The following is a 57671-nucleotide window of genomic DNA, read 5'->3' on the forward strand; positions in this document are numbered from 1 at the left end:
ACTCGCTTTGTTGCAGCATACACAGAAGGTGAAGATGGTGATGGTAATCCTTTGAACAGTGTAAACCCATGGAATGCCGTGGCTGCTGTAAATTACGATTCACCAAATGCACTTTGGGGGACAAGCCTAAAAGTAAACTACACGGCTAAGAAATCGAACAGTGATATCAACTCTGATGGTGATAAAGGCGGAATCAAAGACCAAGTTGCTTTGCCGTCTGCGACAGTCGTTGACTTAACGGCGTACTACAAACCAATGAAAGATATAACCATTCGTGCTGGTGTTATGAATCTAACGAATGAAGAATACCATCTTTGGAACGATGTTCGCGGTAAGACTGAGTTAAGTCGAGACAAAACGCAAGCTGAGCGTAATTACAACATTAGTGTTAAATACGAGTTCTAAACCTTAAAAACACAAAAGCCAGCGTAATGCTGGCTTTTTTTATGGCTTTCATTTCAAAAATGTAAAGAAAAGTATGAAAAATGAAAGTTTACTGTTTTGCCATCTCTTTTTTCACCATTACTGCTGCTGCAATGATGAAAGTGATGATCAGACCGAGTTCCATGAACTACCCCAATAGCTATGAGAAAATTTATAACCCAAATTAAGAGTCGGGCATAGTTTAACAGCTCTATATATACTTGCTACCTTTTAACCAGTAATTTACGATTTTTTCCGATTTGGATCAAAAAAGACGCAATCACGCGCCTTTTTGTTACTATTATGTAAATTAAAGATTAGGCATCTGGATAACCTTGAGGGTTAGTAGACTGCCAGCGCCATGTATCGCCAGTCATTTCTTCTAGAGTGCGAGTTGCTTTCCAACCTAACTCATTCATCGCTTTTGATGGATCCGCCCAACACTCTGCAATATCACCTGGACGACGCTCAACAAGTTGGTATGGGACATCTTTACCACTTGCGGCTTCAAATGCTTTCACCATGTCCAGTACACTGTAGCCGTTACCAGTACCGAGGTTATAGATATGAAGGCCAGCTTTGCTACCTACTTTTTCTAATGCAGCAACGTGACCATCGGATAAGTCCATTACATGAATATAATCACGTACGCCTGTGCCATCTTTGGTCGGATAATCACTACCAAACACAGAAAGGAACTCTCTTCGCCCTACCGCAACTTGAGAAACAAACGGCATTAAGTTGTTTGGAATACCTTGAGGATCTTCACCTAGCTCGCCTGTTGGATGTGAACCTACCGGGTTAAAGTAACGAAGAAGTGTAATGCTCCAGTCAGGGTTCGCATTTTGGAAGTCGGTTAAACACTCTTCCACCATTAACTTGCTGCGACCATATGGGTTAGTTGCGCTAGTTGGAAAGTCCTCAGTGATGGGTACAGATGCAGGATCACCGTATACAGTCGCTGATGAACTAAATACCAACGATTTAACTCCGGCTTCGCGCATTGCATCAACCAATACTAAAGTGCCATTAACGTTGTTGTCGTAATACTCTAGAGGTTTTGCTACAGACTCACCGACGGCCTTTAAACCTGCAAAATGGATAACAGCTTCAATATTGTGCGACTTTAGTGCTTCTACCATCGCCAATTTATCTCTGATATCGGCTTTAATGAAGGTTGGCTTTACACCACATACCTTTTCAATTCGATCTAATACCGTAGATTTACTGTTGTACAGGTTGTCTAGAATCACTGGCGTCATGCCAGCTTCGATCATTTGAATACACGTATGACTACCGATATAGCCCATACCACCCGTAACGAGTACTTTCATTTTATTATTCCTTCTGACGCGAATCGTGTTAGTTTAAAGCTTTGACGTTACGATTTAAACTGTCTCTTGTAATTCGCATCCCATTAATATTGCTTGGCCTTTCCCGGCTTTCTTTGCTTGATACATTGCCGTATCCGCACTTTTTAAAACTCGAGTAGCATCGCGCTCATTTACGCCGACTAATTTTACGCCGATACTAACGCCAACTTTGAGTAAGTGACCTTTGTACTCAATTGGAGCACATATGCTCTCGAGCAACTGTTCTGCTATTCGGGTGACCACTTTTTGATTGGCGGGATTAACCAACATGACAAATTCATCACCAGAAAGTCTTGCGATTAAATCACTATGCCTCGTCGCAGATGTTAGACGCTCGGAAACTTTTTTCAAAACTTCATCACCTGCATCATGACCGTAGGTATCGTTAACTTCTTTAAATCCATCCAGATCGAGGTACAAAACTGCAAATTCGTCACGCAAGTATCCAGAGCGTTGTACTAGTTGTTCCAACTCTAAATGGAACTTAGATCGATTGGCTAACCCCGTTAAAGCATCGTGATGAGCTAAATGCTCCAATCGTTCCATCTCTTTTGCGCCGGAAAGGTCGGTAAGAACAATAACCAGATCATAGAAACCATAGTCTTCACACTTAACGATACGATTGACTCGAGCAAACATCGGTACAAACTGACCAATATGGTTCTTCTCGATAACTTCACCTTGCCAAACGCCATAATTTTCTATCGACTCGATGATACTAGGCATCATTTCCTGTAACTTGCGCCACTTTAGCGTTTGGATGAATGACTTCCCAATAAGCTGATCCACCTCTAAGCCGACTAACTTAGTGACGGCAGGGTTTGCCATCGTAATGACACCGCGATGATTAAGAACAATGAGACCATCTTGGCTGCTTTCAAAAACACGTCCCGCAACACGTTGCCGGTTTATGGCTTCTTCAATTTCGGTGATATCTTGAATCGAAAACAGTAAGTATTCATGTGTCGAGAGGCGACGACTGGTTAGGCTCAACTGCTGTTCGTTATCTGCATTTTTGAGGTGAATATCATCGCACTCTAGGCCTCGACTCAGGATCTGACTCAGCTCATTCGGTGTTTTAGTTTTAATTAGATCACGAATATTGGCATATTTAAGTTCATCTAATTTTTTTTGAAATATTTGCTGGGTCGCCGTATTACAATGAATAACACGTCCGGAATTGTCTGTAATAACTAATGCATGCTGAACAGATTCGATAACCTCTTCTGAAAATGCGCGCTTTTGTTCTAGTGTGTCTAGCGAATGTTGCCGCTGCTTCTCACGTACTGTTAACCTATTCATCATTTGATTGAAAGAGCTCGCGAGGTCTCCAATTTCATCCTTGGCGTAATAGCGAGCTTGATTTTCCGTGTTTCGTCCGTGTGTCACATTTTCTATTACGCGGTTGAGTTCCATCACGGGCTTGAGAACAAGCCTCTCGATACTTATGTAAAAAATAGTGCCACCAGCGATCAGAAACAGAAGAAGTAAAGCGCCATCTTGAAGTAAAGATTGTATGGCTTCTACGATTGGGCGATGAGAAAGCGTGACTCTCATGCTACCAATGACATAACCATCATGGATAATCGGCTCTAGAACATAAAGAAATTTGGTTGATAAGGCATAGCCTAGAGCGTGCAACCTACTTCTTTCGGTTTGACTTGGAACGGGTGCTAGTGCCCCACTTATCTCCATAACAGCGAATGGTTGATGATCTTGGTCATAAAGTTTGACCCGCGTTACATTTGGCTGGTTTAAAAAGTTGGCGAGAATAGTTTGAGCTTTTTGCTTGTCCTTTGTCGTGAGCGCATCTTTAATTGAGAAAGAAACGTTGTTAATCAACTTTCTTGTCTGCTCGACCAGTTCATGCTTAGACGATTGGTATACAGTATACGAGGTGTAACCTTTTGACATAACAAAGATAGCCGTTAAAAAGACCAGAAGAGGCCAAATAAGCTTCGCTCGTAATGACATATATATTCCTGTCGCAGACAACCACAAAAATGACAGAAGAACCATTATGCAATCTATCACCCATGAAGGGCGACAAGATTAACACGATGCTAATGCAAAATAACCTTAAATTCTCAAAAATTGGATGGAAAAGAAACGAAATACCTTAAAATTCGGATCAACTCAAATAACGGAAACATCTTTATGGACTAACGTGATCTTTTTCGTCAGCTATCTGCTCAAAAAGCTTCGTTTTCATGATAGAAGAATGAAGTGAGTCACTGAACCTAGATGCATTTTCCTGCATCGTAAACCCATTGCTTGTGTAGAAATAAAACGTATGACATTGAATAAACAGCAACTTACATTGAACTGTGATATGGGCGAGAGCTTTGGCTCTTGGAGTATGGGCGCAGATGAAGAAGTGATGCCCCATGTTGATATGGCGAACATCGCGTGTGGTTTTCATGCCTCCGACCCTAATGTCATGCACGACACCATCACCCTAGCGAATGACAACGATGTTGATATTGGCGCACACCCAGGTTACGCCGACCTACAAGGCTTTGGCAGACGAAGCATAAGCATGACGGGTGATGAAATTACGAACATGGTTATATATCAGGTTGGTGCTTTACAAGCATTATGCCAGGCGCAATACACAGACATCAGTTACATAAAGCCTCATGGCGCTCTATACAACGACATGATGAAAAGTGATGCGATATTTAGAGCGGTAGTAAAGGCGGCAGCACTGTTCAAAGTACCGTTAATGATCCTAGCTTCACAGGAAAACGAAAAATACTTAGAAATCGCAGACGATTATGATGTTCCCTTGCTATTTGAAGCATTTGCAGACCGTTTATACCAAGATGACGGCTTACTGACTCCTAGAACACAGCCCAATGCCGTGTTAAAAAGCGAGCACGCGATACTTGAGCAAGTCCGGACCTTAGCTGACTCTGGGCGTGTCAAAACCGCTTCAGGCGGTTACATATTATTGGAAGCCGACACAATTTGTGTTCATGGTGACAATGAAGAGTCGATCGCGCTGATCCAAAAGATCCGCCAAAGCCTATACGCTGGAGGAAATTAATGCATAAAGAGAAATTTAATATCTCTTTGATCTCCGAGTGCAGTATTTTCATTAAGTTTGATGAGAGTATTTCTGAAAATGCAGTCGGAGAGCTTGCTCGCAGCATAAGAGAAACTTTCGCTTCAATTGTTATGAACGTTGTCCCCTCCTATCAAACTATTCTCATTGATTACTTACCTTTTCGAATCAACGAGAAGAACTTAGTCAATGAGCTGCAACAAATCGTGAGCCAGTTTGATACTCAATCACTTAAGCTTTCCCAGCCGAATCACATTACTATCCCTGTATATTACTCTGAAGAAACCGCGTTAGATCTATCTCGTTTTCAAAAGCGAGGTCTGTCATTAGACGATCTTATTACCCTGCATACGAAAACCGAGTACGCGGTTTCTGCAATTGGATTTGCTCCAGGCTTTGCATTTCTCTCTGACGTTGATACTCAATTGCACATGGCAAGGCTTGCCACACCAAGAACTCAAGTGCCGGCCGGAAGTGTCGGAATCGCAGACTCTAAAACGGCCGTCTATCCATCAGATAGTCCTGGCGGATGGAACATTATTGGTAAAAGCCCGCTTGAGCTCTTCTCCGACTCTCCTCCTTTTATACCGTTTGAAGTGGGTGACAAGGTCACCTTTAATGCTATTTCAAAACAAGAGTTTATCGATTTAGGAGGCGTACTATGAGTTACGGTGGATTACTGGTGGAAAAGCCAGGACCGCTCTCTTTAGTTCAAGACTTTGGTCGTTTTGGCTTAGCGCATGTCGGTGTGACTCAAGGTGGGCCGGTCGACGACTATGCTTACAGCTGGGCCAACCATTTGCTTGGTAACGTAGTCAATTGCGTTGCGATTGAAATTACTTTGGGTAACGCTTGTTTTATTGCCTTGCATAACTGCCACCTTGCTATATGTGGCGGTGATTTAAATGCAAAAATAGATGGTGAACCTATTTCAAATTGGTCTGACTTTACGTTGAAAAAAGGACAGAAGCTTCAGTTCGGAGTCGCAAGGAATGGACTTCGCTCCTACCTAGCGGTTAAAGGTGGATTCAATGTTGCTCAGCACTTAGGAAGCGCATCGACCGTCTCGCGAGAATCTCTAGGTGGTTATGATTCAAATGGTGGCGCTTTGAAAGCTGGCGATATTCTTCCCTTTGTCCCTCATAACTTACCGAAACGTAAACCAAGGCAAATGACGTTTCGTTTTAAGCCAGATTACAACTTACCCATTAAGCTGAGAGTGATTGAAGGCTATCAGAACGAGGACTTTGATGAAGACGCTCGCCAAGCATTTTATAACAAAGCATTCATCATCTCCCCAAATTCGAATCGCATGGGCTACCGTCTTGAGGGCAATAACATTCGTCCACCTTACGAAGGCGTCCTATCTGAGGGAATTGCATTAGGTTCAATTCAAGTACCTAGCGATGGTAACCCTATTGTGCTGCTCAACGATCACCAGACTATTGGCGGGTATCCTAAATTTGGCTGCGTAGCCCGTATTGACTTACCTAGACTGGCACAGGCGAAGCCCGGACAAAAAGTCAATTTTGTGAAAGGAGATAGACTAGGCTTGCAAGAAGTATGGTGCCAATGGGCTCAGTTTTTTGGGTATTAATACAACCACTGAGCCCAAACACAGCCGATTATGTAGGCATACCATAACGCACTGCTAAAGCTTGTGGATAGCCTCGCTCTTGAGTGAGTTTAATCGCGTACTGCTCGACTTCTTGTTCAGACCACTTCACAGCGACCGGATGCTGTGTTTCCACATTTTGGTTAGGATCGATGTCAAACCAGAATTGAAGCATTTTTTGCGCTGCGAGTAGTGTCGATGACGCTTTTACCACCTCTATTCTCGCGTAGTGGTTATCTTCAAAAGTCACATCTGCCGCTCTGAGTACTGGATCTGTGCCGGGAATTTGCTGAGCGCCAAATAATGCTTTTCCTCCTTTTACAGCAGAGTGATAGCCGGGAATAAACTGCGCCATGTGTTTGATGGCGTTGTTCGTTCGCTCTTCTAACACTTCTTCTCTCCAGCCGTAACGGATCTTCGAGAGTAAAGGCATAGGCAGTTCAGGTTGAGCAGATGAGTTCGTGCTCTCCACTAAACCATCTTCAAACAGCGTGATTCCTTTTGTCATACCATGAAGTTGAAAGTAACCATCGCCATAAGGCGTCAATTGAGCCATTCCTTTATCGGTTCCACGCGGGCCATGAAAAATAACTTCTGGCCATTGTTGTTGACAGTCTGCCCACCTCGTAACGTAAGCGGCTTTAAACTCCACCAACCTGTCTCGCTTGGCACCAACTGTGTTGTCAATTGAGCCTGTTTCAAAGCCACACGCGTTAACCAAGTAGTCGCATGTCATCAGGTAATCGATACCTTCACGTTCATAGCCAAGTTGCCAGTGTTCCCCCATCCAATCGGCTTGCTTAAACGTTGCTTGTGTGAAGACCGAAGCATTAGGAAGCGTATCTAGTGTTAAGTTGGCAATTGCGGCGAGGCGAAAAACACTCCAACCATATTCTTGAACTGCGACAACCGGATACTTTAGCGCTTCAAGATCAGCATGTTGAGCAAAAGGAATGCACCACTCATCGAAGTTTGTAGGATGACTTGGTTGAGTACGTTGCGCGAGAGCTTCTAGCTCCGCTTTTGAATACAGTTTGTAGTATTCGCTTGGCTCGCCGAGCACTTTATTACTCTCATCTTTATCAACGAGCGTCTGATAAGCACTTTTCACAACCTCTAATCGCGGAATTAGTGTGGATGGGTCTCCACCATCGGAATGAGGAACCGCGATGATTGTCGGACGAATATTCAGTGAAAGCGGATACAGGCGAACAGTATCGATAGATTGTGCTAACAAGTCTAAGCATTGTTGCTGGGAAATCTCTCGATATAAATTACCACCAGCATGCAAATGACAAATGGGTGGACCATTTACTAGTGATACGCCCTTCTCTATTACGGAAACTTTAAAACCCAGCTCCGCAAAATGAATTGCTGCTGTTGCACCTGCTACACCGCCACCAACAACAGCGATATGCTTATCTTTATAACTTGGAAACTCAGACTTCATTGCTTCACTAAAAATTTTATAAGGAAAATTCTTTACTAACGGTGAATTCTACTCGTGTTTGGACTTGATTAAAATCACAAAAAGTTCATGGGTTTGCGAAATATCCAACAGCGCCTGTAAAGTGCATTAAAGTAGAAAAAATTTGCGAAAAAGTACTTGACGACATGGTTAAGAAGACACTTTTTTGTGTCTATGTGAATAAGAATTTCACTGTAAGACCCATGGCGCAAAGCCTGCAGAAACACCCCACTTTTTACCCCATTTAGTTATCCCAAAAGTTATCCACTGTTTTTGTGGATAACTAAAATAAAAGTGTCATGGAGTGTTCCAAACTTGATAACACTCGCTGCGATTAAGTGTTTACTGGAGTTAACAATCTTTTCAACAAACTCATCACTACAAGTGCCAACGTAACAAATGTTGCAAGCGGTAAAGCTATCCACAATTCGGGGTGAATTTGTGCATTGAGATCGAATCCATATGTCATGACTGCGGCCACACAAACTTCCGCAGCGAATACCGCAACACCACTAGCAATCAACGCCATAATTCCGTACTCGGCCCACAGGGTTGTGTTGATCCGTTTCTTACTTGAACCTAATGTGCGATACAAACGAATCTCTTGTTGTCGTTGGGACAAGCTTAACCTCAGTAGCGTAAAGATGAGCAGCAGACCAGCAACAACGCCTAAAAGAGCAAGGATGGTGATTGCTGATACGATTTGCTGAATCAAAGCCTGAATTTTCTCGCCCATAGTTCGGATATCTAAAACAGAGACCGTTGGGTGAGCACGTGACATTGACGTCAACAACGCTTCATTTCCTTCTTCAATCCTATAACTGATGAGGTAAGAACCAGGTAAATTAGCCATCACGTCAGATGAGAAAATAAAATAAAAGTTAGGCTTCATGTCACGCCATTCGACATAACGGATGGTATCTACTACTGCATCGTAATTCTGGCTGTTTATTACAAAGCGCAGCGTATCACCGAGTTTTATGCCTAAGTCATTTGCTACATCCGCTTCTACAGATACACTCCCTTTGTTTGTCCATTCACCCGAAAGCACATCATTATATTCTGGTAGGGTATCTCCCCATGTCAGGTTTAGCTCTCGACGTATCGCGTCAGAACCTTCTCCTTCGTAATCAATCTCTTTGACGTTTTGACCGTTAATCTCTGTTAGTCGTCCACGAATTATTGGATAAGCTTGTGACCGCGTAACTCCATTTTTATCTAGGGTTTCTAGGTAGTTATCGAGCTCATAATCACCAATGTTCAAAGCGAACACATTTGGCGCGTCTGCAGGTAAGGTTCTCTCCCAATCCGCGAGAATATCGCTGCGCACAAGCCAAATGATAGACAGCAACATCAAAGATAATGCCAAAGCACCAAACTGTAGACCGCTGGTTACTGGCGTCCGGTTGATACGACTCAACGCAAGCTTCATTGCAGGATGGGTTGAAACACGTGCAAACAGTTTTGTGAGTATGACGCTAACTGCTGCGAGTACCACAAACAGTACCGCTATACCAGTGAGCACGATCCAAACTAAGGTGTTGTCTGCATACAGTAAAAGCAATGGAACAACGGGAACTAGAACAAGTAACATTCGCTTCCAAGAACGTTGCGCTTTGCCCTGCTGTAGCACTTCTAACGCGGGAGTTTTAATCAAGCCTAACAATGGTATACCGAGAGCGGGCACCGTAATCAAGACTGCTGAGATAAATGCCACCAAAAATGGTGTGACGCCGTAACTAGGGAGTGGATCGGGTAATAAGTCTTTGAGTGGAATGCGTAATAAATACTCCAGCCCGCTCCCTAGCAGTAGACCGACGACACTGGCACTAATGAGAAGGATTGTGACTTGAATAAATAACCACTTTTCAATCCATCGGCGACTCGCACCAAGACTTTTCAACATCGCGATAGTTTGTGTCCGGCTGTTCACGTAATTTTGACAAGTAAGAACCAATGTTGTCGCCGCCATAATGATGACAATCGCTACGGTCAACGACAGATACTGCGTCGTGCGTTCAAAAACCTCCTTACTACGACTGGCAGTATCTTGCGTGCGCCAGCGATCGCTCGGAGAAAGCCGCGTATCATCTTGTAAGCTATTTAGTGTTTTATCATCGGCTTGTAAAAACAGACGGTATTGAACTCGGCTCCCAACTTGAATTGCTCCTGTTTTATCTACGTCACTTTGATGAATGTATGCAGAAGGCATTTGTTGAAATGGATTAAAGCTCAAGCCTGGTTCCATCAATACTGCGCCTGATACAGTAAACTCGGCATCGCCTATCGTGACGCTGTCACCTGACTTTACGCTTAGTTGAGTCATAATCCGCTCATCAAGCCAGAGTTGGTTCTCTTGAACGCGACCGGCTGGATTATTTTCAAGAACGAGCTCTCCCATTAAAGGGTAATTATCATCCACCGCCCTTACAGAAATAAGCTGCATACCATTATCGCTAAATGCCATAGTGGCAAAGCGTGTCATCGTCGAACGGTCAAGGCTTTCAGTCGAGGCTAACAACGTGTCCGGAATGGGATTAGCAGACACAAACACCGCATCTGCCGTTAATGCGTCCTTCCCCTGCTTGACGATCACCTGCTCCATTCGTTCTGCTAATGCAGAAAGCGCAAAGATACTCGCAATCACGAGAATAAGAGCAACGCTAATAGGCCAAAGATTCCCCTGCCTTATTTCGCCGAAACTCCAGCGTATCAAACTTTTATTCGACGAGTGCTGTGTTGTACTGTTTTGCTCTGTGGATGTTGCTTCACTTGATGATACTGCAGACATTATATCTCCTCCTTAAGCTCACCCGCCTCCATACGATAGATACGGTCACATCGGCTTGCTAGATGACCATCGTGTGTTACTAAAATCAGAGTTGTCCCGTGCTGTTCATTAAGATCGAATAGCAGCTCAATCACTTTGTCTGCGGTTTGATGGTCAAGATTGCCGGTAGGCTCGTCTGCGAACAACAGCTCAGGCTGTGTCATAAATGCACGCGCTAGCGCAACTCGCTGTTGTTCACCACCAGATAACTGGCTTGGTAAATGGTCGACACGTTTTTCCAATCCAACAGCAGCTAATAATTCCGCTGCTCTTGCTTCATCTTCGGCTTCACCACGTAAAAGACAAGGAAGTGTGACATTACGTAATGCACTCAAACTCGGGATTAACAGGAAACTTTGGAAAACAAAACCTAAAGAGTCAGCCCGAATTTTCGCGCGTGCTTCATCGTCCAGTTTTGATAATTCATGACCTAATAAAGTAATTTCGCCTGATGTCGGCGTATCAAGACCAGCTAGCAACGTCATCAATGTTGACTTACCTGCACCGGAAGTTCCGACGATGGCGATTTTTTCTCCTTTTCGGATGTCAACATTTACGTCTTTGAGGATTGTTAATTGTTCTTGATTAGTAGAGACTTGTTTAGAAACCAAATTGGCTTGAACAATAGGTGCATTAAGTACAGGTGTTTGCATGATTCGTATACTTTCCTTAGTTCTATTTTTTTGTTTTTCCGCTACTGCACATGCGAGCGAAAAGCTACTTGTCTTGGGTGATAGCTTGAGTGCAGGCTATCAGATGCCGATCGAAGAGAGTTGGCCTAGCTTACTCCCTGATGCGTTGTCAGAACATGGTCAAGATGTAACAGTTATTAATGCCAGCATTTCTGGCGATACAACCGGCAATGGCTTAGCACGGTTACCTCAGTTGCTAACTCAGCATAGCCCTGACATGGTACTTATTGAGTTAGGTGCCAACGATGGCCTAAGAGGTTTCCCTCCTAAACTTATTACGTCGAATCTTTCAAAAATGATTACCATGATAAAAGATTCTGGTGCGGACGTTGTCATGATGCAAATTCGGGTTCCACCTAATTATGGTAAGCGCTATAGCGATATGTTTTACGATATCTACCCTAAGCTTGCACAGCATCAACAAGTTGCCTTGATGCCATTCTTCTTAGAGCATGTTGTCACCAAACCAGAGTGGATGATGGATGATGGCCTTCACCCAAAACCAGATGCACAACCTTGGATCGCTGATTTCGTTGCTCAAGAATTAATTAAACATCTCTAATTTTAATGGTCTAGCTCAATAAGTTTTACGTAACTTTACGTTAATCTATTTTCAATTCCACTCATCGAGGATAGATAACAACATGCGAATAGAACCGTTAATTCAAGGTGTTGTTGCTCGCTCTGCGCACCCCAAAGGGTGTCATGCATCTATTAAAGAGCAAATTGAATACGTAAAACGCGCCCCACAGATCAAAAAAGGCCCAAAACGGGTTTTGATTATTGGAGCCTCCTCTGGTTTCGGCCTAGCGGCACGAATCGCCTTAACGTTCGGTGGCGCTAACGCCGATACCATTGGCGTCTCATTTGAGCGTGGCCCTTCAGAGAAAGGGGTTGGGAGTGCGGGTTGGTATAACAACGTCTTTTTTAAGCAAGAAGCAAATCAAGCCGGGCGTACCGCAATAAATATTGTTGGTGATGCATTCTCTGGTTCGGTGCGCAATCAAGTGATTGAAGCCATTGAAACGTACTTTGAGGGTGAAGTTGACTTAGTCATCTATAGCTTGGCAACCGGTGTTCGACCTAAACCTGAATCTGATGAGTTTTGGCGCAGTGTCATTAAACCTATTGGTGAACCTGTCACTGGCGCTTCTATCATGCTGGAGAACGATAAGTGGACAGAAACCACCTTAACGCCTGCAACAGAAGAGGAAGCCAATGCCACCATTAAAGTAATGGGCGGCGAAGACTGGGAAAGCTGGATTGACACACTCATTAATAACGACTCTATCGCAAACGGCTGCAAAACCATCGCCTTTTCTTACATGGGCCCTGACATTACGCACCCAATTTATCTCGATGGTACGTTAGGTCGAGCGAAAATCGATTTACACCAAACCAGTCATTCGTTAAACCTCAAACTCGCCAACTTTGACGGCGGTGCTTACGCAACCGTGTGTAAGGCGTTGGTGACGAAAGCCAGTGTATTCATACCTGCTCTAAGTCCTTACCTGTTAGCGCTTTATCGAGTGATGAAGGAAAAAGGTACTCACGAACGCTGTATTGAACAAATGCAGCGACTGTTTACTACGAAGTTATACGATCAAGGGAAAGTGCCAGTTGACGGTGAACGCTTGATTCGAATAGATGACTTGGAACTTGAACCGCAAGTTCAACAAGAAGTCCACGCTCTTTTAGAACAAATGAATGCTGATAACTTTAAAGAGATTGGTGATTACCAAGGTTTTAAAGATGAGTTTATGAAGATCAATGGCTTTAACTTTGAATATGTCGACTATTCGCAAGACATTTCTATTGAATCGTTAATGTCGCTTAAGCCTTGATGCTTGTTATCTGTTTCAAGGATGAGATATGTGACAACTATTCCTAGTCCTGAACACTTTTCAGGACTTTTTTTTGTTTCGAGCCCTAGCCACCCTATACTTAATTAAAAAGCGAGAACAAAATAGAGCAGTCTGCATTTTTAATTCACAGGAAGTGAAACCACGTAAAGGATGACCTATATGGGGAGATTGCAAACATTAGACTACGAAATCCCTGAGTCTATGCGAAGAAGTTGGCAGGAAATCGTCAACTTACTGGCTCAAATAACGCACGTACCCACCACATTAATTATGCGTATCCATCCAGATCGCATAGAAGTAAATACATCCAGCGAAACTATAGGTAATCCTTATCGTACTGGCGATACTGAGTTGCTTGGCAACGGTTTGTATTGTGAGCATGTCATAAAACACAAAAGTGAACTTATTGTCCCAAACGCGCTTGAAGATGAAGAGTGGCAAAATAACCCTGATATCAAACTAGGTATGATCTCTTATTGCGGCTTACCGCTATTCTGGCCAAATGGAGAGACGTTTGGAACTATTTGCATGCTTGATTCTAAGGAGAATGAATACTGCGACACTTACCGGCAATTGCTTGGGACTTTTAAAGATTCAATCGAAGCGCAGCTTTCCATCGTGCATCAGCAACACAAACTTCAGCGTCTTAACAACGAACTCAAAAATAGAGTTGAGAATCGCACTACAGATTTGGCGCAGTTAAGTTATTCCCTAACGCAAGAGATTGATCGTCGCAGAGCCGCTGAAAAGCAGGTGAGCTACCAAAAAACACACGATCAAGGAACTGGATTCCTAAACCGAGCAGCACTCGAAAATATAGTCAGTGACACACTCAGAACGTTAGATCACAGTCAGCAATCATTAATCGTAATAAACATTGGTTTTAGCAATGCACGCAGTATCCAAACCCGTTATGGCTTTGAAGCTTTCGACGAAATATTGAAAGAGTTTCGGTATCGTCTTGGTAAGCGGGAGTCTAGACATTTTGTTACGGGGAGGCCTAGCTCCAATGATCTCGTATTGCTCGTTTGGGGCACAGAAATCGATATAAAATTGCATCAGCTACTGAATGATATTACCGATATTGGTATGGGAAGTTTTAATGTAAAAGACACGGAGGTTCACCTAAACTCTTACATTGGTGTTGTACAAGCTCACCGAACCAGTAATGCTAAACAACTACTCCAGAATGCATGTTATGCCATGCTTTTGTGTAAAGAATCTGGCGAAGCGTATAGTTATTTTTGTGAAAGCCATTCAAATGAACTCAACAACCACAATCAACTGGAAAGCTACTTATTGCAAGCGGTAAGAAACGACGACCTAATGCTCTACTTTCAGCCCAAAGTGCACCCTCAAACCCACAAGTGGATTGGCGCAGAAGCGTTACTACGCTGGAGGCATCCAATACTTGGCGACGTATCCAACGAAGCATTAATACATATGGCTGAACAAAACGGGCTTATCTTTGAAGTTGGCTCTTTTGTTCTTCGAACCGCGATAGACAAAGCAAAACAATGGTCTGAGTTAATTGATAACTTCAAAATGGCCGTCAACGTTTCTCCCATTCAATTACAAAACGTAAATTTTGCAGAACAAGTGCAACACCTACTCGAGTCTTTTCATTTGCCAGCACACTTTCTCGAGCTCGAGGTGACCGAGAGCGCTTTAATTGCCGATGAGGTCGTAGCACGCACTACATTAAATAAACTGCACAAATTGGGCGTGACATTGTCACTTGACGATTTTGGTACAGGATATGCCTCGTTCAGCTATTTAAAGAAATATCCATTTGATGCCATCAAAATTGATAAAAGCTTCGTCCAGCAAATGGAAAAGTCGGACGATGATCGCGCGATAATTTGTTCTATCATACACATCGCGAAAAAACTGGAACTCCAAGTCGTGATCGAAGGCATTGAATCTCCCCAACAAGAACAGTTTCTCATTGGTGAGGGCTGTGATATCGGACAAGGTTTTCTTTATGGTAAACCTATGCCTTGTAATGAATTTGAGCAAAGTTTGTTTAATCAGCGCCTTTCTGGCGGGCAATACGCCTACTCTTCCTAAGCATTCTCTTTACTATGAGGGCGGTGGTTTCTATAATCGCCGCCCGCTTCTATTAAAAGGCCAATATCTTCATGGATCAGTTGACTGCCACGCTTAAGAAAATTGAAAAGCAGAACTACCGAGCTTATCAGCAAATCAAAGGTCAATACGACTTCACTGATTTCACTTTGTTTATCGATCATGTACAGGGTGACCCTTATGCATCGGCGTCACGTTTTCGTGCGACTCGCGCATGGTCTTTGACTGGTCTTGAGTGGCTAAGAGACGAGTCTCCTGCATTTCAAAGAGGTGCACGTGATTTTATTGCGCGTAGTTTTGAACAGTTTGCTAAACAAGAAAACTCAGTATCAATTTCACTGACAGGCCAAACTGTACTGGATAGCACCGCGGTGTTGTTTACTGAAGAAGGTATTGAACTGCGTTTTCGAGTTAACTTACCAGCCGAAGGTCGTTCAGTATTGGGGAAAAAAGCCAACAACATACTGACTTTCCACCTGCCTAAGTTTATCCGTCGAGCAACTTTAGAGCGTGAACTCGACAAAGCCGCTTTAATTAAGCACTGCCAAGTTGTTGAAGACCAAGATGCCCTGCGAGAACAGTTGGAGGCCAATAACTTAGTCGCGTTTGTCGCAAACGGCAGTATTCTTCCTCGAATTGCAGGTAATTGCGACCTTCCAATGAAAGAAGCCGTTGAGTTTAAAGCCCCTGAATCTCTACAAGTCACTTTACATGCGCCAAACAAGGGCCATGTCACAGGATTAGGAATTCCAAAAGGTATCACACTGATCGTAGGTGGCGGCTTCCACGGTAAATCTACCTTATTAAATGCAATAGAGCGTTCAATTTACGATCATATTCCAGGAGATGGTCGCGAATACATTGTTGCCGATAACAAGGCTATGAAGATTCGTGCCGAAGATGGCCGATGCGTACACCACTTGAACCTCTCGAACTACATCAACCATTTACCGATGGGTAAAGATACGGCGGACTTTTCTACTCAAGACGCATCAGGCTCAACGTCGCAAGCCGCTTGGCTTCAAGAGTCTATTGAAGCGGGTGCAAGCACATTATTGATTGATGAAGATACTTCTGCTACCAACTTCATGATTAGAGATGAGCGTATGCAGGCATTGGTGGCAAAAGGTGATGAGCCAATTACTCCTCTCGTCGACCGCATTGGTCAATTACGAGATGATCTTGATATCTCTACCATTATCGTTATGGGTGGGTCAGGCGACTACTTAGACGTTGCCGATACCGTCATTCAAATGCACGACTACCAAGCCGTTGATGTGACTGAAAAAGCGAAAGAAGTTATCGCTCAGCACCCTACTCAACGTCATAACGAGTCGGAAGAACGTTTACAGACCTTCCCACCTCGAGCACTGAACCGCGTTGCGTTGATGAATATTCTCACTGACGGCAAGTTCCGTGTGAATGCGAAAGGCAAAGAGTCACTTCGATTTGGTAAAGAGTTTACTGATCTTAGCGCTTTGGAACAGATAGAGTCAGCCGATGAAATCAACACAATTGGCTGGTTATGGTTCCAAATTGCTCAACTTCCAGGTTGGTGTAATCATCCAGCGAAGGAGATTGAAGAAATGCTGTCTGGTGAGTGGCATGCCGCTCTTCCTAAGCAAGGCGACTTAGCCAAACCACGCACACTAGACGTTATGGCTGCCCTCAACCGCATGCGAAAATCTCAGTTTAAGCCATCATGCTAGTTTTGATACGCTGACAAAGACAGTGCAATCAAAAGGCAGCTATAGTTAGCTGCCTTCCTTTATCTTTATTCTTAGCGAATCATTCGTTTCTCAGTACATTCCACGCTTCACAAAGAACTCTAAATCTTTCTGCATTGCCATTTTCCCGATCAGGATGCCAACGAAGCGCGAGTTTTCGCCATTGTTTTCTAATTTCCGCAGGCGTAGCGTCAGTGTTAAGTTCAAAGAGTGACAGTGCCTTTGTCTTATCTACGCTGGCTACCGACGAACCACCGATGAACTTTTGATAAGTTGTCCAAAATTCATTCAACAGTCGACGCACTTCATCTTCGTCCGCTTCGTAATTGCGCCAATCTAAGTAATACTCACGCAAAGGATCATGAATATCGATCTTATGCCTCAAAGCTTCCATCGAAGACATGAGCTGAATATCCATGGCTTCGACTTGAAGCCAACTATCCGGATACAGAGTGTCTTGCAGTTGATATAATGCATTCATGATCAGGAAATTTCTTTTGAATAAATCCTTATCGGGAGAGTCGTCCAGCTTTGAAATATAACCTTGTTCACCCAACGAGCTTGCCAAGGTGTGCACTTTCCAATTGGAGGGCTGTTTTCTCAGAATTTCTAGCATTGGCCAAAGCAGCGGATTTTCTATTGCATGAGGCTCAATACTATTGACAGTACGTTGTCCTTCCATTCATCCTCTCTGACACGAGTTTAGGGCCCCATTCACGGCACAAAAAACATAGTTTCCACTTTGTAGCATAAATGCAAAAAGGCCGATAGTCATTCACCATCGGCCTTTGTAAGGAGATCACGTAAAGGTTAAATAACCCCTAGCTCACGTAAACGTTCCATAAGGTAGCTATGTGCAGTGTAGCGCTCAGATAACACCACTTCCGGCTTTGGATGCAGGAACAACGGTAATGAGATACGTGACTTTTCTTGACGGCCACCCGTAGGGTTGATTACACGGTGAGTCGTTGAAGGGAAATAACCACCTGACGCTTCTTGAAGCATATCACCAATGTTGATGATTAAGTTCCCGAAGTCACATGGTACATCGATCCAATCACCCTCTTTACTCTTTACTTGCAGTCCAGGTTCATTAGCAGCAGGCAAAACCGTTAACAGGTTAATGTCTTCATGCGCAGCAGCACGAATAGCGCCTGGCTCTTCTTCGCCTGTCATCGGTGGGTAGTGAAGCACGCGTAGTAATGTTTTGTCACTGTTATTGATCATTTCTGACAACGCGATAGAGAACTTCTCTTGAACGTCCTTAGGTGCGTACGCTTCAACCCAGCCTAATAGCTCTTGAGCAAATGCATTGGCACGCTCGTAGTACTCTAAGATTTCAGCTTTAAGCTGCTCTGGGATCTGACCCCAAGGGTAAACATGAAAGTACTCTTTGATGTCTTTCACTTTGTGCCCTTTCGCCACTTCAGACACAGAAGGTGGGAAGTAGCCATCTTGGGTGTCTACGTTAAAGTGAAAATCATTCTTTTGTTCTGAACAGAAAAACTCATGCCAGTTTTTGTAAATTGACTCTACAAGCTCTTGTGGAATCGGGTGGTTTTTCAACACACCGAACCCCGTTTCGCGTAGAGAGGTAACGAACTGTTGAGCAGCATCGTCAGCAAGATAATCGACAGTTTCCAGTTTCATGGCTTTACTTCTTTTTTATTAGACTGAATCATGGATTCTATGGATGGGCATGTTGTAAATCAAACTTTAATGAAAAGTGCACGCGCAAACGTTTTAATGTTGAGCAGTTTGCCAATAAATCAACATTTTCAGTGATCAAAAAACCCATTAAAATATCAATTGCACACCGTTCAATTAAGTGCAATCATTAACACAATCTATGGAGTCCCACTGTAAGATAAATTGAAGGATCAAATAACTCTATGAAAAGCACCTCGACACTCTTAGGATTAACGATTTTTTATGCCATCGTGTTTTTATTTTCTGCGTTGGAACCTAACTCACGTGCAGTTTGGTTTGCGGAGATTATCCCGGCGATTGGTATTCTTGTTTCTATTTGGGCGATTTCGATTCGCTATCAGTTCAGTAATACGGCTTACTTTTTAATGTTCATCTGGCTCTGTTTGCACACTATCGGTGCGAAATATACGTTCTCCGAAGTGCCGTTTGACTGGTTTAACGACATGATTGGTTCAGAGCGAAATAATTTTGATCGCGTTGCGCACTTTTCAATTGGCCTTTACGCATATCCGATCGCTGAATACTTGATAAACAAAAAACGGTTCAACAAAGCGTTCTCTTGCTGGTTTGCTTTGTTTGCTATCATGTCACTTGCTGCTGGCTATGAGATTATCGAATGGTGGTATGCGGAGTTGGCTGGTGGCGATGAGGGAATTGCCTTTCTGGGCTCGCAAGGTGACATATGGGACGCCCAGAAAGATATGTTGTGCGATACCGTTGGTGCAGTGTTGTCGTTATTCTTAATGTCGGCTCAACGTCGATTCTCTCAACCATTCTAAATAAGGGTTAAACCCATCAACAATTGGAACCTGTACGATTTGAGCGACCTCGTATTCGTGCAGGTTTTCTATTTTCTCTTCCACCAATTCATAAAGTTCTCGACGAGTTTTGATGACTAGCAACCATTCGTTGTCAGTACAAACCTCCCCTTTCCAAACGTAGTGGCTTTCAATAGGCATTGTTTGAATACACGCGGCTAATTGGGCATCTAGCAAACCTTTAATGATCTGATCTCGATTTTTTTCATTACTGGTTGTACTTAAAACCATGCAATAGTCATGTTTCATACTCATTTTCTAGCCCTTTATTATTTCATCGTCACTTTGCCGCCAATCATTTTGTAAGCGGGGGTTCCTCTTACTAGGGTATCTCTTGCAAACTCTTGTCCGCAAGCGGGGCAAATACATGGGGTTTGTGTGAAATCGTCAACAATGCGCTCTTTGAAGCATTTAACCAGTGCGCCTTTCCCGCCTTTACGGTACTTAAATAGTTGAGTTTTACATTTAGAGCAAAAGATATCGACGGTTTTCGTCGGTTGTTTTTTATTCGGTTTCGCCATGGTTACTTTCTATATCCGGTTTGACCCATACATTATTAAAATCAAACCAACCTAAGGCATTACACTTTGCATTTTGTAACGCACCGCTGTGGTCTTTATTCACGCCTAGCCAGCAGTGAAACATAGGAATCACCTGACAGCTTTTTACTAATTGTCGTCCTAGCTCACGCGCAGGAAAGTCTGTGTGCATGCCGGCACGCCATTGATCGACAAGTTTAGCCCATTCACTAAAATCGTAACCTGAACTGAACTTCTCAATATCACTGTAATCCAGGAGCCAGCCCGCCAACGCGTCATTTCGGTTCGTTGCAATGCCCATAGCTTTCACCCAGATATCCACTTCCTCCGGTGCGGGCGGTTGAGAATCATAACGAATAAACTCAACCTCTATACCGTGCGGTTTTAAGAGTGTCTTGATGGCCTTGGCAACTACTGGAAACATCGGATGCTTTTTCTGATACGCTACGGAAATTACCTTATTAGCCTGTGGTACGCTGCCCGCTTCCGCTGGCCTGAGATCAATCCAACCGGGCTTAAGGCCAAAGGCTTGCAATACTCCCAGTTCCATCACTTTATCTTGTGGAACATGCGCGTAAATCTGGTGACTGTTGAGGGTTTGCGAGAGGAACTCTGCCCAACGTGGATCTTTTGCAATCCCAGTGTTTTTGTTTAGTAATAGGAATGTACAGCCAGGGTCCAGCTCGACTTCATCGGATGAACCTTGTTTATCCATCTTCGGCTTTGACAGGCTTGGATAAACCATTGAAGAATAGGCTTCATCGATTACCCACACCTCCACTTGGTCAAGTAAAGGGCGAAAACCAAAGTAGCCATCAAAAGCAGTCAAAATAAGACGCTTATCATCATTCATTTTAACTTGGAACGGTCCTGTCCCTATCGGTTGTCTATCGAAGCTTTCAGAACGCAAAGCACTCGGTAGCAAAATTTTTGCTTGCGACTCACTCAGAGCCAGAGGCAGGTAGCGATCAGGACGGATGAGCTCAATATCAACGGTCCACTCTTGTGGCGAAGACACCCGCTTTATGTGAGAAAACAAGTTCAAGCTATTTAACGCAAGCACACTTTCAAGAACACAACTGGTTGTTAACGGTTCACCGTTATGAAAGCGTACTCCACGACGAAGATAAAAACGCCAATGTGTATCAGAAATTGCTTCCCACGTGTGGGCTAAATCTGGTTGAAGTTGTTCATTTTCATCAAGGCGAGTGAGTCCGCTAAAAATTTGTCTGGCGATGTGTTGTTCAGAACGCCGCATCGGTTTCTGCGGGTTTAACATCGACAATGGTCGATAATAAGGCAAACGCACGACCTGCTCGCCCTGCCGATGTTGAAGCCCTAAATAACCTTGGATAACCTGCGTCAATCGTGCCGCATCGTTATCAAGCGCATCTAGAGCCTGACCGATTTTCCCTTCATCGAGATAACGCCTGGCGAGGTTTTCGCTGACATCGCTTCGATTACGTTTAAAAACGAGTTTCGAAAGTTTTCCTCGACCCGCTGCCGGATGCCACTCAATCCAGCCCTCTTCTTCAAGTTTATTTAGAACAATACGAGCATTACGACGTGTACAAAACAACGCTTCGGTGATGTCTTCGAGCTGAACGTCCGTATCGTGACCGGAAAATTTTTCAAACAGTGTTTCGAACTGAACACGTAAACGAGGGCTACTCATAAAGAGGAAATTCTTATCTTGTTGTCGATAAGCTAAGTTTCCTCATTTTTACCAAAAAGTGCAAACATCACACTATAAATTATTGAATATCGATACCAATTTCTCGCGAAAGTTCAGCCAGTTGTTCCTCGTTGTCTAGCTTGATAGACCATTTACACTCTGCTCCATGAGATAAAACAACGTTCGCTCCTCTACCCAGCAACTGAATTGCATCGGTTTGCGCTTGCAAGGTTACCATTGCACTGCCGGAGAGCTTAATCACTATTTCACGCTGGGTTGCAATGATTTTTCCTAATGAAAACTCAATCACCATCTTAGTTTATACCGACTTTGTTTTGTGTTGTTTCACAGCGATGGTCAAGCGACTGGTACACACTAAACGGCCTCGCTCATCAGTGATATCGATTTGCCACACTTGCGTTGAAATACCCAGATGAAGCGGTTTTGCCGTACCAATCACATGACCACTTCGCATGGCTCGCACATGGTTCGCGTTAATATCTAAACCGACGCAGTAGCTGCCCTCATCGACAGAGAAGTTTGCAGCTAATGAGCCTAATGTTTCTGCGAGCACGACTGATGCACCACCGTGAAGCATTCCTAAAGGTTGATGAGTAAAGCTGCATACGGGCATGGTTGCTGTAAGGGAGTCGTCAGTGAAATCTGTATATTTAATTTGTAGGTGCTCGATCAGGGTATTTTTTGACGTGGCATTCAGAATCTCTATGCTTACGGGCTTTTTCCATATACTCATTGTTTTACTCTTAGTTTCACAAACTGGTTTGTTAGGTTGTAACGATGTGCTAGGAAGCTAGCATAGACGCTACTTGGGCATAACTTCAAGACGTAACATCTCACCTTCTTTATTAATCAGATGAATAACTTGATCCATGCATCATGTTACTATTTGGGTATATACTATTGCTTCAAAACAAAAAATTAAATGGAGCCTGTTATGAAGGTATGGATGAAAGCCTCTGCTCTTTTAACTATCGCGGGTTTAACGGCGTGTAGCGCATCACCGACGGGTCGCAACCAGATCCTGATGTTTTCAGATCAGGAAATGTCATCGCTTGGCGCTAAATCTTTCGAACAAATGAAGAAAGATATCCCAATCAGCAAAGATCGCAAAACGAATGCCTACGTTCAATGCGTTGCCAAACACATCACTGACACCATTCCCGCTCAATCTGGATTTAAAGACTGGGAAGTCGTTGTTTTTGATAGTGAACAAGTCAATGCGTTTGCTCTACCAGGTGGGAAGATCGGCGTGTATACCGGGCTTTTAGATGTCGCGAAAAACCAAGATCAGTTGGCAACAGTCATTGGTCACGAAGTCGCTCACGTCCTCGCTGACCACAGTAATGAACGTCTCTCACAAAGTCAGTTAGCAAATGCCGGGTTGTCTCTAGCAAACGTTGCCATTGGAGCTTCCGAGTACAAACAGTATCAACAAATGACGATGGCGGCACTTGGTGTCGGTGTTCAATACGGTGTTATCTTGCCATACGGTCGTACTCAGGAATCCGAGGCTGATATTGTCGGGCTGGAATTCATGGCAAAAGCAGGTTTCGACCCACGTCAAAGTGTCGATTTATGGAAAAATATGAGTGCTGCATCAGGTGGTTCTCAACCACCTGAATTCTTCTCAACCCACCCATCGCACAGTACGCGCATTAAAGATTTACAAGCAACCATAAATAAGCTGCCTGCGTATAACGCGAAAGCACCAAGATGTGGCTAATTCATTGCTACTTGCTACTATCGTCTACTACTTAAGCTTGCCAAATAAAAAAGCTCCCTAGGGAGCTTTTTAATGATTCTAATCAAGTGCCCAATATCTGTAGCGGCAAACTTAACAAACTATCTCCGAGAGTGGCAAAATACCAGATGATAGAAACAAAACCTCCGACAGAGACCAAGTACCAAGCAAGTGAAAATAGTTGCCCATAACGGGTTAATGGCAATAAATGGCTTTGATGTCGAGCTCTCCATTCCATCACCACTTCCAACATTCCCATTAACAATAAAAACCCTAGCAACGTCAGACCGAAATAGTAACTAATAAAAATGCCTAATAAAGCGGTCGCAATACTGCCAACTAACCCGACCCAAGTATTCATTGAGAAGGTAATACTTTTGAGCACATGGCCACCATCTAATGGTAAAATAGGCAGCAGATTAAATAGGTTTAGCAAGGCGTTAAACACAGCAAGCCCAGCGAAGATCACCTCACCAGTCATCCAATAAAGCAAAGTAAAAACAATACTAAGTACTAAACCGAAAAATGGTCCCATGATTGAGATAACCACATCCTGCCAGCGCGTGTTTATCTTTTCGTCACTTAGCGCCAAACCACCTAGGAATGGAATCAAATAGATTCCTTTGGTCTTCATTCCAAAATACTTCATCGCTCTAATGTGACCATATTCATGAAAAACCAAACAAGCGATCAACGCTAGCGCGAACTCGATGGAAAATAGCCAAGAATATGCAGCGAGACTTGCAGACGCTAACGCCACTTTAATAACTTTCGCACTTTTAAGTGCTTTCATCCCAAGAGATACGAGGCCTATTACACTTAAACGCTTTTCGGATGGTGGCGTAACTTCTGGCACTTGGCGCTCGATGTCTTTTTCATTTCGACAACCTTCATTGATGAGCTCACCGTTAATTGTGACCTTGTAACTCAATTCAAACGGTTGCCATGTTAAAGAACACTCTAAATGACAGTTCAGGATTTCCTCACCCGCAGAGAGCCTAAACTGGTGTAGACAAGTCTCTGCGGTATTGTCACTGGCATCGATTTGAGACACCAACGTATTATCCCAATATAACTGCTGCCACCCAGCCATCGATCCTTCGAGCCTTAGCGAACGACCTAAAAATTCAACATTCAGTAATTCCAATGCGGTTCCTATTGCGTCTATTGAATAACTACATAGCGAGCGCGAATTATGCCTGTGAAGTGAAGAAACAGCAAAGCGAGCTATCTCTTGATTTGATCGTTATTTAACTATAAAGCTCGCAAAACAATTCTGGTCGTACCATTCTCTTCAAAAATATAACGATAATACATGCCCTTACAAGCCATCGTTTGACCTATGCATCATATTTAAAACGCAAAATACGCTCAAACTTTGACAAGTTATTAAACATACAATTAACATTACATTTACATCACCGTTGTATTTCGCGTATTAACAATTGGTGTAAGTACCACACAACAATTACAAGGACTTCGGTCCAGCATTATGACACCCTAGGAGGGTCAAGGATGAACAAGAAGCACTGCTCTCTGCTTACAATTTCAATATTGTTTGCGTGTAATGCCCACTCAGCGGGCTTCCAGGTAGCTGAACATTCGGCATCTGGTCTTGGTCGAGCATTTTCAGGTGAAGGGGCTGTCGCAGATAATGCCAGCGTCCTTGCTCGTAACCCTGCAGCAATGACACTTTTCAAAGAAGCTCAATTTTCGGGCGCGTTATCTATCATCGACCCTGAAGTCGATGTGTACGACACTGTAAACAATGAACACGCGAAAGATGTCGCCCCTTTACAGATCGTGCCAGCAGGTTATTACATCAGCCCTATCAATGATAACTGGGCTTGGGGTATCGGTATGTTCACAACATACGGTGTTGCTACTGACTATCCAAATGATATTTCCGCTGGTGATATGGCGGGTGACACTTCCCTACTTTCAGTAAACATCAACCCTAATGTCGCTTACCGTATCAACGAGTCTTTCAGTGTCGGTGGTGGTATCAACCTAGTATACGCTGAAGCAGAGCTGACTCGTCACAAAGGCGCACTCGCCGGTATTTTAGGTGGTAATAAGTCCGATAACCTTGTCGGCATGGAAGGTGAAACTTTCGCTTGGGGTTGGAATGTCGGCGCTTTATTTGAGCTAAATGAAAACAACCGTTTTGGCTTTGGCTACCGCTCTAAGGTTGATCTAGATTTTGATGACGGTGAGTTTAGTAGTTACGACTCAGGCCGAGCTCCATCACCAAAAGTGGATGGCCGTTTAAAAATCTCTCTCCCTTCAATTATCGAATTATCGGCTTTCCATCAACTGAATGAACAATGGGCAGTACATTACGGCTGGCAACAGACCGATTGGAGCACATTTAAAGAACTGAAAGCGACGAGTCCTCAATGTAATGATGGAACTGCTGGTCAATGTTTCTACAAACCAGAGAAATACGAAGACAACAACCGTTATTCTATTGGTGCAACTTACACCCTCAATGCGGATTGGACATTCCGTGCAGGTTTTGCGTACGACGAACAAGCAGGTGAAGCGACATTGAGTATCCCTGACAGTGACCGTTTTTGGTACAGCGCGGGCCTAACTTACGCAATGAATGAGAACTTAACTTTCGATGCAGGCTTTGCACTTGTTAAGAGTAAATCAGGCTCTTTCACTGAGACAAATGCTCTGGGTGAAGAGATTAAGTTTGACTCAGAAGGTACTGCTTACATCAGCGCGGTACAGATGAACTACACCTTCAAATAATGGGATTACGGAGTAAACCAATGAAACACACGTTTAAATTATCAATGCTTTGTTCTGCAATCCTTCTTGCTGGTTGTGGTGATGATACCTCCAGTTCTGGTACTTCCGACAAAGTTCAATTTGAAGATGAAGTCCAAGCATTGCTTGATCGCGAAACATCCATCAGTTTTACGCTTCAAGGAGCGAACGCAGATGTACCGGCACCGTCTTACTTATTAATGGACACAAGCGATGGTACGCTTGGTCTGCCAACTGATGGCGATGATGCTTTAACCAACCCTAGAGCCTCGATGAATACGATGGATGGATGGTCAACGTCTATGCCAATCGTTCTTAACTTCAACGGCGACGGTTTTGCAGCGGGCATGCTGTCGTCTGGTGTTAAAGTCATCAAGATTAACCAACGCTTAACCGAGTGGGACGGTAAATCTAACCCAATCGAAGAGGTACTCGTTCAGAATCAGGACTACGTAGTTCAAGCAAAAGGTAACTCTCTATACATCCAGTTCTTGGCTGCACTTGATGAGTCAAGCGAGTACATTTTTGCGGTCACACAAGATGTTACTGACGTAAATGGTGAGCCAATTGGTACATCTGCAAGCTATGCAACTGGTAAATCGAAAGAGATCGTTTATGAAACTGGCGACCTTGCTTCTGTTCAAGCAGTCACTCAGGCGGTTGAAGGAATTTTTGGTATTGCCAAAGTAAACCCTGCAGACATCGTTTATTCTTCATGGTTCAGCACCCAGTCAGTAGGTGATACGTTAGCGGCAGTCAAAGGAGTAACCGCTACTGGTTTTTCTACTGGCGCAAACACACTAAATACCGTTTACAAAAATGACTCAAACGAAGGTTCAGTTGACTTATCAACGGCCTACACAATAACGCTCGGTGAAACCCAAGACTTTAGCACTGCGCTAGACTCTGACGATGACTTTAGTAAATACATTAGCGATCTAGACGCAGCTAAAACGGCAATTAAAGGCCTTTACATGCAATCAGGTGCCGATGTAAGCGTGACACAAGGTGTGGTAACACTGCCTCATTACCTGGAAAAAGGCGCAAGCTGGAACATGCAACCAATGGTATCTGCGATGCCAAGCCTAGCGAAGCTAAGCGCAGCATTAGCGGATCCGAACGAGCAAGCAAACATGGTTCAGCAGCTATCAACAGGCGTTTTTGCAAATGATCCTGTTGATGTGACAAAGCTTGCTACAGATCCTACAGAGCAGCTAAAACTTGTTGGAGCTAAGCTTACTCTTACCGATGGTACCCAGCTTGATAGTGAGCGTATTATTACTCGCTACTCGCCTGTTCCCGTAGTGAAATCGGTTGAAGATGTCGAAGTACTGGTCTTCACACCTAAATCTGGCGTCGCGACAGACGTTGTGATTTATCAACACGGCATCACCTCAGCGAAAGAGAATGCGTACGCGTTCGCGTTCAATATGGTAAAAGCAGGTGTGGCAGTTATCGCTATTGACTTACCTATTCATGGTACGCGCAGCTTAGATGAACAACGTTCCGCAAATGCGAATGTACTGGCTTATCTAAATCTTTCCAACTTAGCCGTTGCGCGTGACAACCTACGTCAGAGTGTTCTGGATGTGTTAGGCTTGCGCGCTAGCTTGGTAGTATCTGCTCAAGGCGGTCTTTTAGCTGGAGGTCCTCTGCAAGGCTTCAACCCAATGACGGGTTCAAAAGTCAAAATGCTAGGTCATTCACTTGGCGGTATTGTCGCTACATCTGCCGTCGCAGCAGCAAACAATACATTGGGCAGCCCTACTGCGGATGCACTGTACACCTTTAGTTCTGCATCAGTACAGAACTCTGGTGGACAAATTGGTAATTTGTTACTGGGTTCAGACAATTACGGCCCTCAGATCAAACATAACCTCGCTTATGCAGCATCTAAAGACTATGCGAGTTACGCTGATGCATCATGTGCGGATCTAGAAGATAAAACATGTTACGAAGCATTTGAGGCTGCGGCAACGGAAGCTCAAGTAGCAGCGCTAGAAGCAGGTTTTTCACAATTTATCTATGCAGCACAGACTACACTAGACACTGTCGATCCGTTCACAAACGCTTCAGATTTAGTGGCATCTGGTTCGCTAACGACACCATTCTTTATGACAGAAGTGGATGGCGATAGCACAGTACCAAACAGCGTTCCAAATGCACCATTCGCGGGTACTGAACCGCTCGCTAATAAGCTAGGGTTGAAGACTGTGAACAGTACGGACACTACTGTGAATGCAACTGCGAGCTTTGTACAGTTTAATGCTACTGCATCGCACAGTACTTTTGCTTCGCCAAATGGCACTTTGTCTGATATTGATCATCATGTAGAGATGCAGATGGAAAACACTGACTTCTTAATGGATGACGCATTAACAGGTGTCACTAACACTTCTGTTTTGAAGTAATCGCAACATCCTTCCTACCAAAGCCCAGTAGAAACTGGGCTTTTTCATTTCAATTCTATTCAAACCCCCTCATATTTCCTCTGCTATAGTTAAATCGATGTCTTTGCCTAACTCACTTGTTTAAAAGGAAAACTCTATGCGCGTATTGACTGTTATTGCCACTGTATTACTTCTTTCTGCATGCGGAAGTAGCCAATATCTGATGTCGACAAATGAAGGGAAAATTATTACCTCTTACGGTAAACCAGACCTGAACGAGGAAACGGGTATGTACGAATATGAAGACATGGATGGTAAAGAAATGAGTATTTCAAAAGAGCAAATTGTCCAGATTGTCGAACGTTAACGACAGGCCCTCTGTAAATTAGAGGGCTATGTTCTAGCCACCCTCTCTCTACATTTACCTCTTTTAGGCTTGTAATCGTTGTAGAAATTGACACAACTAATTCATAAGCCAAAACAATTAATAGTGTCTTTTATACTTCCGTATTATTTATTTAGCGAATATTTTACATCTTCACCTTAATCAGGTTGGAGTATTGTAAAATCTAGTCTTTAATTCGCTAACACCCTTTTATTTCTCAGGATAAAGTGGATAATACCGCCACAAAATAACATTACTAAGGTGAGTCCTTATGTCTATTGAAGCTACTCTGCTTGCGCGCTGCGAGTCAAAATGTGAACTGTGTTCTTCTGAATCTCAACTAACTGCATACGCTGTCCCACCTCACGGTAATGTGACGGTTGATACTGCCATCATGGTTTGTGATAAGTGTCTGGGTGAGATCGATGAGCCAAAAGACATTAACCACTGGCGTTGTCTAAACGAAAGCATGTGGAGCCAGGTTCCTGCTGTACAAGTGACTGCATGGCGCCAACTCACTCGCCTAAACACAGAAAGCTGGGCTCAAGATGCTCTTGACATGATGTACATGGAAGAAGAGCAAATGAACTGGGCAATGAAAGGGATGTCTGCTGACGATAAAACGGTTGACTGTAACGGCACTGAACTTAAGAAAGGTGACGATGTAACAGTAATTAAAGACCTACCAGTAAAAGGCACTAACCAAGTAATCAAACAAGGTACAGTGATTCGTGGTATTAGCCTTGGCGATGATCCAAAGCTAGTTTCGGGTAAGGCAAATGGTGGTCAGTCGATGTACGTGATCGCAGAATACTGCCGCAAGAAGTAATATCTCACTTCAGTCAAGTCAAAACGGGGCACCAATGGTGCTCCGTTTTTCTATACAACACTTAATCTACTATCATGTCTACCTCCTCTAGAGTGTTTCTTTTCTAAGGCGTAGGTTGAGTAGGCATGTTATACAAATAAAAAAATACCGGCTCATAGGCCGGTATTTCTTACACTATTTCAATATTAACGGTACATACCGATGTCTTTTTGAATATGTGCTGACAAGTCTTCTGCGTAGTAACTGCGTGGCGCAGTATTATCTACAAATAGAATGTCCAGTAAGTGAGCAATCAGTCCTTTGAAGTTAACCGCGTAGGTTTTCTTATCCATAGAGGTTGGTAAAGCTACATTTGTCATTTGCATTGCTTGTGCCATGATTGCCTCTCTTTAAAAGCAGTAGTCTGTTTAGTTGGTTGTATATTAGTCAGTTTCTTATTGTTTAAGAAATGACAAATTTTACCCATTCAAATTAGAATTTCTAATAAAACAAACTCATTACAAAACTCAAAAATACAAATGAATAATAACGGCATAAATAATCACAATTGCTGTAATTACATTGAATAACTGAACATTACCTGCATAATCGCCCCTTAAGCAACAACATATATTTAACAATATTTTTCGTTATTTCTTTTGATTTTAGTGCTTACTTTATATTTTTTGATTAGTAATATTAACGCTAGTTTGACGCTTCGCTTTATTTTTTAGGAGTGATGCCACCACTGCCGATGTCATCACAACAACTAAAAATGTGAGAGACCATGCTGTCGGAATCTCATATTCTGTTCCAACCAATAGCATTTTTACCCCGATAAACATCATGATTACTGATAATGCTGGTTTTAAGTATACAAACTTGTCTAACATTGCTTGAAGAACAAAGTACAGCGATCGCAAACCCAATAATGCAAATACGTTCGCGGCTAAGACTAAAAATGGCTCTCGCGTTACCGCGAATATAGCTGGTATAGAATCCAACGCAAACATAACGTCCATTACTGCAATGACACCAACAACGATCAGCATCGGTGTTGCCACCCACTTACCAGCTTGCTTTAAGATTAAGTGATTTCCTTGGTAGTCATCTGTAACTGGCAATACCTTTCGAATCAACTGCTCCGGATATGGATTAACTTCTTCTGCTTCGCCTTTGTCGCGAGCTAGCTTAACACCTGTCCAAATAAGGAAAGCAGCAAATAAGTACAATACCCAGTGATACTGTGCAAGTAACTGAGCACCAACCGCAATCATGACAGCACGTAAAACTAGCGCACCTATCACCCCCCAAAGCAATGCTCTCGGACGCAAATGCTCCGGCACACTGTATTGTGCAAAGATGATGGCAAACACAAACAAGTTATCAACGCTTAACGACTTCTCTAGTAAGTAACCAGTTAAGAATGAAATCGTTGCTTTGTCGTTCGTATAAGCGCTATGTGGCGCGTAAAAGTCCCAGAATAAATAAATAGAACCTGCAAAAACAAAGGCAAGCAAGAACCAAAAAACACTCCAAACGATGGCTTTTTTCATCGTGATAACGCCACCACGTGTTTGATAGATATCAAGCGTAACAAGAACAAGGGTAAATAAACCAAAAGCACCATACATCGCTAATGATTCTTGAAGAGGCACCGATTGGCTCAATTGGGTGGTATTTTCGATAAGAGACATATTTCCTCCCATGGCGGAAGGACTTCGTTTGGTGACCTTCCGCAGACAATAACAACCAACAGCCACATAACGATTATGTGCTGCTAGTCAATGAATGCGTTGGTCTCGTTGAAGTGTTGACGTGAATGAACCACGTAACACCTTTACTTACCGGATAAGCTGATGCTTAACGAGATGACGATAAGTAAACTTGCGCTAACTACTCCCCAAACGCCGACATAATAACGCCGAGCGTCAGGCTTTCCAACAAAAAAGCCTTGTCTTATCGAAATAAAATTCTTATCAAAAATCAGGAAGCACTATAAAAAGAAAGAAATGGATTCAACCACCTGAACTTTAGTAAACAGACAAAAAGCAGCAAATGGCTCAAGACAAACTCTTCATTGGTTAGAGCCCTAACGGGGAAGATAGATACAAAAAAGGAGCATTACTGCTCCCTTTTGTAACATCCACATTCTTAGCAATTCAAAAGCCGCTTAGAGGCACAAAGTAGACCAGTGTTGACCAAATTGCGATCCAGGCAACCACGACTGCCGTATCTGCCCAATCTTTATTCCACATACTGCCACCCTCATCAACCCATGTAGTAAGTGGAGAGCAGCAAAATCAATACCAGTATCTATTATCGACGTCGCTTTGTGTAAAGTTTGTGACTTTGATTCAAACAGTTTGGCTCATCGGTCAGGAGTTCAATAAAACAATCAGCCATGGACAAACTGGTCACACGCCCTTCTCCTTTCATCTCCTGCAATGCGTCATACCCCTCTTTCCCTTTCATCGTATAGGCAGAAGAAGTCCCTCGATACCAAGCATCATCTTGAACACAAACCCATTGTTTGCCATCAAAAATCACTAATGATTGAACTCTTTCACCTTTTGGGGCATCTGCGTGGTACTCGAAGTTTAAATTGTAAGTGTACGGATAACTGCCAGATCCAGTGCCTTCTACGCCATTGTTGAGTGCATTATTTATCGCGCCTTCAAGTGCACAGCGAATAGCACTGCCTTTTACATCGTAAAAGCCGATAGGAACGGCAAAAGGCAACAGCCGTCCGGCAATGTCTGCCACTGTGATGTTGCCAGGGTTCAAAGAGGTTCGCACGCCACCCGCATTATGAATTGCAAATTGAACGTCATATCCACGTTTGTTTAAACAGTGCAGAAATGATCGGGCAACGGAGGAAGCCAACTCACTCTCACCAAATTCATCGGGAATTCTCACATGACGCTTTTTGGTGTCAACACTAGCAATGACTTGTGACTGTAACTGCCTGACCTGAGGAATATATTTATCGCTCAGGATCGCTTGAGTTTCCGGGTGTTTCTTACAAACCACGACATTCGGTTGACCATGGATGAAGTCGCACGCGGTTTCGAATACACCTTGGTCGAGCTGTTGGTTTAGCGTCGAGTCCCAAAAAATACGTCGACCAAGCAACAGTTCATTTTGTCCACTCAACATCGTTGCTTTACCGTGTTCATCAAACTCAATGACGCAGTGCCCCATTGTCAAAGCATGGAAACCCGCTTGCACCACATAGGTATCATTAATTTTGATACCGTAGGGATCGTCTTGTCCTAACCCTATTGATGAAAAATCACCTTGCAACCGGTGGCTGTGTCCACCAACAATTATACCAATACCTGCGACTTGCTCAGCTAACTCTAAATCACCTTCATAACCTAAGTGGCTCAGAAGAATAATATTTTTTATACCTGATGAATGGATTTGTTTTACGGTCGCCTTGGCGGTTTCAATTGCTGAGTGAAAAGGCGTGTCTGCATCAGGGTTTGCGATGTCGCTCATTTTATCTATGGATAATCCGAAAATCGCGATCCGCTCACCATGGAATTCTTTAACAATGTATTGAGCGCTCTGTGTATCCGGTTGGTAACTATATACATCCTTGCAATCACTGATACGGTGAGGTTTTTTAAGTGATTCATTGGATAAATCCCAGTTGCCAGCAAGCAATGGGAACTGAGTACGTTGGCAAAACAATGCAACTGGCTCATTCCCCATATCTAATTCATGGTTACCTAACGCCATTGCATCAATCTTTAATGCGTTCAATAAGTCGGCATTGGCTTTGCCTTTAAATAGTGAGAAATACAGCGTGCCTTGGAAGCAATCTCCGGCATGGAGGAACAACATCCCATGACCTTGGCGCTGAGCATCATCTCTTAACTGCTCGACTCTGGTTGCGATACGAGAAAAGCCGCCAGCACTGACATAGGGTTCTAGCGTGAGTTCATTGTTTATCTTAAGCTTTAACTGTAATGACGTTGGTTCAAAGTAGGAATGTGTGTCATTGATGTGTGCCAGTTTGATTCTCACTGGCTTATGATTGTTATTCATCTTCATCTTCTCTTTTTTCATTCCTTATAATAATAAGAAGTGAATCATGACAGAATCATGAATTTTATGAAACTGCGATTTAGGATTTCATGTTTAAGTGATCACGATGCTGTCCCCCAGCTTTGAAAGCAAGCCTCGCTTGTAACGGTCTCTATTCAGTAAGAGGCTCTCGTAATTTTGTGAACTGCGCTTAACTCAAAAATTCCGAATTCATATATGCTTAGGAGTAGCAAAATAACTCTCGATAATTCAAATAATTGCAAGGAGGATTGAGATGAGACTAGAACGCATCGAAATCTCCGGGTTTAGAGGCATCAAACGCCTTTCACTCTCTTTTGACGAACTCACCACGCTTATCGGTGAAAACACGTGGGGCAAATCATCATTACTCGATGCCCTTTCCATCGCATTACCTGCCAATGGCTCATTGTATCAATTCAAACTGAAAGATTTTCACGTTGACTACTCAATTTCTCATCCACAAACACAACACTTACAGATCATTGTTTGTTTTAAAGCACAGGATAAAAACGAAGTAAAAGCGGGACGCTACAGACGCATAAAGCCTACATGGTGCACCAACGAAGATGGTGAGCAAGTCATTTACTATCGTATTAGTGCGTCTCGCGATGAGCACGGCATTAATACAGAGTACGCGTTTTTGGATCATAACGGCAAACCCAAAAAACTTCACCACTCAGAGAAACTCGCTATTGAGTTAATGACACTTCACCCTGTAATCCGACTACGCGACTCCCGACGCTTCCCAGATTTAAACCATGTCAACGGCGATGGTAAAAATGCTCGGATTGAAAAACGAATCAACAACACCTGCCGACGCTTATTGGCTATGCCTGGCCATGTGAATAAAGGTGAGATTCGTAGTAGCCTCGACTCAATGCAAACGCTTGTTGAACACTATTTTGCATTCAGAAGTGTCAGTAAAGGTAACCCACGCAAACCTCGTGATGGTCTTTTCTATACAAGCCCTTCCTCTGATAAAGGTTTGAGTCAGTTCTTGAAAGAAACCAATGACAAACAAAGCCGCTTGCTCTTAATGGGGTTACTCAATGCCTATCTTCAAGCTAAAGGCCCCACCGATTTAAGGCGCTGTGCGAGACCAATACTGATCATTGAAGATCCAGAAGGTCGACTGCATCCAACTCATCTAGCGAGAGCGTGGTCCTTATTGCAATTGTTGCCAATGCAAAAGATATTAACCACCAACAGTGGCACGTTACTCGGTTCTGTTCCACTGTATTCAATTCGACGTTTAATTCGGCTATCAGACAGAACCATCGCTAAGAGTTTAAACTCAACAAAGTTTGGTCGAGACGAGTTGCGCCGAATTGGTTTCCATATTCGTTTTCATCGTTCAGGAGCATTATTTGCGCGGTGCTGGTTACTTGTTGAAGGCGAAACCGAAGTTTGGCTTTTTCATGAACTGGCTCGTCAATGCGGGTATGACTTGGCTGCCGAAGGGGTTCAAATCGTTGAGTTTGCTCAATCAGGTCTAAAATCACTCATCAAAGTAGCAAAAGAGTTTGGTATTGATTGGCATGTCGTTACCGATGGCGACCCAGCAGGGAAAAAGTACGCGCATGCAGTACGAGCACAGCTCGACCATGATCAGGAAAGGCATCGACTTACGGAATTACCCGACCGAGACATCGAGCACTTTCTGTACAACAATGGGTTTGAACTTTTCTTTAAGGACATCATCAAAGTTCCTCATGACCACCCTATCCCTGCTAAAAAAGTCGTAAATCGTGTTTTGAAAAAACATGCAAAACCGGACTTAGCTTTGGCTATTGTTTCTCATTGTGAAGAGAAAGGCATGGAGTGTATTCCTGTTCTTCTGCGCTGGACACTTAAACGCGTTGTTACCATGGCCAACGGCAATACATGAGTTAGGCGTATTTTGCACTCAGCGTATTGTCTTGTAATACAAAAAAAGCACACCAATTTGGTGTGCTTGTATCAAACATCATTAATTTTGATTAAGGGTATTGAGAGGGATAAAACTCAATACACAGTGGATACCAATAAGATCGGGGGTTCACTACTGTGCTTGCTCAGCAAGCGAAGATGAAGTAGCGGTTGATTTCGTATGCAACCATAGCCCTGTCGCTTTCATTAGATAGCCAAACACACCACCTAGCAACAACGATGGAATAACAAGTTGCCAGTTTCCATCAGCCGCAAATGTTGCGCATGAACCAATAAAAGTACCAGGGATGTACGCGAGCCAAGCCTGTTTAGCTTGAATACACATGAAGAATGCCACAATAGCGGTCATCACATAGCCAATAATTTCCAACCCAACGTAAGTGGAACCGTGAATAATTACCATTGCCCAGAATACGCCTGTCATATTGGTGATTAAGCTGATGCCTAGTCCTTTCAATCCGCTCGTTGGCGCTGCAAAGTAGCTCGTGCAACCTAAAAAACCAGCCCAAGAAAGCAAACCTAAAGAGATGGCGATCCAACCCCATACGCCAGATAAAATTCCAGTAGTGATAGAAATAGCTAAAAGTGTCGTCATGGTAGTCATACCTACTCGGCTATTATCGTACCTATATGGTTCAATAACTGCCTTCATACATTGAAATCAAGGACACATGTTAGATACATCAGCTCAGCTTATCGGTGATATTGATCACAATAAGATATTATTATTTTCACAATTTACATTAAAAGTTTGACGCAACCGATAAATCAACAGATTTAGGGAATAAACCCAACTCATCTCGTAGGCATGTTTAATCAACCTTTAAAGAACTGAAGGCTTCCCTTTCATCATTCGCAGCCCCTCTCTTTTAATGCAGTCGACTAATGGGTTTTCTGCCATATCTGAGCGCCATATAAATGAAAGCGTCCTTTCCATTTTTAACTCAGGTACATTTAATGCCACAAGATGACCTGCTTCTATATATCGCTCTACATCTAAATACGGTAAGCAAGTAAGGTACTGACCATTAGCAACTAAACTACGTAACACCGGAACGTGTTCGTACTCGCGCCACACATCCAAATCTTCAATAAGGTGGTGAATAGAACTATCAAATGTTTTTCGTGTGCCAGAGCCATGCTCTCTTAGTACCCACTTCGCTTGCTCTAACTGCGCAAGGCTAACAGACTGATTACGCGCAAAAGGATGATGAGAAGCTGCGACAACAGTAAGATGATCACGACACCATACTTCTTGGTGTAAACGGTTATCATCACAGCGCCCTTCAATAATCCCTAAGTCATACTTGTAATCTAATACCCCATCAATCACTCCTTTCGTACTTTGTACACCGAGAGAAATACGCATTTCTGGAAAGTCATTATCAATGATACTGATAAGGTCGGGAACTAAGTGCTCTGCTGGGGTTTGACTCGCTCCCATACGAATCTCACCACTCAATAAATGTTGCTCATAGAAGCCCATTTCAATCTGCAATGCATCTTGTAGCAAGCGTTTTGCTTTTGGTCGTAACCACATCCCCCAATGGGTTAACGCCATTTGCTTGCCTTGCCTCTCAAACAACGGCCTGCCAAGCATCTTCTCTAATTGCGCAAGCGACATACTCGTCGCTGATTGTGTCAAAGCCAATTTTTCTGCGGCTTGGCTTACACTGCCGGTATCTGCAACTGCGTCAAAAACCGCTAATTGCTTAAGTGAGTAGCGCAAAGTGTCCTCCATTATTAGTGGGTATTTCCCAATCCCCACAATTGTTAAAGCATGCCCCAATAAGCAATAGAGTTCATTTTACCTGGCCCCGTAAAGTTATCAATTAATTTGATGAGGTTTCTAAATATTATCAATTTTACCTTACTAACCGTTCTCCCTATTCTGAGTACGCGGTTCGGGAACACCGCAAGCCTCAATGGTTTTGAAACCGAAGTCATTGAGGCTCTTAATAAAAACAACAATTTCATTTTTGAGTTAATAACCAAGGATTTTTTATGCGATTACAAATTAAGGAGTCAATATGGCGGTGACCAGTTCTCAAAATCACCAGTATTTTTCTCCAAAAGAGATGATGGTTGAAGCGGAAAAATTTGCGTTAAGTAAGGCAAACAAAACCAGCAGTATGACATTAAGCCTCGCCATTATGGCCGGCGCGTTCATCGGGTTAGCATTCTTGTTTTACATCACGGTGACCACCGGCAGTACGGGCGCAGGTTGGGGCTTGAGCCGCCTAGCTGGTGGACTCGCATTTAGCATGGGATTGATCCTCATAGTGATCTGCGGTGGTGAATTATTTACCAGCTCCGTCCTATCCAGTATTTCTTGGGCCAATAAGCAAATCTCGTTCGGTAAGATGCTTTCGATCTGGGGCAAAGTTTACGTTGGTAACTTTATTGGTGCGATGTTCCTACTTGCGCTGGTTACTGCTGCTGGTCTTTATCAGATGGATGGCGGTCAATGGGGATTAAATGCGCTTAACATCGCACAACACAAACTTCACCACACTCTCATTCAAGCGTTTGCACTCGGTATTCTCTGTAACCTGTTGGTCTGCCTAGCGATTTGGCTGACATTTAGTTCTGCAAATGCAATGACAAAAGCAGCAATGACAATTTTGCCTGTGGCAATGTTTGTCAGCAGCGGTTTTGAGCACTGTGTTGCGAACATGTTTATGGTTCCACTTGGTATTGTTATCGCGAATTTTGCACCTGAATCTTTTTGGGCATCTGTCGGTGTGCCCGCGTCACAATACACAGACCTAAACATTAGCCACTTTATTACCGCTAACTTGATTCCTGTCACGCTTGGCAACATCGTCGGCGGAGCGGTATTAGTTGGCCTTTCAAACTGGTGTATTTTTCGCCGACCAGAACTAAAAACAGCGAATATTTCTTCTATCACTACAACTACAACACTGTCGTCAGTTAAGGATTTCACCATGAAAAATGCCTCTTTTGTTAAAGACATTATGAACCCAAAACCAGTCACCATTCGTGCAGAAACGCCAATTGCAGCCGCTCTGGATGTGTTACTTGATAATCACGTAACGAGCGCACCTGTGGTCGATGTACATAATCGCCTAGTTGGCTTTTTCTCTGCTCACGATGTAATGGTAGAACTATGGTGTGAAGACTATATTCCGGTGAAAGACCAAAAAGTTGTCGACATCATGAGCCGAGATGTGGTCGCAATTGACGCTGATGATCGCCTCGTTGATGTTGTGGAGTTCCTATGTATCGATAAAGAGCAGTTGTACCCAGCGAGCAGTATGGGTATTGCCACTCGCTTGACGTCTTTGTCTCTCGAAGAACGCGCTAAAAGTATCAAAGTAAGTAAGCCACAAGTGCTTCCTGTGCTTGAAAATGGGCAGATGGTCGGGGTGGTTACTCGTACTGAAGTATTAAAAGCACTACGCCCGATTTTTGGTGAGCGTTTAAACTTAGTGGAAAAAAGTGAGTTAGAAACAGCGTAATTCGCTAAACATTTACAACGTCTATTGGCTTTCAATCGCTATCACTGACGGGTTTATCGATGTTAGTGATGTGATTAAGATAATAAAAAAGCGCTCTTCAAGTGAAGAGCGCTTTTAGTGTATCTAAAAGGAACTAATTACTTCTTAATACCTTCGATATGAAGTTCCATATCGACGTAGCTTGAAGCACCCATTACTGGGATGTCAAAGTCAGCAAGCTCTAGGCGAGTGTTGCCAACAAAGCCAGCGCGCTCGCCGCCCCATGGGTCACTGCCAGCACCAACGAATTCAGCCTCAATAGTAATAGGCTTAGTAACACCGTGTAGCGTTAGATCACCAGTTACATCTAGTTTGCCATTGCCTTTATCAACCACTTTTGTGCTCGTAAAGGTTGCTTCACTGTATTTACCAGCATCGATGAAGTCACCACTACGAATGTGTTTGTCACGTTCAGCATGGTTTGAATCTAGGCTGGTTGTATCAACAACAACATTTACTTTTGAGTCAGCAATGTTGTTTTCATCAAAAGAAAAGTCACCAGAAAATGTATTGAAACGACCTTTGATGAAACTGTAACCCAAGTGGCTAACTTTAAAGTTGATTGAAGCGTGAGCACCTTTGGTATCGATGACATAATCTGCAGCTTGCGCACCAAATGGCAGTGCCATAGCGATAGCTAATCCTGTAGCGAAAAGTGACTTTTTCATTTTGAAGCTCCTAACATTTTTCTTAATGTGTTGTCTTTATCGATAAAGTGGTGTTTTAGTGCAGCAATAGCATGTAAGCCTGCAATCAGGATGACTGCCCAAGCTGCATAGAAGTGAATCTCACCTGCAATATCTGATTGGCCTGGGAATAACTCTCCCGCTCCTGGCACGGTGAACCAATTAAACACTTCGATGCCGCGTCCATCAGACGTTGAAATGAGGTAACCTGAAACAAAGATGGTGATCAATAGTAGGTACATGACACCATGCGCTGCTTTAGCAGCAAGCACTTCGTAACGTTTGCCTTCTACCTTTGGTGACGCCGTCACATGTTTCCATACGATGCGTGCCAAAGTTAAAATAGCGAGTAAAATACCGACAGAGCGATGGTAATGCGGCGCAGTTCGATACCATTCGCTGTAATAGCTAAGGTCGACCATCCACAAACCCACTGCAAATAGACCAATAATGCACAGCGCTGATAACCAATGCATCACGCGTGCAGTAAGGTTGTAATTCTTTACCAGTGTATCCATCTCAAGTTCCTAGATATATTCCTAAGTTAATGCTGAGCAAGAAACACTACATTAACCTATTTACGTCATATGAAACAGATTATTTACCATCATTTACATCTAGCCAATGGTACCGTATCTATCAAGTTGTTCGAATTTTTTGAAGGAACTTTAAATCGTTTGTAAAACTGAAACTTACAGCTTAACTTCTTGTTCTATCTCATACAGCTCTTCGGAAACTTCTAACATTCTGCGTTCAACCAGTAACTTAGCATCTTCAACACCCTTGTTATAATAAATTGGTCCTAGTTTTTCTGTAATAAAATCAATTAGAAACTCACTATCGAACTGTCCAATTTCAACATCTAGCTCGTCTTGCATGTAATCTTGAATGGCGGTGGCCAACGCCTCTTTTTGTGCGCGTTCTAGCTTTATCATTTTTTCCCTTTCAAATTTTTGTTCAACTTCTGCTTCTTTCGTGTTGCTCTATTAAAGATTAGACACGGTCATTTGTGAGAAATTTGGTGTTTAGATCAAGAAGTTGCCGAAGTAAATTAGTCTATTCTCAAAAGACTATGCTAACCTTTTGCAGTTCGTTTTGTAATTATTAAGGGATATTCTTTGCTACTCGACCTAGTTATTCAAAGTGTTAATGATTTTCAAGACGACTGTCTTAAGCTGTGTGAAAAGCATTACCCTGCGGTGCATAACCAAGGCATGAGTGAGCATCATCTTGGTCTCGCGTTTTCAAGAAGGATGGAACATACTTTTCGTCACTTTGGATACAACTGCGTGATAAAGCCAATCGAAGTGTTGGATTCTCCAGACCTTCCCCATCACTATCGAATTTCATCCGACATTGGCACTGTCTGGGTTCTGAGTCACCATATGGTCAGTGCCGGAAAATCTTGCCGGGAAAACTTACTCTCATCAATTACGGAATGGCAGAGTGAATATGGCTATGCCTTACAGCCTAATGACCTACTCTTTTTGGTTTGCGATCATTGGATAAGTCGCAGCAAAACGAGCCGAGAATTACTTCATTGGTGGATGGGTGAACTACCCGATCAGATCAACGAATACACAGAACAAGGAATCACACTGTACACCAGCGAGTCGCAACTCACGCAATCTTTGGACACTCGATTCGGTATTAGCCCTTGTTACATTAAGTTTGGGCATCCTTTACGGCGTTCGAACAAACAGCAGTTAGTCAGAAAATATTTGCAGTTGTATGCCGTACTGCAATGGTAGCATCAAATTGAAGTGCTGAGATTATCAATTATTTCATTAATTTGTTTGATATCACTCGACAAAACTACCCATCCATTACCATCGTTCTTGCTTGAGTTAATGAGCACACTTAGATTCATTGCCAATGAAATAGAAAAATTAGCGCGATAACGCTGATGTTGAGACATTGATTTAGGTTGTGGTAACAATGATGAGCATCTCGCAACTACTTAGTTGCATCCGGAAAGAAGCCGACGGGCAGTATATTGCGAAATACGCGAACTTCACTCTCCGCAGTGTCTTTCAACCCATATATAAGAACGATATTTCCATCGTTGGCCTTGAAGCACTGGTAAGAATTAGCAATGCCAATGGCACCATGGTTAGGCCAGATCAGTTTTTCCAATCCAAAGCGACTCCCACTCAAGATTTGCTCAATGTTGAACGCTTAAGTCGCCTAATCCATATCAAAAATTTCTCTCAGTCTCGCTTTCACACAAAACAATTGTTTCTCAATGTATTACCGGTAGCGGCAGAGATACTAGTCAAAGACATCACTTATAACCGACTGCTAAAACAAACCATTTATGAATCGCATTTGATGAATGAACAAATCGTCATGGAGTTACTTGAATTGAAGGTGGAGGATGAACTCTCTTTGTCTCAAGCTGCTCGGGAGTTAAGTCTTGAAGGATTTAAATTAGCGATTGACGATTATGGCGTCAATGCATCGACAACTGAGCGAGTGAGAAGCGTTTGCCCAGATATAATCAAGATGGATCGCTCTTTATTGCTAAGGTATGAAAACGGTGATTTTAAAGCGCTTAACGATGCATTATCACTCGCAAAAGCGTTATGCTCTAAAACCGTTATCGAAGGAATTGAAACCGAGCATCAACTTCGCTTAATGAAAAAGCTCGGTTTCGATATGTATCAAGGGTACCTACTTGCTATCCCCCAAACGTTAGACGTCTATGAAGAGGCAAAAACAGCCTGACTATGTAAGAACAAAAGTTTGCGCGGTTTAGCGAGAGCTACGTGATTTACCACGATTCTTATGAATCGCCAATTTTGCTTTTAGCTTACGCTTCTCAGATGAACGACTACGACGACGCCCATTTTGTTCAGGCTCAACTTCTTCTACAAGACTTGGTTCGAAACCTGCCAGCCATTCTTGGGGTAAGCGTTGATCAAGCAGATTCTCGATAGCTTGCAACAAGTACTCCTCATCTCTACTCATCAGAGAAACCGCCAAACCTGACTTTCCAGCTCTTCCAGTGCGGCCAATTCGATGGACATAATCTTCTGCTTTGAATGGCATATCAAAGTTCACGACTTGTTCTAGCTCTTGAATATCTAACCCTCGTGCTGCCACATCGGTTGCAATCAAAGCACGCACCTTACCTTGTTTAAATTCATCCAAAGCTCTTTGGCGGGCGCCTTGTGATTTATCGCCGTTGATAGAAACCGCTTTGATGCCATCTAACTTGAGCTCTTTCGCTAACTCATCACTGCCTTGCTTCGTTTTTGTAAATACAAGCACTTGCTGCCAATTCCGCGAGCCAATTAAGTACGCTAGCAATTCACGTTTCCGTTTTTTATCCACTGGATAAACCATTTGTGTTACCGTTTCAGCAGTCGTATTTGCTGGTGAAACTTCGACTTCAACTGGCGATTCCATGAGTTTATACGCAATAGTTTTGATTCGCTTCTCAAATGTCGCAGAGAACAATAGGATCTGTTTCTCAGCAGGCAAACGTCGGAAGATGCGCTGCAAGTCAGGCCAAAATCCCATATCTAACATACGGTCGGCTTCGTCTAACACGAGCATACCGGTTTTAGAGATGTTTACGTTACCATTAAACAGGTGATCCAAAAGGCGGCCTGGCGTGGCAATCAAAATATCAGCGCCCTCTTCTAACTTTCTCTTTTGTACGCCAATGCTTGTACCACCATAAACACACACGATGCGAAGTTCTGTTTCTGCCGAGTACTGATTCAAATTATCAAATACCTGCTGTGCAAGCTCGCGTGTTGGAACCAAAATCAATGCTTGAGGTGTGCCGTTAAGTTTCTTTTGCTGAACGGTTTGTATGATAGGTAAACCAAACGCAGCCGTTTTTCCCGTACCAGTTTGTGCAGCAGCAAGTAAGTTTTTTCCTGCAAGGACGTGTGGAATTGACTTTTCTTGCACTGGTGTTGGCGTCACGATATTTAGATTGCCTAGCGTCTCGATTAGCTTTTGTTCGATGCCTAAATCAGCAAAATTAACAGACATGTGTAACCTCATTATTTTTGGAGCGCAGAGTTTACCAGAGCCCCTAAAGCCATACTACTTTTCTATCTCATTGAGTTGAGTCATTAAGCTGTTGCTGAAAATCATACGACTGGCGCACAACATCTCGATAAAGTGACGAGAACTTCTCTTCTAATTCGGTGTAATCACTTTCAATCACTTTAAATGTTGTGGTTAAGTCTGCCATTCTAGGGCTTCTTTGCGACATCCGATGTAGTGCAAATTCTATATTGTCTAGATCTTGATAGGATTGAAGCCATCGGCCATGCCACATTCTGCTGTGGAGCACCAAAAAACGTGGCGGCAAATGTTCATGAACCTCTCGGTTTACTCGCTCGTATGCCGTTTGGACAAAGTGTTCGAGAGGCACGGAATGAAAGTCGTTCCAGTGTTTTGCGAGGCAATGATCCCAAAACATATCCAAAGCGATAGGTGCAAAACGTCTCGCAATACCAGTGAAATGAGGCTTACATTCGTTGACGATTGGATGATGGTCAGTAATACGGTCAACAAATCTATGTAATCTGATGCCATTTGAGATATCGCGATCATACAGCTTGCTTGGATCTCCTTTTACGAAGTCTCCAAGCAAGTTTCCCAATAAATGGCTGTTACTGTGATCTGCGATATGCAGGTGGGCTAGAAAGTTCATTCGACGCCAGTTTTGGCCTCTAGGGCTTGGTGTGACATGAACCTAGTATAACGTCAATTACGACGAGATGAGAGTGTTCCGCTATTCGGCTTCGTTGTCTGAGCCAACGTATTCCGACAAGATAATGCCAATTTCAAGCGCATCTAGCAGCTCTAGGCTCTCATCGTTTTGGTATTGGTCGCTCATTGTGACCTCCTTTATTTTAAGCTCTCTTGCTTTTACTTGCTGACGGCCTGGCTCTTGCCATATCCACATCAGCAACTCCTTTTTATAGTCTTTATATGACACATTCATGACAGCGAGAAGTAAAGATTTAAAAACCTATGAGCATAATCAAAAGTAAACGATTGCAATTAAGTTTCATATCCGCTTAACACTTTAGAGAAATGACTCTTTTATCAACATTCATGTCAATTTAAAGATATAACATACTGTTATAGGCGTCCTTAGATCTCATTTCTTAAACTAAATTTAGTATTCGTTACATATTTTGCTGATTAACTTCGCATATTTTGTTTCGATATAGCAATAGATTTGGTCAATATCTTTTATCTCTAATGGAGCTTTAAATGAGAGAAGTTGAGTTTAGAACGATAGACAGGCTGTTTATCAAGATGTCTATCAACGACAAAATGTGGGTTATATTCCTACTATTTTTAGTAGCCCTCACTTCAGTGGCTGGAAGCCGCTACTTCAATGAAATACAACAATTTGAGCAGCAAGCCATCTCGGCGAGCGAAGCGAAGCTTTCTGGTATCGTTGATGCTCAATCAAACCGCGCTACAGAAATTGACGGCGTATCGAAATCGAACCGCGTAAGCGAGAGTTCTTTTGTCGATGGGTCTGTGACCGCTTATGCCAAGTTGCATTCTGGAGAAGTGATTAAGCTGACTCAAAATGTGTCCACACAATACGAATCGTTAAAATCATCAGCTCTATCGTCACTATTACTCAGCTTCTTATGGGTTATTCCTTTTGCCCTATTCTCTTACTGGGTGGCAACGTTTATCGGAGGAGCTCTGTGGGTTTTATATACAACAACCGAAAAAATTGGTGACGGTGACTTAACCTCTCGTCTTGGTTTCCATCCAGGTCGAGATGAATTCGGTACCATCGGCTGTGCGCTAGACAAGTCTATGGATACCTTAAGTGAACTGGTTAATAGTGTTAAAAATAATGCAACGATGTTGAGCGAGACATCTTCTGCATTCGAAAAAGATATGCAGTTGAGTGAAACCCAGATATCTCATCAATATCAAACGCTTGATTCAGTCGCGACGGCAATGGAAGAAATGACAGCCTCTGCAAAGGAGGTATCAAGTATTTCTCAACAAGCAACGACGCAGTCAGACCAAGATGCCCAGAAGATCGAACTAAGCAGAAGCCGTGTACAAAACGTGATTGGCGAGATAGAGACGTTATCTAGCTATATTGAACAAGCCTCTACGTCAGTAACCAATTTAAACGAGAATACGACGCAGATTAATGACGTGATCACAACGATTAACGCCATTTCAGAACAAACTAATCTGTTGGCACTAAACGCAGCAATCGAAGCAGCCCGTGCTGGTGAACAAGGTCGTGGATTTGCAGTGGTTGCCGATGAAGTACGTACATTAGCAAGCAGAACTCAACAGGCAACAGTAGAGATCCAAGCCATGATTGAGAAGCTTCAAATAGAGAGTCAGAACATTGCTTCAATCACCAACCGAACCGTTCAGCAAGCTCAAACCAGCAGCCAGCTTATTGATGAAATCGGCCATGATGTTACCTCTATTGCCGAGTCAGCACGCTCATTAATGGACATGAGCATTCAGATTTCCACATCTGCTGAAGAACAAAGCGCAGTGGCTAACGATATTGCATCGGAACTTTCAGAAATTCGTAGTCAATCAAGCACAATCAGAGAAGTGGCGGAGCAATCTACCGCTGGCGTCGCTAATCTCACGCAAGCCTCCGTTTCTCTTGGTGAGATATTACAACGCTACCGCACCGCATAACGTTGTGGAACTCATGATCAACAAGGGCTCCTTAAGGAGCCCTTTTCTTTAAACCGTGTTCAACTATTACCTTCGATGTTTCCTACGACATCCAAGTGGATATTTGAAGTGAATCTCAAGTTCTCGCTGTACCGGATGAAATAATGTTCTTAAACAAAGCGTTCCGCTATGCTTGATCTTGCCAATTCCAATTTGCTGCTGGAAAACAATATGAATAATTACAAAGACACAAAAGACATAGAGAACCTGAATTGCCCACTCTGCCAAGGAGATGAATATCTCATTTCATCGGATGGCGAGAAATTCACATGCGCTGCTTGCGGATTTCATACAAAAAACTTCTCATCTATCCAATGTCTACATCAAACGCCTTACCTACAGTCTAAACTTAAGCACATCCACAGCTTGAGTCCGGTTTGCCATTAGTAGGTCAAACAGAGCAGCCACACAGCTGCTCTTTTAATTCATCTAAATGATGGATGCGAATTACACGCTCGTCATCAACAAGATTGATAGCTTCACCATTAAATAACTGTATCGTTTTTATACCGGCGTTTAGTCCCGCCTCAACTCCTTTAGGCGTGTCATCAATATAAAGACAGTCACTTGGTAAAAAGCCCATGCTCATAGCACTGTACATGATTAAATCGGGCTCAGGCTTCCAACTATTCGCATCGAATGCCGAGAACACTTTCCCTCGGAAAGCATCGAGTAAACCGGTTAACTCCAAAGCGTATTCAATTTTATCTTTAGGTCCATTAGACGCCACACAATATTCGATATTATGCGAATCCAAAAACTGAATTAATCGTTTTGCGCCATCCATCGGCTGTAAGTGACGCACAAAAAGAGACTGGACTTCTTCTCGGTATTGCGGCTCTAAAACATCAATTGGGACTTTGATATCTTTCAATTCTTTAGTATCTAAAAGGATGTCAGCGAGCTTTCCTCCTTTAAAGTGAGAAACGCACTCTTCCATCGTTAACTCAGCCCCATGCTGGTTAAATACATTGACGAGCGCTTGGCAACACAGTCTTTCGCTGTCGACCAACGTACCATCACAGTCAAATATCACGCACTTAATATTGGTAATTGCCATAGCCATCTCCAGACGTCTTAAAGGCTCAAGCCCAAGCGATTTTAAGAATGTTTGGATTAATCTTATTTGAGTTTGGGATTGTTGAAACGACGAGCTTGGCATTTCATGGAAATAGAAGGGAGCAATTACAGTTTTTCTAAGCAAGATCACCCAACGTCATCTTGCTTTACTTTTTATGCACATTGATGTGTAAGTTAGTTTTCGATAACCACTGAGTCTAACAGTTTTTGCTCGGTGCTTAGTCTTTTAGCCAGATCAGCCACAAACGAGCTTTTGTATTTTGATTCAGAAACAGCAACATCAGAGATGAGTGTATTTCCTTCGAGATGGCTAACAATAGCAGCACCAATTGGGACTCCAGATTTAAAACCAACATATAATTCAAAATCTGGCGTGAGGATAATCTGTGTCAGATATTCAATGATCATATCTTTATCATACTGCTGTTCCCAGCGCTGAGATTGCAAGATAGAGAACATAATGGTCAGTCGATGAAAATCGACCAGAAAAATATCGTCGGGGTTAAATTCAGAGTCACTTTCCAGTAGTGTGTCTTTGTCGACTACTTGATACGTTGCTTTTTCTAGCGTTTTGAAATAGACATCGCGCCCTTTCAAACTCTCTGGTGTCGGAAATTCAACTTCGACCAGATCATACAGCCATGTATTTTTACGCTCGATACTGGCTAACTGTTGTTCATTCATCTTGATACCTTCGTTTAGAGCAGTACATTAGCATGAAGCCCGCAACAAACCTAGCGCACATAGACCTTTCCGTGGCTAAATTTTGTTTTAGGTGCAAACCTCTGATAGATTTCATCAATATCTTTCCTAGTTAAGGACAAAAATAATGAAAAAGATGCTGTTAAGTGCATTGCTTGCTACTACTCTAGTTGGTTGTTCAGATAACGATGTTGCTGACGTGGGGCTCGGTTGGTTTACTTTGAAAGACATCAAAGTCGGTGAGTTGAAAGACGAGGTGGTAACAGGTGTCACATGTCACATCGCCTCTATCGAAGCGGATTTCAGCTTAGCAGATCCAAGTGATAGCTCAATATCATGTCGTCAGACTGGCGAAATCACACCGGAAATGATTGCAAAAATAGATAAGAGTAAGTCCGGTGAAATTGTATTTAAGAAGTCAAAAAGCATTTTCTTCAAAACAATGAAGGTTCGCCGTATTTATGATGCCGATAACCAAACCTTACTCTACTTGTCTTATACAACAAAAGAGACCGATGGTAGTTTTAAGCATAGCCTTTCGACAGTCCCACTTTGGGGTACCAAGGCTTACGTTGAGCCAACTGAAGTGAAAAAGTAACGCGGGTAAATTTAGTTAGCGCGGAGCAGGCTCTTTCCGGGCGCTGCTGAGCAACAAGTTTAAAAAACAACCCATTGCAATACGACAAGCGTCATAAATTGCAGCTGCTTTGGTTGCTATTTACTCAGCTCGCTGATTTTTTCAGCGAGCTGACTTCTTTGTAATAAATCGCCACGATTTTCATTTTTTTGTGATACAATCCCGCCTCTTTTTTTTCTCACTCAAGAACAAGCATGAAGTTTCCTGGTCAGCGTAAATCTAAACACTACTTCCCAACTCACGCTCGAGATCCATTAGTAAACCAAATCCGACAGGCACCTAAGCTATATCGCCCAACTATTGTTGGTGTCGGTCAAACCATTGTAGATATCGAAGCACGTGTAGATGACGCGTTTTTAGAGAAATACAACCTGAGTAAAGGACATTCGCTCGTTCTTGAAGAAAGCAAAGCAGATGCACTTTACGAAGAACTGGTTGAGCAAGGCCTGATCACACACCAATACCCAGGTGACACGATTGGCAATACTCTTCACAACTACTCAGTTTTAGCCGATAGCAAATCCGTTTTGCTCGGTGTGATGTCTAAGAACATTCAAGTCGGTTCTTTTGCTTATCGCTACCTTTGCCGTACGTCTTCACGCATGAACCTTAACCATTTACAAACGGTAGATGGCCCTATTGGTCGCTGCTACACCCTAATTTCTCAAGACGGTGAGCGTACATTTGCTATCAACGAAGGTCATATGAATCAACTACTTCCGGAAAGCATTCCTGAAGAGATCTTTGAGAAAGCATCAGCCCTGGTTGTTTCTTCTTACCTAATGCGTGGTAAAGAAGAAGATCCAATGCCTAAAGCGGTACAAAGAGCGATCGACTTTGCTAAGAAGCACGATGTCCCTGTTGTACTTACGTTAGGGACAAAGTACGTTATCGAAGGTAACGCACAGTGGTGGCAAGAATACATTCGCGAAAACATTTCTGTTGTCGCGATGAATGAAGAAGAAGGTGCGGCGCTAACAGGTGAAAAAGACCCGCTAGCTGCTGCTGATAAAGCACTTGAATGGGTTGATCTCGTACTGTGTACGGCAGGACCAAATGGTCTGTACATGGCTGGTTACACCGACGAGAAAGTAAAACGAGAAACCACACACGACATCCTTGAAAGCTCCCTCGAAGCCTTTAACCAGTACGAGTTTAGTCGTGCGATGCGTAAAGAAGACTGTCAAAACCCAATGAAGGTCTACTCTCACATCGGCCCTTACCTTGGTGGACCATTAGAGATTAAGAACACTAATGGTGCAGGTGATGCAGCCCTTTCAGCCTTACTGCATGACATGGCAGCAAACTCTTTCCACCAAAAAGAAGTGCCTAACTCAGAAAAGCACGAAGTACGATGCTTAACCTACTCCTCTCTTTCTCAGATTTGTAAATACGCAAACCGAGTAAGCTATGAAGTGTTGACGCAGCACTCTCCTCGCCTATCGCGAGCGCTTCCTGAACGAGAAGATAGCTTAGAAGAGACTTATTGGGATCGTTAAAACGACAGCTTTAAAGCTGAAAATATATCAAGGTCACCATTTGGTGGCCTTTTTGTTTTTATCTAGCACTGTAACGAGTAGATTTTGTTAGTATGTCGCACAATACGAAGCAGTAAACTCTTTACAAGCCTAACCGAAACAGTACCATCACCAAGCAGACCTTTGCCTCACAATAATACTCGTTATAACTCAGGTAGTTTTTCAACGCTACCTGTGTGCCACTTTGGGGATTCTCCATGCAGTCAGATATCGAAATTTGCCGAAACACACCACTTTCTTCTATTGATGTTATCGCGGAAAAAGTAGGACTATCACCCGAAGAGTATGACACTCACGGGAAGCACAAAGCCAAAGTCCACCCAAAATGTTTGGAACGACTCAAAGCAAATGATGACGGTAAACTTGTACTCGTCACTGCGATCACGCCGACTCCTCTTGGCGAAGGAAAAACCGTTACGACGATAGGCCTGGCGCAAGGTTTAGCAAAGCTTAATCAATCTGTTATTGCATGTATAAGGCAGCCTTCTATGGGACCTGTCTTCGGTATTAAAGGTGGCGCTGCGGGCGGCGGTTACTCTCAAGTAGCTCCAATGGAAGAGTTAAACTTACACCTTACTGGTGACATTCACGCAGTGACAGCGGCGCACAACCTTGCTTCAGCCGCTCTTGACGCTCGCTTGTTCCATGAACAACGCGAGGGTTATGATGCCTTTGAATCACGCACCGGGTTAAGAGCACTTAAAATCGACACGGCCAATATTACTTGGAAACGAGTGATGGACCATAATGATCGTGCACTACGTAAAGTCAAAATTGGCCTCAATGATGCGGGAAAAACCATCAATGGTTTCGAGCGTGATGAAGGGTTCGATATTTCAGCCGCTTCTGAGTTAATGGCTATCATTGCACTAGCCAAAGATTTAAAAGATTTACGCCAACGTATCGGGAAAATTGTCGTAGCGTACGATTTGAACGGAAACCCGGTCACCACGGAAGATCTACAAGTTGCAGGAGCAATGGCAGTAACACTAAAAGAGGCGATTGCACCAACACTGATGCAAACTCTAGAAGGTGTTCCTACGTTGATCCATGCAGGTCCATTTGCAAACATCGCCCATGGAAATTCATCCATTATCGCGGACGATATTGCGCTAAAACTATCAGGTTACACGGTAACTGAAGCCGGTTTTGGTTCGGATATGGGATTTGAGAAAGCGTGTAACATTAAAGCTGCTGCCGCCAACAAAGCTCCAGACTGTGTAGTGATTGTAGCAACATTACGCGGCCTCAAAGCGAATTCTGGACACTACGATTTACGGCCAGGTATGGCTATTCCAGATTCCATTTTTAATCCGGACCAAGCAGCATTGGAGGCTGGGTTTGAAAATTTAAAATGGCACATAAATAACGTTCATAAATACGGTTTACCTGCTGTCGTTGCCATTAACCAGTTTCCACAAGATTGTGTGAAAGAGCTTAAAGCTCTTGAAGATCTAATTCACCAATTTAATCCCGAAGTTAAAGTAGCCATCAGCACCGCTTTTTCGCAAGGCGGACAAGGCGCAACGGAACTAGCTCAACATGTTATTGATGCGTGTAACACGCCTGTAGAGTTTTGTCCGTTATACAACAAAGAGCAATCATTACTCGAAAAGCTCATGGCAGTATGTGAAGCGGGCTATGGAGCAACCAATATAGAAATGACTCCTATCGCGACTGAACAGCTCAAACATTTTGAGCAATTAGGCTTTAACAACTTAGCGGTTTGCATCGCGAAGACACCACTATCGATAACCACAGACTCCGCAGTCAAAGGCGCACCAACTGGTTTTACCGTCCCAATCCGTGAGCTGCGCTTGTGTGCGGGCGCAGGGTTCGTTTATGCATTATCTGGTACCGTGATGACGATGCCAGGCTTACCTGATAAACCCGCATTTATGAACTTAGATCTTGATGATGAAGGAAATATCGTCGGTCTCTCTTAGTGCAGTGATAACGTATCGCTATCAGTGAAGTGAACATCTTCATTGAGTGAGTGGTCTACTTACCTATCCACTCACTCTCAACAACTGTGAAAAGAGTTGTCTCAGGCCTTCTACTCTTGAATCGTTGATACAAAGCTCTCCTGCCTCACATCAACGCGCCTGTTTTAGACCTTTAGAGTTAAAACGCTAACCCTAAGCCTTGTTTAGCCATAGTTATTAAGCTAGAAAACCCTATTTATCTTCTTGTTTTGTCGCCACTTTACATTGTAAATCCATACTTGTTGACTTCTCCTTTCTACAATTTTGCGCCAATTTGATGCACGGGCTATTTAGCACTTCACTAATATGGTGCAGTTGTCTTACAGTGAAATTTTAACCTCCTTGATTTTTAAGGAGATATTCTATGGCTCGATTCTTGTAGTAGACTTTTCACTAATAAGCACATTAGCACATGCTTTTCAAAACCTCTGCGTTGCATACCACCTCCTTCAGGTTAGCACCGTTTTGATGCATGTCAGAAAAGGGAAAGGGAATACTATGGAAGACGCACTCGCCGTAATTTTAGCAGGAGGGATGGGGTCTAGACTCAGCCCACTCACCGATGACAGAACCAAGCCAGCCGTACCTTTTGGCGGAAAATATAGAATTATAGATTTCACACTAACCAATTGTTTACATTCGGGTTTACGCAAGATCCTTGTTTTAACCCAATATAAATCTCATTCACTTCAAAAACACTTACGAGACGGCTGGTCGATATTCAATCCAGAGCTAGGCGAGTACATTACTGCTGTTCCACCACAAATGCGCAAAGGTGGTGCATGGTATGAAGGAACCGCCGATGCGATTTATCACAACATGTGGTTGCTATCGCGAAATGATGCAAAGTATGTGGTTGTGTTATCCGGCGATCATATCTATAGAATGGACTACGCCGCAATGCTTGAAGAGCATAAAGAGAAAGGTGCTAAGCTCACCGTTGCCTGTATGGATGTTCCCGTAGAGGATGCTTCAGCATTCGGTGTAATGGGCACCGCAGGAAACGGGCTCGTTACTTCGTTTATAGAGAAACCTGAAACCCCTCCTACCCTTCCAGGAAGCACGACCAGAAGCCTCGTTTCTATGGGAATATATATCTTTGATATGGATGTTTTGAAAGAAGCGCTTGAAGAAGACTCAAAACTCGATTCATCAAGCCATGACTTCGGAAAAGACATCATACCTAAGCTGATTGATACGGAATCCGTTTACGCTTATCAATTCTGTGGTAGTAAAGGGCGCGTCGATAAAGATTGCTATTGGCGCGACGTAGGTACCATTGATTCCTTCTATGAAGCGAATATGGATCTACTAGAACCTGTGCCGCCAATGAATCTTTATCAGTCCAATTGGACGATTCGTACTTACGAGCCGCAGTTTCCACCAGCTCGTACTGTATCGTCGGCTACGGGTAATGAAGGTATTTTTATTAACTCCATCATTGCTACCGGTGTCATCAATTCCGGAGGCTCAGTACAGCACTCCATAATCTCCTCTAACGTACGCATTCAAGATAGTGCAACGGTAGTCGATTCCATCATTTTTGATGACGTAGAAGTTGGTGAAGGAAGTCAGTTGGTAAACTGCATAGTTGATAAACATGTTCGTATTCCGCCACATACTCAAATTGGCATCAACAAACTTGAAGATGCGAAGCGATTTAAAATCTCAGACAAAGGTATTGTCGTCATACCCGAAAGTTACCAATTCGATTAAACGACAAACTATCACAACAAAAAAGCGCACGATAATCATCGTACGCTTTTGTTTAAGTGCCTGCAAACATTAGGCTATAACAAATAATCCATAATAATTAGATGTTACATACCGTTGACCAGCTACCATCTGTACCCGGTTCAGCCGCTGTCCACCAGTTCGCTTGGTAAACCACACCGTTGTGGATGATCTTATCACCTTGGTTAGCGTGGCTTGGATTACCTGCCCAATCCGTTTGTGGCAGAGCTGGGTATGTCACTAAACCTGTCGTATCACACGTACCTGGTTCAGTGCTACCACCACCCGTGCCCGCATTGAGATCACCAATTGGTAGAGCTGGCTGTTCAAACTTAAACGCAAACTCTTTACCACCAGAAATCACTGAGTAGTTAGCCGGACCAGAGATTGGTAGGTAGTAAACCATATCAAGCTCGTAAGTGCCGCCCGCTGGCAAGTCTTTCCATGCTGGTAGAGAGAACGACACACGGTGCATTACACCATCTAAGCCACCAATGTTGTTTGCTCGAGTATGTCCAGAAGCAATCACTTTCAAACCACCACCTGATTGGTCTTTCGCGTTGTCCGGCGCAGATACTGGGATATCGAATTGGAATTCAGTACCGCCAGGGATCGCTTGACCAGTGTTGTTCGTAAACGTGATTTTCGGGTTAATTGGGTAGTTTTGGTCGCCAACTTTGAAGCCGCCAACACTAACAGTAATGTCTACTGCTTCAGTTGGTGTTGGACCAGTCGCTACTTTGTTACCGTAAGGCGTCGCAGACTTAAACTTGTCGTAGATAGCTTTGGTCATAGTGTTACCCATGTGGTATTCACCATTACCCGCCGCACAAGCTTGTTCAGTTGCATCTACTGCCGTACGACTACCATTTGCATCCAGTACGTAACAGTTGTAGTCACCTGCTAGTTCCCAGAACATGATACCGCCGATCTCTTTATCGATAACGTAATCGGCTTTCACCTCGATAGAAGCTTTATCTTCCGTAGATAGGAATACGCTCTTCTCTGCGTTCCACAACCAAGGTGCCACAGCAACGCTATCGTAATGACGAGTATAAGTACCAACAAACTTATCTGAAGGATCGTTGACTGGGTCGAGACCGTAAGCAGCTGCGTAAGAGCCCCAAATACCGTTTTCTAGGTTCTTAGCATGCCACATTGGGTTAGAACCAGCGCCCATTTCGTTTCCTTTAGGGTCGGTATCATGCCACATGTTGTCGATACCAATAGCGCCGTGACCACAGTTGTTCTTCTCACCTTCACCTGTGCCCGGTTGGCACTCTGCTTGGTTTGGTAGTGCCGCTCGGCCCCAAAGGCCATTTTCGCCACCAGTAACACCTTGCCAACCACGGGTGTAGTAAGGAACACCAATGTTGATACGACCTGCTGGCATAGAACCACGGAAGTAATGGTAAGCCCAGTCTGTGTTCAAGTAACCGATACCACCGTATGCAGCAGTACCGTATACGTTCCACTGCGCTAGCTCCGAGTCTTTACCTGTATCGAATAAAGCCGCGTTATGACCAACGTGATCATTCCAAGCCCCATGCAAGTCGTAAGACATGATGTTTACGTAGTCTAGGTACTTAGTTACATCGAAGGTTTCCATCCCACGTAGCAAGTAACCTGAAGATGGTGCTGCGATAGTCAGCATATAGTGAATGCCATCTTGTGCGGATGCCGCATCAAGTTTCTCACGCAATACTTTCATCAGCTCTTGGTAAGACGCCCATAAATACTGACGACGTGGTTCCATGAAGTCTTTGTCGTAAGGGTTACCAGCACCAGCCATTGACGTCGGGTATTCATAGTCGATATCCAGGCCATCGAACTTGTACTGACGCATCATTTCAACGGCAGAAGTTGCGAACTTCTCAATACCAGCATGATTAATAGAACCGTCCGCATTCGTCGTCATGGTGTAGAAGCCACCATCAGCTACACGATCGCCGTTCGTATCGAAGTGACCGCCCGTTTCAGCCCAACCACCAATCGAGATTAGCGTTTTAACATCATGTTTTTGCTTGTAAGTTGCTAGTGCACCAAAATGACCTTTAAAACCAAGAGCAGGATCTACCTCAACGCCTGGCCAAGTTTTACCTGTAGCAGGGTTGTTAGGATCATTAACGTCGCCAACGTTTACTTTGCCGTCAGAACCAATGCTCACAAACGCGTAGTTAATGTGAGTAAGTTGTTCCCAAGGAATGTCTTTAACAAGGTAAGTCGATTGTGGGTCGTCACCTGCTCGCCAACTGGTGAAGTAGCCGATTACACGACGTGGGTGATCAGCCCCCATTTTCTCACGGCCTTCTTCGTCATAAATAGAACAGTAAGGAACATCTACACCCGTTGTTTGATAAAGACCATCAGGACGACAATTAGATGTCACTGCGCCGCCGTTTACCGTTAACGTCGCAAGTGCAGAATCTGCTGTTGCTCCAGCATCATCGGTAGCTCTCGCATAAACACTTAATGAGCCAGCTTGTGAAGGGGTTACATCCAGCGTGTATGGCGCTGCTGTAGCAGTGCCAGCAAGTACACCTGCAACATAAAAATCAACTTTAGAAACGGTACCATCCGCATCCGTAGCATTTGCAGTCAGTGTGACGGAACCACCCAGGTCAATAGAGGTCGCAGAAAGCGCGACATCCACTGTCGGCGCTTCGTTACCAGGTTGCGCTGATGCCACAGTTAACGTCACAACACTTGCCGTACTAACGGCACCTGCATCGTCATAGGCCTTGGTAGAGAACTCGTGCTGTCCTTCAGTTGCTGTCCACGATGCAGCATACGGCGCAGACGTTGCCTGACCAACTAATACACCATCAACAAAGAACTCTACTTTGCTAACAGTCCCATCAGTATCTGCCGCATCTGCAGCTAGGTTAACAACATCACCCGCAGTCACAGAAGCCGACGCAGAAGGCGATGTCAGAGTAACCGTCGGGACTTCATTCTGAGGTGGATCAACCGGTCCAGTGCCATCACAAGCGCCAAGTGTTTCCCACTCGCCCCACTCACCAGATTGCGCTGGATTGTTGTTTTGCGTCCA

At 43.4% G+C, this 57671-nt stretch carries 50 protein-coding genes (2 of these 50 only partly in view); 23 read left to right on the plus strand and 27 right to left on the minus strand.

Annotation, left to right across the window (positions count from 1 at the left end; all coding sequences use genetic code 11):
* Positions 1–405, plus strand: the 3' end of a protein-coding gene (locus R7E42_RS07635; protein WP_005376305.1) for a TonB-dependent hemoglobin/transferrin/lactoferrin family receptor. The gene continues 1734 nt to the left of window position 1, outside the view; the window shows 405 of its 2139 coding nt (coding positions 1735–2139); its start codon lies off the left edge, out of view; the stop codon is at positions 403–405.
* A gap of 335 nt (positions 406–740) precedes the next feature.
* Here the strand turns inward: R7E42_RS07635 and galE are convergent, their stop codons facing one another.
* Positions 741–1757, minus strand: a complete 1017-nt coding sequence (gene galE / locus R7E42_RS07640) for a UDP-glucose 4-epimerase GalE (protein WP_005376309.1) — start codon at positions 1755–1757, stop codon at positions 741–743.
* Between the two features lie 54 nt (positions 1758–1811).
* Positions 1812–3770, minus strand: coding sequence for a diguanylate cyclase domain-containing protein (locus tag R7E42_RS07645; protein WP_167416029.1), 1959 nt, complete (start codon positions 3768–3770; stop codon positions 1812–1814).
* Between the two features lie 319 nt (positions 3771–4089).
* On the opposite strand from R7E42_RS07645, the gene R7E42_RS07650 reads away from it, so the two are divergent.
* The 3 genes from R7E42_RS07650 to R7E42_RS07660 are packed head-to-tail and all read left to right on the plus strand — an operon-like array spanning position 4090 to position 6460.
* Positions 4090–4845 carry a 5-oxoprolinase subunit PxpA gene (locus tag R7E42_RS07650; RefSeq protein ID WP_167416030.1) on the plus strand — a complete coding sequence of 252 codons (756 nt, stop codon included), beginning with the start codon at positions 4090–4092 and terminating at the stop codon, positions 4843–4845.
* A complete protein-coding gene (locus R7E42_RS07655) occupies positions 4845–5528 on the plus strand; it encodes a 5-oxoprolinase subunit B family protein (RefSeq protein WP_167416031.1) in 684 nt (227 codons plus the stop codon). The genes R7E42_RS07650 and R7E42_RS07655 overlap by 1 nt, the downstream gene beginning before the upstream one ends.
* Positions 5525–6460: a biotin-dependent carboxyltransferase family protein gene (locus R7E42_RS07660; RefSeq protein WP_138940265.1), complete on the plus strand. Its 936-nt coding sequence runs from the start codon at positions 5525–5527 to the stop codon at positions 6458–6460. The genes R7E42_RS07655 and R7E42_RS07660 overlap by 4 nt, the downstream gene beginning before the upstream one ends.
* Positions 6461–6488: 28 nt before the next feature.
* Here R7E42_RS07660 and R7E42_RS07665 read toward each other — a convergent pair whose 3' ends face one another.
* The 3 genes from R7E42_RS07665 to R7E42_RS07675 form a co-directional block, all read right to left on the minus strand.
* A complete protein-coding gene (locus R7E42_RS07665; protein WP_054728965.1) occupies positions 6489–7928 on the minus strand; it encodes an FAD-dependent oxidoreductase in 1440 nt (479 codons plus the stop codon).
* A 352-nt stretch (positions 7929–8280) separates the two neighbouring features.
* Positions 8281–10737 carry an ABC transporter permease gene (locus R7E42_RS07670; protein WP_262606744.1) on the minus strand — a complete coding sequence of 819 codons (2457 nt, stop codon included), beginning with the start codon at positions 10735–10737 and terminating at the stop codon, positions 8281–8283.
* Positions 10737–11429 carry an ABC transporter ATP-binding protein gene (locus tag R7E42_RS07675; protein ID WP_005376323.1) on the minus strand — a complete coding sequence of 231 codons (693 nt, stop codon included), beginning with the start codon at positions 11427–11429 and terminating at the stop codon, positions 10737–10739. The genes R7E42_RS07670 and R7E42_RS07675 overlap by 1 nt, the downstream gene beginning before the upstream one ends.
* Here R7E42_RS07675 and tesA point away from each other — a divergent pair.
* The 4 genes from tesA (at position 11428) to R7E42_RS07695 (ending at position 17130) form a co-directional block, all read left to right on the plus strand.
* Positions 11428–12030, plus strand: a complete 603-nt coding sequence (gene tesA, locus R7E42_RS07680) for a multifunctional acyl-CoA thioesterase I/protease I/lysophospholipase L1 (RefSeq protein WP_005376324.1) — start codon at positions 11428–11430, stop codon at positions 12028–12030. The two genes, R7E42_RS07675 and tesA, sit on opposite strands and share 2 nt — an antisense overlap.
* An 82-nt stretch (positions 12031–12112) precedes the next feature.
* Positions 12113–13312 (plus strand): enoyl-ACP reductase FabV, encoded by a 1200-nt coding sequence (gene fabV / locus R7E42_RS07685; RefSeq protein WP_318072557.1) that lies wholly within the window; start codon positions 12113–12115, stop codon positions 13310–13312.
* A gap of 180 nt (positions 13313–13492) precedes the next feature.
* The gene (locus R7E42_RS07690) at positions 13493–15403 is read left to right on the plus strand and encodes an EAL domain-containing protein (protein WP_167416034.1); all 1911 of its coding nucleotides are present in this window, start codon (positions 13493–13495) and stop codon (positions 15401–15403) included.
* A gap of 71 nt (positions 15404–15474) precedes the next feature.
* Positions 15475–17130 carry an ABC-ATPase domain-containing protein gene (locus R7E42_RS07695; RefSeq protein WP_167416035.1) on the plus strand — a complete coding sequence of 552 codons (1656 nt, stop codon included), beginning with the start codon at positions 15475–15477 and terminating at the stop codon, positions 17128–17130.
* A gap of 79 nt (positions 17131–17209) precedes the next feature.
* On the opposite strand, the gene R7E42_RS07700 is transcribed toward R7E42_RS07695, so the two are convergent.
* Both R7E42_RS07700 and R7E42_RS07705 read right to left on the minus strand, forming a co-directional pair.
* Positions 17210–17830, minus strand: a complete 621-nt coding sequence (locus R7E42_RS07700) for a DNA-J related domain-containing protein (RefSeq protein ID WP_005386286.1) — start codon at positions 17828–17830, stop codon at positions 17210–17212.
* Between the two features lie 128 nt (positions 17831–17958).
* Entirely contained in the window at positions 17959–18798 is an 840-nt protein-coding gene (locus R7E42_RS07705) for an isopenicillin N synthase family dioxygenase (RefSeq protein ID WP_005386285.1), read from the minus strand.
* Between the two features lie 242 nt (positions 18799–19040).
* On the opposite strand from R7E42_RS07705, the gene R7E42_RS07710 reads away from it, so the two are divergent.
* Entirely contained in the window at positions 19041–19637 is a 597-nt protein-coding gene (locus tag R7E42_RS07710) for a DUF2238 domain-containing protein (RefSeq protein ID WP_318072558.1), read from the plus strand.
* Here R7E42_RS07710 and cutA read toward each other — a convergent pair.
* The 5 genes from cutA to R7E42_RS07735 all read right to left on the minus strand — a co-directional run bounded on the left by cutA (position 19599) and on the right by R7E42_RS07735 (position 22644).
* The gene (cutA, locus tag R7E42_RS07715) at positions 19599–19931 is read right to left on the minus strand and encodes a divalent-cation tolerance protein CutA (RefSeq protein ID WP_017634166.1); all 333 of its coding nucleotides are present in this window, start codon (positions 19929–19931) and stop codon (positions 19599–19601) included. The two genes, R7E42_RS07710 and cutA, sit on opposite strands and share 39 nt — an antisense overlap.
* A gap of 14 nt (positions 19932–19945) precedes the next feature.
* Positions 19946–20197 carry a hypothetical protein gene (locus R7E42_RS07720; RefSeq protein WP_005376334.1) on the minus strand — a complete coding sequence of 84 codons (252 nt, stop codon included), beginning with the start codon at positions 20195–20197 and terminating at the stop codon, positions 19946–19948.
* The gene (locus R7E42_RS07725) at positions 20181–21890 is read right to left on the minus strand and encodes an SgrR family transcriptional regulator (protein WP_033907082.1); all 1710 of its coding nucleotides are present in this window, start codon (positions 21888–21890) and stop codon (positions 20181–20183) included. The genes R7E42_RS07720 and R7E42_RS07725 overlap by 17 nt, the downstream gene beginning before the upstream one ends.
* Positions 21891–21969: 79 nt before the next feature.
* Positions 21970–22203 (minus strand): DUF3389 domain-containing protein, encoded by a 234-nt coding sequence (locus R7E42_RS07730; protein WP_005376338.1) that lies wholly within the window; start codon positions 22201–22203, stop codon positions 21970–21972.
* Between the two features lie 6 nt (positions 22204–22209).
* Positions 22210–22644, minus strand: coding sequence for a hotdog fold thioesterase (locus tag R7E42_RS07735; RefSeq protein WP_005376340.1), 435 nt, complete (start codon positions 22642–22644; stop codon positions 22210–22212).
* Between the two features lie 201 nt (positions 22645–22845).
* On the opposite strand from R7E42_RS07735, the gene R7E42_RS07740 reads away from it, so the two are divergent.
* Complete coding sequence (locus R7E42_RS07740; RefSeq protein ID WP_017634168.1) at positions 22846–23634, plus strand: M48 family metallopeptidase; 789 nt, start codon at positions 22846–22848, stop codon at positions 23632–23634.
* Positions 23635–23716: 82 nt separating this feature from the next.
* Here the strand turns inward: R7E42_RS07740 and R7E42_RS07745 are convergent, their stop codons facing one another.
* Positions 23717–24745 (minus strand): site-2 protease family protein, encoded by a 1029-nt coding sequence (locus R7E42_RS07745; RefSeq protein WP_054575173.1) that lies wholly within the window; start codon positions 24743–24745, stop codon positions 23717–23719.
* Positions 24746–25167: 422 nt separating this feature from the next.
* On the opposite strand from R7E42_RS07745, the gene R7E42_RS07750 reads away from it, so the two are divergent.
* The 4 genes from R7E42_RS07750 to R7E42_RS07765 all read left to right on the plus strand — a co-directional run bounded on the left by R7E42_RS07750 (position 25168) and on the right by R7E42_RS07765 (position 30034).
* Positions 25168–26412 (plus strand): outer membrane protein transport protein, encoded by a 1245-nt coding sequence (locus R7E42_RS07750; RefSeq protein WP_213969392.1) that lies wholly within the window; start codon positions 25168–25170, stop codon positions 26410–26412.
* A 20-nt stretch (positions 26413–26432) separates the two neighbouring features.
* Positions 26433–28841 (plus strand): VolA/Pla-1 family phospholipase, encoded by a 2409-nt coding sequence (locus tag R7E42_RS07755; protein WP_318072559.1) that lies wholly within the window; start codon positions 26433–26435, stop codon positions 28839–28841.
* 136 nt (positions 28842–28977) lie between these two features.
* Positions 28978–29187 carry a YgdI/YgdR family lipoprotein gene (locus R7E42_RS07760; protein WP_017634171.1) on the plus strand — a complete coding sequence of 70 codons (210 nt, stop codon included), beginning with the start codon at positions 28978–28980 and terminating at the stop codon, positions 29185–29187.
* A gap of 289 nt (positions 29188–29476) precedes the next feature.
* Complete coding sequence (locus tag R7E42_RS07765) at positions 29477–30034, plus strand: PhnA domain-containing protein (RefSeq protein ID WP_005376350.1); 558 nt, start codon at positions 29477–29479, stop codon at positions 30032–30034.
* Positions 30035–30219: 185 nt separating this feature from the next.
* Here R7E42_RS07765 and R7E42_RS07770 read toward each other — a convergent pair whose 3' ends face one another.
* The 3 genes from R7E42_RS07770 to R7E42_RS07780 form a co-directional block, all read right to left on the minus strand.
* A complete protein-coding gene (locus tag R7E42_RS07770) occupies positions 30220–30411 on the minus strand; it encodes a hypothetical protein (protein ID WP_005376351.1) in 192 nt (63 codons plus the stop codon).
* Between the two features lie 279 nt (positions 30412–30690).
* Entirely contained in the window at positions 30691–31710 is a 1020-nt protein-coding gene (locus R7E42_RS07775; protein WP_033907086.1) for a TerC/Alx family metal homeostasis membrane protein, read from the minus strand.
* Between the two features lie 622 nt (positions 31711–32332).
* Positions 32333–34075, minus strand: a complete 1743-nt coding sequence (locus tag R7E42_RS07780; protein WP_318072560.1) for a bifunctional UDP-sugar hydrolase/5'-nucleotidase — start codon at positions 34073–34075, stop codon at positions 32333–32335.
* A 268-nt stretch (positions 34076–34343) separates the two neighbouring features.
* Here R7E42_RS07780 and R7E42_RS07785 point away from each other — a divergent pair, with 268 nt between their 5' ends.
* Positions 34344–35978, plus strand: a complete 1635-nt coding sequence (locus R7E42_RS07785; protein WP_047103581.1) for an ATP-dependent endonuclease — start codon at positions 34344–34346, stop codon at positions 35976–35978.
* Between the two features lie 153 nt (positions 35979–36131).
* On the opposite strand, the gene R7E42_RS07790 is transcribed toward R7E42_RS07785, so the two are convergent.
* Positions 36132–36614 carry a DUF1097 domain-containing protein gene (locus R7E42_RS07790; RefSeq protein WP_318072561.1) on the minus strand — a complete coding sequence of 161 codons (483 nt, stop codon included), beginning with the start codon at positions 36612–36614 and terminating at the stop codon, positions 36132–36134.
* A gap of 228 nt (positions 36615–36842) precedes the next feature.
* A complete protein-coding gene (locus tag R7E42_RS07795) occupies positions 36843–37748 on the minus strand; it encodes a LysR substrate-binding domain-containing protein (protein ID WP_005376369.1) in 906 nt (301 codons plus the stop codon).
* Between the two features lie 301 nt (positions 37749–38049).
* Here R7E42_RS07795 and focA point away from each other — a divergent pair, with 301 nt between their 5' ends.
* Entirely contained in the window at positions 38050–39501 is a 1452-nt protein-coding gene (focA, locus tag R7E42_RS07800; RefSeq protein WP_318072562.1) for a formate transporter FocA, read from the plus strand.
* 137 nt (positions 39502–39638) lie between these two features.
* Here the strand turns inward: focA and R7E42_RS07805 are convergent, their stop codons facing one another.
* The 3 genes from R7E42_RS07805 to R7E42_RS07815 form a co-directional block, all read right to left on the minus strand.
* On the minus strand, positions 39639–40208 hold the full coding sequence (locus R7E42_RS07805; protein ID WP_017634178.1) for a YceI family protein: 570 nt from the start codon (positions 40206–40208) through the stop codon (positions 39639–39641).
* A complete protein-coding gene (locus R7E42_RS07810) occupies positions 40205–40744 on the minus strand; it encodes a cytochrome b (RefSeq protein WP_025767789.1) in 540 nt (179 codons plus the stop codon). Before R7E42_RS07810 ends, R7E42_RS07805 begins: the two co-directional genes overlap by 4 nt.
* A gap of 174 nt (positions 40745–40918) precedes the next feature.
* Complete coding sequence (locus R7E42_RS07815) at positions 40919–41161, minus strand: DUF2164 domain-containing protein (RefSeq protein WP_005390155.1); 243 nt, start codon at positions 41159–41161, stop codon at positions 40919–40921.
* Between the two features lie 183 nt (positions 41162–41344).
* On the opposite strand from R7E42_RS07815, the gene R7E42_RS07820 reads away from it, so the two are divergent.
* Both R7E42_RS07820 and R7E42_RS07825 read left to right on the plus strand, forming a co-directional pair.
* Positions 41345–41977 (plus strand): hypothetical protein, encoded by a 633-nt coding sequence (locus R7E42_RS07820; RefSeq protein WP_005376385.1) that lies wholly within the window; start codon positions 41345–41347, stop codon positions 41975–41977.
* A 187-nt stretch (positions 41978–42164) separates the two neighbouring features.
* A complete protein-coding gene (locus R7E42_RS07825) occupies positions 42165–42953 on the plus strand; it encodes an EAL domain-containing protein (RefSeq protein ID WP_042520834.1) in 789 nt (262 codons plus the stop codon).
* Positions 42954–42980: 27 nt separating this feature from the next.
* Here the strand turns inward: R7E42_RS07825 and R7E42_RS07830 are convergent, their stop codons facing one another.
* From R7E42_RS07830 to R7E42_RS07840, 3 genes are all read right to left on the minus strand, one after another.
* Positions 42981–44234 (minus strand): DEAD/DEAH box helicase, encoded by a 1254-nt coding sequence (locus tag R7E42_RS07830; protein WP_031781393.1) that lies wholly within the window; start codon positions 44232–44234, stop codon positions 42981–42983.
* A 67-nt stretch (positions 44235–44301) separates the two neighbouring features.
* Positions 44302–44904 carry an ACP phosphodiesterase gene (locus R7E42_RS07835; protein WP_318072563.1) on the minus strand — a complete coding sequence of 201 codons (603 nt, stop codon included), beginning with the start codon at positions 44902–44904 and terminating at the stop codon, positions 44302–44304.
* A gap of 81 nt (positions 44905–44985) precedes the next feature.
* Positions 44986–45159, minus strand: a complete 174-nt coding sequence (locus R7E42_RS07840) for a hypothetical protein (RefSeq protein WP_017820948.1) — start codon at positions 45157–45159, stop codon at positions 44986–44988.
* Between the two features lie 314 nt (positions 45160–45473).
* On the opposite strand from R7E42_RS07840, the gene R7E42_RS07845 reads away from it, so the two are divergent.
* On the plus strand, positions 45474–46904 hold the full coding sequence (locus R7E42_RS07845; RefSeq protein ID WP_005376380.1) for a methyl-accepting chemotaxis protein: 1431 nt from the start codon (positions 45474–45476) through the stop codon (positions 46902–46904).
* 430 nt (positions 46905–47334) lie between these two features.
* Here R7E42_RS07845 and R7E42_RS07850 read toward each other — a convergent pair whose 3' ends face one another.
* Together R7E42_RS07850 and R7E42_RS07855 are read right to left on the minus strand one after the other, a co-directional pair.
* A complete protein-coding gene (locus R7E42_RS07850; protein WP_017820949.1) occupies positions 47335–48003 on the minus strand; it encodes an HAD-IA family hydrolase in 669 nt (222 codons plus the stop codon).
* 194 nt (positions 48004–48197) lie between these two features.
* Complete coding sequence (locus tag R7E42_RS07855) at positions 48198–48707, minus strand: hypothetical protein (RefSeq protein ID WP_005376378.1); 510 nt, start codon at positions 48705–48707, stop codon at positions 48198–48200.
* Positions 48708–48852: 145 nt separating this feature from the next.
* Between R7E42_RS07855 and R7E42_RS07860 the strand changes: the two genes are divergently transcribed.
* The 4 genes from R7E42_RS07860 (at position 48853) to glgC (ending at position 54601) form a co-directional block, all read left to right on the plus strand.
* Positions 48853–49323 (plus strand): CreA family protein, encoded by a 471-nt coding sequence (locus R7E42_RS07860; protein WP_005397614.1) that lies wholly within the window; start codon positions 48853–48855, stop codon positions 49321–49323.
* A 233-nt stretch (positions 49324–49556) separates the two neighbouring features.
* Positions 49557–50861, plus strand: coding sequence for an inosine/guanosine kinase (locus tag R7E42_RS07865; protein ID WP_318072564.1), 1305 nt, complete (start codon positions 49557–49559; stop codon positions 50859–50861).
* A gap of 236 nt (positions 50862–51097) precedes the next feature.
* On the plus strand, positions 51098–52846 hold the full coding sequence (locus R7E42_RS07870; protein ID WP_258481508.1) for a formate--tetrahydrofolate ligase: 1749 nt from the start codon (positions 51098–51100) through the stop codon (positions 52844–52846).
* Positions 52847–53383: 537 nt separating this feature from the next.
* A complete protein-coding gene (gene glgC / locus R7E42_RS07875; protein WP_213871099.1) occupies positions 53384–54601 on the plus strand; it encodes a glucose-1-phosphate adenylyltransferase in 1218 nt (405 codons plus the stop codon).
* 97 nt (positions 54602–54698) lie between these two features.
* Here glgC and R7E42_RS07880 read toward each other — a convergent pair whose 3' ends face one another.
* Positions 54699–57671 carry the 3' portion of a chitinase C-terminal domain-containing protein gene (locus R7E42_RS07880; RefSeq protein WP_213871098.1) on the minus strand. The gene runs 189 nt beyond the window's last position, so 2973 of the gene's 3162 nt are visible here — the last part of the coding sequence; its start codon lies beyond the right edge, outside the window; it ends in the stop codon at positions 54699–54701.

The sequence above is a fragment of the Vibrio sp. Vb1337 genome (assembly GCF_033338715.1).
GTDB lineage: Bacteria > Pseudomonadota > Gammaproteobacteria > Enterobacterales > Vibrionaceae > Vibrio > Vibrio alginolyticus.

Excerpts from the sequence above, each read along its gene's own strand:
- R7E42_RS07645 (WP_167416029.1), bottom strand. The coding sequence starts at position 3,770 with ATGTCATTACGAGCGAAGCTTATTTGGCCTCTTCTGGTCTTTTTAACG.
- R7E42_RS07740 (WP_017634168.1), top strand. The coding sequence starts at position 22,846 with ATGAAGGTATGGATGAAAGCCTCTGCTCTTTTAACTATCGCGGGTTTA.
- cutA (WP_017634166.1), bottom strand. The coding sequence starts at position 19,931 with ATGAGTATGAAACATGACTATTGCATGGTTTTAAGTACAACCAGTAAT.
- R7E42_RS07770 (WP_005376351.1), bottom strand. The coding sequence starts at position 30,411 with ATGGCACAAGCAATGCAAATGACAAATGTAGCTTTACCAACCTCTATG.
- focA (WP_318072562.1), top strand. The coding sequence starts at position 38,050 with ATGGCGGTGACCAGTTCTCAAAATCACCAGTATTTTTCTCCAAAAGAG.
- R7E42_RS07665 (WP_054728965.1), bottom strand. The coding sequence starts at position 7,928 with ATGAAGTCTGAGTTTCCAAGTTATAAAGATAAGCATATCGCTGTTGTT.
- R7E42_RS07815 (WP_005390155.1), bottom strand. The coding sequence starts at position 41,161 with ATGATAAAGCTAGAACGCGCACAAAAAGAGGCGTTGGCCACCGCCATT.
- galE (WP_005376309.1), bottom strand. The coding sequence starts at position 1,757 with ATGAAAGTACTCGTTACGGGTGGTATGGGCTATATCGGTAGTCATACG.
- R7E42_RS07650 (WP_167416030.1), top strand. The coding sequence starts at position 4,090 with ATGACATTGAATAAACAGCAACTTACATTGAACTGTGATATGGGCGAG.
- R7E42_RS07700 (WP_005386286.1), bottom strand. The coding sequence starts at position 17,830 with ATGGAAGGACAACGTACTGTCAATAGTATTGAGCCTCATGCAATAGAA.
- R7E42_RS07855 (WP_005376378.1), bottom strand. The coding sequence starts at position 48,707 with ATGAATGAACAACAGTTAGCCAGTATCGAGCGTAAAAATACATGGCTG.
- R7E42_RS07675 (WP_005376323.1), bottom strand. The coding sequence starts at position 11,429 with ATGCAAACACCTGTACTTAATGCACCTATTGTTCAAGCCAATTTGGTT.
- R7E42_RS07805 (WP_017634178.1), bottom strand. The coding sequence starts at position 40,208 with ATGAAAAAGTCACTTTTCGCTACAGGATTAGCTATCGCTATGGCACTG.
- R7E42_RS07845 (WP_005376380.1), top strand. The coding sequence starts at position 45,474 with ATGAGAGAAGTTGAGTTTAGAACGATAGACAGGCTGTTTATCAAGATG.
- R7E42_RS07765 (WP_005376350.1), top strand. The coding sequence starts at position 29,477 with ATGTCTATTGAAGCTACTCTGCTTGCGCGCTGCGAGTCAAAATGTGAA.
- R7E42_RS07690 (WP_167416034.1), top strand. The coding sequence starts at position 13,493 with ATGGGGAGATTGCAAACATTAGACTACGAAATCCCTGAGTCTATGCGA.
- tesA (WP_005376324.1), top strand. The coding sequence starts at position 11,428 with ATGATTCGTATACTTTCCTTAGTTCTATTTTTTTGTTTTTCCGCTACT.
- R7E42_RS07730 (WP_005376338.1), bottom strand. The coding sequence starts at position 22,203 with ATGGTGATTGAGTTTTCATTAGGAAAAATCATTGCAACCCAGCGTGAA.
- R7E42_RS07735 (WP_005376340.1), bottom strand. The coding sequence starts at position 22,644 with ATGAGTATATGGAAAAAGCCCGTAAGCATAGAGATTCTGAATGCCACG.
- R7E42_RS07655 (WP_167416031.1), top strand. The coding sequence starts at position 4,845 with ATGCATAAAGAGAAATTTAATATCTCTTTGATCTCCGAGTGCAGTATT.
- R7E42_RS07745 (WP_054575173.1), bottom strand. The coding sequence starts at position 24,745 with ATGGCTGGGTGGCAGCAGTTATATTGGGATAATACGTTGGTGTCTCAA.
- R7E42_RS07720 (WP_005376334.1), bottom strand. The coding sequence starts at position 20,197 with ATGGCGAAACCGAATAAAAAACAACCGACGAAAACCGTCGATATCTTT.
- R7E42_RS07835 (WP_318072563.1), bottom strand. The coding sequence starts at position 44,904 with ATGAACTTTCTAGCCCACCTGCATATCGCAGATCACAGTAACAGCCAT.
- R7E42_RS07785 (WP_047103581.1), top strand. The coding sequence starts at position 34,344 with ATGAGACTAGAACGCATCGAAATCTCCGGGTTTAGAGGCATCAAACGC.
- glgC (WP_213871099.1), top strand. The coding sequence starts at position 53,384 with ATGGAAGACGCACTCGCCGTAATTTTAGCAGGAGGGATGGGGTCTAGA.
- R7E42_RS07710 (WP_318072558.1), top strand. The coding sequence starts at position 19,041 with ATGAAAAGCACCTCGACACTCTTAGGATTAACGATTTTTTATGCCATC.
- fabV (WP_318072557.1), top strand. The coding sequence starts at position 12,113 with ATGCGAATAGAACCGTTAATTCAAGGTGTTGTTGCTCGCTCTGCGCAC.
- R7E42_RS07705 (WP_005386285.1), bottom strand. The coding sequence starts at position 18,798 with ATGAAACTGGAAACTGTCGATTATCTTGCTGACGATGCTGCTCAACAG.
- R7E42_RS07830 (WP_031781393.1), bottom strand. The coding sequence starts at position 44,234 with ATGTCTGTTAATTTTGCTGATTTAGGCATCGAACAAAAGCTAATCGAG.
- R7E42_RS07725 (WP_033907082.1), bottom strand. The coding sequence starts at position 21,890 with ATGAGTAGCCCTCGTTTACGTGTTCAGTTCGAAACACTGTTTGAAAAA.
- R7E42_RS07760 (WP_017634171.1), top strand. The coding sequence starts at position 28,978 with ATGCGCGTATTGACTGTTATTGCCACTGTATTACTTCTTTCTGCATGC.
- R7E42_RS07790 (WP_318072561.1), bottom strand. The coding sequence starts at position 36,614 with ATGACGACACTTTTAGCTATTTCTATCACTACTGGAATTTTATCTGGC.
- R7E42_RS07840 (WP_017820948.1), bottom strand. The coding sequence starts at position 45,159 with ATGTGGATATGGCAAGAGCCAGGCCGTCAGCAAGTAAAAGCAAGAGAG.
- R7E42_RS07780 (WP_318072560.1), bottom strand. The coding sequence starts at position 34,075 with ATGAAGATGAATAACAATCATAAGCCAGTGAGAATCAAACTGGCACAC.
- R7E42_RS07660 (WP_138940265.1), top strand. The coding sequence starts at position 5,525 with ATGAGTTACGGTGGATTACTGGTGGAAAAGCCAGGACCGCTCTCTTTA.
- R7E42_RS07810 (WP_025767789.1), bottom strand. The coding sequence starts at position 40,744 with ATGGATACACTGGTAAAGAATTACAACCTTACTGCACGCGTGATGCAT.
- R7E42_RS07755 (WP_318072559.1), top strand. The coding sequence starts at position 26,433 with ATGAAACACACGTTTAAATTATCAATGCTTTGTTCTGCAATCCTTCTT.
- R7E42_RS07750 (WP_213969392.1), top strand. The coding sequence starts at position 25,168 with ATGAACAAGAAGCACTGCTCTCTGCTTACAATTTCAATATTGTTTGCG.
- R7E42_RS07865 (WP_318072564.1), top strand. The coding sequence starts at position 49,557 with ATGAAGTTTCCTGGTCAGCGTAAATCTAAACACTACTTCCCAACTCAC.
- R7E42_RS07825 (WP_042520834.1), top strand. The coding sequence starts at position 42,165 with ATGATGAGCATCTCGCAACTACTTAGTTGCATCCGGAAAGAAGCCGAC.
- R7E42_RS07775 (WP_033907086.1), bottom strand. The coding sequence starts at position 31,710 with ATGTCTCTTATCGAAAATACCACCCAATTGAGCCAATCGGTGCCTCTT.
- R7E42_RS07695 (WP_167416035.1), top strand. The coding sequence starts at position 15,475 with ATGGATCAGTTGACTGCCACGCTTAAGAAAATTGAAAAGCAGAACTAC.
- R7E42_RS07860 (WP_005397614.1), top strand. The coding sequence starts at position 48,853 with ATGAAAAAGATGCTGTTAAGTGCATTGCTTGCTACTACTCTAGTTGGT.
- R7E42_RS07870 (WP_258481508.1), top strand. The coding sequence starts at position 51,098 with ATGCAGTCAGATATCGAAATTTGCCGAAACACACCACTTTCTTCTATT.
- R7E42_RS07670 (WP_262606744.1), bottom strand. The coding sequence starts at position 10,737 with ATGTCTGCAGTATCATCAAGTGAAGCAACATCCACAGAGCAAAACAGT.
- R7E42_RS07850 (WP_017820949.1), bottom strand. The coding sequence starts at position 48,003 with ATGGCAATTACCAATATTAAGTGCGTGATATTTGACTGTGATGGTACG.